56 protein-coding genes (1 of these 56 cut by a window edge) are annotated in these 57671 nt (G+C 41.7%); 13 read left to right on the top strand and 43 right to left on the bottom strand.

Annotation, left to right across the window (positions count from 1 at the left end; all coding sequences use genetic code 11):
- From GOP56_RS10305 to GOP56_RS10355, 12 genes are all read right to left on the bottom strand, one after another.
- Positions 1-298, bottom strand: the beginning of a protein-coding gene (locus GOP56_RS10305) for an XkdQ/YqbQ family protein (protein ID WP_163245511.1). 650 nt of this gene lie to the left of the window's left edge; the window shows 298 of its 948 coding nt (coding positions 1-298); it begins with the start codon at positions 296-298; its stop codon lies beyond the left edge, outside the window.
- Positions 299-310: 12 nt separating this feature from the next.
- Positions 311-925, bottom strand: a complete 615-nt coding sequence (locus tag GOP56_RS10310; RefSeq protein ID WP_003336528.1) for a hypothetical protein — start codon at positions 923-925, stop codon at positions 311-313.
- Positions 922-3438 (bottom strand): phage tail tape measure protein, encoded by a 2517-nt coding sequence (locus GOP56_RS10315; protein ID WP_163245512.1) that lies wholly within the window; start codon positions 3436-3438, stop codon positions 922-924. Before GOP56_RS10315 ends, GOP56_RS10310 begins: the two co-directional genes overlap by 4 nt.
- Before the next feature lie 212 nt (positions 3439-3650).
- Positions 3651-4031 carry a hypothetical protein gene (locus GOP56_RS10320; protein ID WP_003336525.1) on the bottom strand — a complete coding sequence of 127 codons (381 nt, stop codon included), beginning with the start codon at positions 4029-4031 and terminating at the stop codon, positions 3651-3653.
- Positions 4032-4042: 11 nt separating this feature from the next.
- A complete protein-coding gene (locus GOP56_RS10325; protein WP_003336524.1) occupies positions 4043-4495 on the bottom strand; it encodes a hypothetical protein in 453 nt (150 codons plus the stop codon).
- A gap of 2 nt (positions 4496-4497) precedes the next feature.
- Positions 4498-5835, bottom strand: a complete 1338-nt coding sequence (locus GOP56_RS10330; protein ID WP_163245513.1) for a phage tail sheath subtilisin-like domain-containing protein — start codon at positions 5833-5835, stop codon at positions 4498-4500.
- A 1-nt stretch (position 5836) separates the two neighbouring features.
- The gene (locus GOP56_RS10335) at positions 5837-6100 is read right to left on the bottom strand and encodes a hypothetical protein (RefSeq protein WP_163245514.1); all 264 of its coding nucleotides are present in this window, start codon (positions 6098-6100) and stop codon (positions 5837-5839) included.
- Positions 6093-6542 (bottom strand): hypothetical protein, encoded by a 450-nt coding sequence (locus GOP56_RS10340; protein WP_163245515.1) that lies wholly within the window; start codon positions 6540-6542, stop codon positions 6093-6095. The genes GOP56_RS10335 and GOP56_RS10340 overlap by 8 nt, the downstream gene beginning before the upstream one ends.
- 31 nt (positions 6543-6573) lie before the next feature.
- Positions 6574-6753, bottom strand: a complete 180-nt coding sequence (locus GOP56_RS10345; protein WP_003336520.1) for a hypothetical protein — start codon at positions 6751-6753, stop codon at positions 6574-6576.
- 55 nt (positions 6754-6808) lie between these two features.
- Positions 6809-7423 (bottom strand): sigma factor-like helix-turn-helix DNA-binding protein, encoded by a 615-nt coding sequence (locus tag GOP56_RS10350; RefSeq protein WP_163245516.1) that lies wholly within the window; start codon positions 7421-7423, stop codon positions 6809-6811.
- 115 nt (positions 7424-7538) lie between these two features.
- The gene (locus tag GOP56_RS23390; RefSeq protein ID WP_174250668.1) at positions 7539-7700 is read right to left on the bottom strand and encodes a hypothetical protein; all 162 of its coding nucleotides are present in this window, start codon (positions 7698-7700) and stop codon (positions 7539-7541) included.
- A gap of 142 nt (positions 7701-7842) precedes the next feature.
- Entirely contained in the window at positions 7843-8043 is a 201-nt protein-coding gene (locus GOP56_RS10355) for an XtrA/YqaO family protein (RefSeq protein WP_003339742.1), read from the bottom strand.
- A 197-nt stretch (positions 8044-8240) separates the two neighbouring features.
- On the opposite strand from GOP56_RS10355, the gene GOP56_RS10360 reads away from it, so the two are divergent.
- Positions 8241-8597 carry a helix-turn-helix domain-containing protein gene (locus tag GOP56_RS10360; RefSeq protein ID WP_163245517.1) on the top strand — a complete coding sequence of 119 codons (357 nt, stop codon included), beginning with the start codon at positions 8241-8243 and terminating at the stop codon, positions 8595-8597.
- A 169-nt stretch (positions 8598-8766) separates the two neighbouring features.
- On the opposite strand, the gene GOP56_RS10365 is transcribed toward GOP56_RS10360, so the two are convergent.
- From GOP56_RS10365 to GOP56_RS10380, 4 genes are all read right to left on the bottom strand, one after another.
- Positions 8767-10791 (bottom strand): ABC transporter permease, encoded by a 2025-nt coding sequence (locus GOP56_RS10365; RefSeq protein WP_163245518.1) that lies wholly within the window; start codon positions 10789-10791, stop codon positions 8767-8769.
- Complete coding sequence (locus GOP56_RS10370; protein WP_003336513.1) at positions 10766-11536, bottom strand: ABC transporter ATP-binding protein; 771 nt, start codon at positions 11534-11536, stop codon at positions 10766-10768. Before GOP56_RS10370 ends, GOP56_RS10365 begins: the two co-directional genes overlap by 26 nt.
- Positions 11537-11666: 130 nt before the next feature.
- On the bottom strand, positions 11667-12605 hold the full coding sequence (locus GOP56_RS10375) for a sensor histidine kinase (protein WP_158642209.1): 939 nt from the start codon (positions 12603-12605) through the stop codon (positions 11667-11669).
- A 156-nt stretch (positions 12606-12761) separates the two neighbouring features.
- Entirely contained in the window at positions 12762-13472 is a 711-nt protein-coding gene (locus tag GOP56_RS10380; protein WP_163245519.1) for a response regulator transcription factor, read from the bottom strand.
- Between the two features lie 201 nt (positions 13473-13673).
- On the opposite strand from GOP56_RS10380, the gene GOP56_RS10385 reads away from it, so the two are divergent.
- Positions 13674-14219 carry a cysteine hydrolase family protein gene (locus GOP56_RS10385; protein WP_003339754.1) on the top strand — a complete coding sequence of 182 codons (546 nt, stop codon included), beginning with the start codon at positions 13674-13676 and terminating at the stop codon, positions 14217-14219.
- A 144-nt stretch (positions 14220-14363) separates the two neighbouring features.
- Here the strand turns inward: GOP56_RS10385 and GOP56_RS10390 are convergent, their stop codons facing one another.
- The 7 genes from GOP56_RS10390 to GOP56_RS10420 form a co-directional block, all read right to left on the bottom strand.
- The gene (locus GOP56_RS10390) at positions 14364-14720 is read right to left on the bottom strand and encodes a (2Fe-2S) ferredoxin domain-containing protein (RefSeq protein ID WP_163245520.1); all 357 of its coding nucleotides are present in this window, start codon (positions 14718-14720) and stop codon (positions 14364-14366) included.
- A 309-nt stretch (positions 14721-15029) separates the two neighbouring features.
- On the bottom strand, positions 15030-16022 hold the full coding sequence (locus GOP56_RS10395; protein ID WP_254068684.1) for a hypothetical protein: 993 nt from the start codon (positions 16020-16022) through the stop codon (positions 15030-15032).
- Between the two features lie 122 nt (positions 16023-16144).
- A complete protein-coding gene (locus tag GOP56_RS23585) occupies positions 16145-16966 on the bottom strand; it encodes a hypothetical protein (RefSeq protein WP_068793296.1) in 822 nt (273 codons plus the stop codon).
- Between the two features lie 1389 nt (positions 16967-18355).
- Positions 18356-18757 (bottom strand): hypothetical protein, encoded by a 402-nt coding sequence (locus tag GOP56_RS10405; protein WP_163245521.1) that lies wholly within the window; start codon positions 18755-18757, stop codon positions 18356-18358.
- A gap of 137 nt (positions 18758-18894) precedes the next feature.
- A complete protein-coding gene (locus tag GOP56_RS10410; RefSeq protein WP_003338828.1) occupies positions 18895-20145 on the bottom strand; it encodes an efflux RND transporter periplasmic adaptor subunit in 1251 nt (416 codons plus the stop codon).
- A gap of 25 nt (positions 20146-20170) precedes the next feature.
- Positions 20171-23299, bottom strand: a complete 3129-nt coding sequence (locus tag GOP56_RS10415) for an efflux RND transporter permease subunit (protein WP_096887442.1) — start codon at positions 23297-23299, stop codon at positions 20171-20173.
- Between the two features lie 22 nt (positions 23300-23321).
- The gene (locus GOP56_RS10420; protein ID WP_163245522.1) at positions 23322-23738 is read right to left on the bottom strand and encodes a MarR family transcriptional regulator; all 417 of its coding nucleotides are present in this window, start codon (positions 23736-23738) and stop codon (positions 23322-23324) included.
- A 202-nt stretch (positions 23739-23940) separates the two neighbouring features.
- Between GOP56_RS10420 and GOP56_RS10425 the strand changes: the two genes are divergently transcribed.
- Positions 23941-25137, top strand: a complete 1197-nt coding sequence (locus GOP56_RS10425; protein ID WP_096887443.1) for a sensor histidine kinase — start codon at positions 23941-23943, stop codon at positions 25135-25137.
- 5 nt (positions 25138-25142) lie between these two features.
- Positions 25143-25859: a response regulator transcription factor gene (locus GOP56_RS10430; RefSeq protein ID WP_035318158.1), complete on the top strand. Its 717-nt coding sequence runs from the start codon at positions 25143-25145 to the stop codon at positions 25857-25859.
- Between the two features lie 125 nt (positions 25860-25984).
- Here the strand turns inward: GOP56_RS10430 and GOP56_RS10435 are convergent, their stop codons facing one another.
- The 3 genes from GOP56_RS10435 to GOP56_RS10445 form a co-directional block, all read right to left on the bottom strand.
- Positions 25985-27190 carry an MFS transporter gene (locus GOP56_RS10435; RefSeq protein WP_003338823.1) on the bottom strand — a complete coding sequence of 402 codons (1206 nt, stop codon included), beginning with the start codon at positions 27188-27190 and terminating at the stop codon, positions 25985-25987.
- Positions 27191-27261: 71 nt separating this feature from the next.
- Positions 27262-28137, bottom strand: a complete 876-nt coding sequence (locus GOP56_RS10440; protein WP_003338822.1) for a LysR family transcriptional regulator — start codon at positions 28135-28137, stop codon at positions 27262-27264.
- Positions 28138-28522: 385 nt separating this feature from the next.
- Positions 28523-29215, bottom strand: coding sequence for an SDR family oxidoreductase (locus GOP56_RS10445; protein WP_163245523.1), 693 nt, complete (start codon positions 29213-29215; stop codon positions 28523-28525).
- Positions 29216-29429: 214 nt separating this feature from the next.
- Between GOP56_RS10445 and GOP56_RS10450 the strand changes: the two genes are divergently transcribed.
- From GOP56_RS10450 to GOP56_RS10460, 3 genes are all read left to right on the top strand, one after another.
- Positions 29430-30149 (top strand): 3-ketoacyl-ACP reductase, encoded by a 720-nt coding sequence (locus GOP56_RS10450; RefSeq protein ID WP_003339777.1) that lies wholly within the window; start codon positions 29430-29432, stop codon positions 30147-30149.
- Positions 30150-30294: 145 nt separating this feature from the next.
- Positions 30295-31653, top strand: coding sequence for a TrkH family potassium uptake protein (locus GOP56_RS10455; protein ID WP_068793287.1), 1359 nt, complete (start codon positions 30295-30297; stop codon positions 31651-31653).
- A 232-nt stretch (positions 31654-31885) separates the two neighbouring features.
- A complete protein-coding gene (locus GOP56_RS10460) occupies positions 31886-32557 on the top strand; it encodes an O-methyltransferase (RefSeq protein ID WP_163245524.1) in 672 nt (223 codons plus the stop codon).
- A gap of 145 nt (positions 32558-32702) precedes the next feature.
- Here the strand turns inward: GOP56_RS10460 and GOP56_RS10465 are convergent, their stop codons facing one another.
- The 4 genes from GOP56_RS10465 to GOP56_RS10475 form a co-directional block, all read right to left on the bottom strand.
- Positions 32703-34115 carry a DNA-binding protein gene (locus GOP56_RS10465; RefSeq protein WP_163245525.1) on the bottom strand — a complete coding sequence of 471 codons (1413 nt, stop codon included), beginning with the start codon at positions 34113-34115 and terminating at the stop codon, positions 32703-32705.
- Between the two features lie 249 nt (positions 34116-34364).
- Complete coding sequence (locus GOP56_RS24195; RefSeq protein WP_256380012.1) at positions 34365-34499, bottom strand: hypothetical protein; 135 nt, start codon at positions 34497-34499, stop codon at positions 34365-34367.
- 3 nt (positions 34500-34502) lie between these two features.
- Complete coding sequence (locus GOP56_RS10470) at positions 34503-35801, bottom strand: helix-turn-helix domain-containing protein (RefSeq protein ID WP_163245526.1); 1299 nt, start codon at positions 35799-35801, stop codon at positions 34503-34505.
- Positions 35802-35853: 52 nt separating this feature from the next.
- The gene (locus GOP56_RS10475) at positions 35854-36093 is read right to left on the bottom strand and encodes a helix-turn-helix domain-containing protein (RefSeq protein ID WP_003338810.1); all 240 of its coding nucleotides are present in this window, start codon (positions 36091-36093) and stop codon (positions 35854-35856) included.
- Positions 36094-36254: 161 nt separating this feature from the next.
- On the opposite strand from GOP56_RS10475, the gene GOP56_RS10480 reads away from it, so the two are divergent.
- The 4 genes from GOP56_RS10480 (at position 36255) to GOP56_RS10495 (ending at position 40896) form a co-directional block, all read left to right on the top strand.
- Entirely contained in the window at positions 36255-36620 is a 366-nt protein-coding gene (locus GOP56_RS10480) for a helix-turn-helix domain-containing protein (RefSeq protein ID WP_163245527.1), read from the top strand.
- Between the two features lie 431 nt (positions 36621-37051).
- Positions 37052-38689: a pyridoxal phosphate-dependent decarboxylase family protein gene (locus GOP56_RS10485; protein WP_163245528.1), complete on the top strand. Its 1638-nt coding sequence runs from the start codon at positions 37052-37054 to the stop codon at positions 38687-38689.
- A 47-nt stretch (positions 38690-38736) separates the two neighbouring features.
- Positions 38737-39909: a pyridoxal phosphate-dependent aminotransferase gene (locus tag GOP56_RS10490; protein WP_163245529.1), complete on the top strand. Its 1173-nt coding sequence runs from the start codon at positions 38737-38739 to the stop codon at positions 39907-39909.
- A 102-nt stretch (positions 39910-40011) separates the two neighbouring features.
- Positions 40012-40896 (top strand): EamA family transporter, encoded by an 885-nt coding sequence (locus GOP56_RS10495; protein WP_096887451.1) that lies wholly within the window; start codon positions 40012-40014, stop codon positions 40894-40896.
- A gap of 1159 nt (positions 40897-42055) precedes the next feature.
- Here GOP56_RS10495 and GOP56_RS10500 read toward each other — a convergent pair.
- From GOP56_RS10500 to ytaF, 3 genes are all read right to left on the bottom strand, one after another.
- Entirely contained in the window at positions 42056-42769 is a 714-nt protein-coding gene (locus GOP56_RS10500) for an SDR family oxidoreductase (protein WP_163245530.1), read from the bottom strand.
- Between the two features lie 215 nt (positions 42770-42984).
- On the bottom strand, positions 42985-43317 hold the full coding sequence (locus tag GOP56_RS10505) for a winged helix-turn-helix transcriptional regulator (RefSeq protein WP_003338802.1): 333 nt from the start codon (positions 43315-43317) through the stop codon (positions 42985-42987).
- A gap of 241 nt (positions 43318-43558) precedes the next feature.
- Entirely contained in the window at positions 43559-44191 is a 633-nt protein-coding gene (ytaF, locus tag GOP56_RS10510; protein WP_163245531.1) for a sporulation membrane protein YtaF, read from the bottom strand.
- A gap of 333 nt (positions 44192-44524) precedes the next feature.
- Here ytaF and GOP56_RS10515 point away from each other — a divergent pair, with 333 nt between their 5' ends.
- Positions 44525-44890, top strand: a complete 366-nt coding sequence (locus GOP56_RS10515) for a helix-turn-helix domain-containing protein (RefSeq protein ID WP_003338800.1) — start codon at positions 44525-44527, stop codon at positions 44888-44890.
- Positions 44891-45615: 725 nt separating this feature from the next.
- Here the strand turns inward: GOP56_RS10515 and GOP56_RS10520 are convergent.
- The 6 genes from GOP56_RS10520 to GOP56_RS10545 form a co-directional block, all read right to left on the bottom strand.
- Positions 45616-45846 (bottom strand): aspartyl-phosphate phosphatase Spo0E family protein, encoded by a 231-nt coding sequence (locus GOP56_RS10520; RefSeq protein ID WP_003338796.1) that lies wholly within the window; start codon positions 45844-45846, stop codon positions 45616-45618.
- A gap of 361 nt (positions 45847-46207) precedes the next feature.
- Positions 46208-47620 carry a DNA-binding protein gene (locus GOP56_RS10525; RefSeq protein ID WP_163245532.1) on the bottom strand — a complete coding sequence of 471 codons (1413 nt, stop codon included), beginning with the start codon at positions 47618-47620 and terminating at the stop codon, positions 46208-46210.
- Between the two features lie 196 nt (positions 47621-47816).
- Positions 47817-48749 (bottom strand): manganese-dependent inorganic pyrophosphatase, encoded by a 933-nt coding sequence (locus tag GOP56_RS10530; RefSeq protein WP_163245533.1) that lies wholly within the window; start codon positions 48747-48749, stop codon positions 47817-47819.
- Positions 48750-48871: 122 nt separating this feature from the next.
- Positions 48872-50206 (bottom strand): CapA family protein, encoded by a 1335-nt coding sequence (locus GOP56_RS10535; RefSeq protein WP_163245534.1) that lies wholly within the window; start codon positions 50204-50206, stop codon positions 48872-48874.
- The gene (locus GOP56_RS10540; RefSeq protein WP_101668841.1) at positions 50203-51510 is read right to left on the bottom strand and encodes an MFS transporter; all 1308 of its coding nucleotides are present in this window, start codon (positions 51508-51510) and stop codon (positions 50203-50205) included. Before GOP56_RS10540 ends, GOP56_RS10535 begins: the two co-directional genes overlap by 4 nt.
- Before the next feature lie 64 nt (positions 51511-51574).
- Positions 51575-52780, bottom strand: a complete 1206-nt coding sequence (locus GOP56_RS10545; protein WP_163245535.1) for a M20 metallopeptidase family protein — start codon at positions 52778-52780, stop codon at positions 51575-51577.
- A 187-nt stretch (positions 52781-52967) separates the two neighbouring features.
- Between GOP56_RS10545 and GOP56_RS10550 the strand changes: the two genes are divergently transcribed.
- Complete coding sequence (locus GOP56_RS10550) at positions 52968-53543, top strand: hypothetical protein (protein WP_163245536.1); 576 nt, start codon at positions 52968-52970, stop codon at positions 53541-53543.
- A gap of 95 nt (positions 53544-53638) precedes the next feature.
- Here the strand turns inward: GOP56_RS10550 and qoxD are convergent, their stop codons facing one another.
- The 4 genes from qoxD to qoxA are packed head-to-tail and all read right to left on the bottom strand — an operon-like array spanning position 53639 to position 57387.
- The gene (gene qoxD / locus GOP56_RS10555; protein ID WP_096887459.1) at positions 53639-53923 is read right to left on the bottom strand and encodes a cytochrome aa3 quinol oxidase subunit IV; all 285 of its coding nucleotides are present in this window, start codon (positions 53921-53923) and stop codon (positions 53639-53641) included.
- A complete protein-coding gene (gene qoxC, locus GOP56_RS10560; RefSeq protein ID WP_163245537.1) occupies positions 53920-54522 on the bottom strand; it encodes a cytochrome aa3 quinol oxidase subunit III in 603 nt (200 codons plus the stop codon). The genes qoxD and qoxC overlap by 4 nt, the downstream gene beginning before the upstream one ends.
- Complete coding sequence (gene qoxB / locus GOP56_RS10565) at positions 54519-56468, bottom strand: cytochrome aa3 quinol oxidase subunit I (RefSeq protein WP_163245538.1); 1950 nt, start codon at positions 56466-56468, stop codon at positions 54519-54521. The genes qoxC and qoxB overlap by 4 nt, the downstream gene beginning before the upstream one ends.
- A gap of 52 nt (positions 56469-56520) precedes the next feature.
- A complete protein-coding gene (gene qoxA / locus GOP56_RS10570; RefSeq protein ID WP_163245539.1) occupies positions 56521-57387 on the bottom strand; it encodes a cytochrome aa3 quinol oxidase subunit II in 867 nt (288 codons plus the stop codon).
- Positions 57388-57671 lie beyond the last annotated feature (284 nt).

Below are 57671 nucleotides of genomic sequence, written 5' to 3' on the forward strand. Positions count from 1 at the left end.
AGGGCCTTGAGCAATCATTTTTTTGTAAATACCATGACAGCTCGTAAGCAGTTCCGCTCAGATCCTTCGTTTTTTCGTCCCGATTCCATTCGACTAAGGGGCCGTGAAAGAGCTGTTCGCTTTCCTTGGCTTCATTAGGAAACATCATGAGATAGCCAGCAGCAGCTAATACAGGGGGATTCCGTAGCTGAATCTGACACACCTGGGCAATCTGTCCTCTGGATGAGGACCAAGAAACATCCGTCACGGCTGGTGTTACATCAAGTCGGGTAGCATCTTTTCCATAAATCACACGCATAGCCGCTCCCTCCTAGGCTTTGCTTTTATATTCAGCATTTTTCTTTTGGATACGAGTAAGCTGTTTGCTACGCATCTCTCTATCCTGATGAATCATGTTTTTGGCTGGTGTTAAAAGATATGGGGATGATTGCTGTTTCTTTGCGGTTTTTCCTGTCGTATTGGCACGAGCCTTTTGTTGCTTAGCCATGATCACAGGCGGCTGTAGAAGCTCCTTATTGCTAGACCACTCTACGAACTCATCTTTAATAAAAATCGGTAATTCAATGGACCCGTAATAATCTACATTCATTCCTTTAAACGTCCCATCCACAGGGCCGATTAAGACATTCCATGCTAAATTTAACTCGTCAATTGTGAGCAGAACCTCTTTCCCTGAGATACGATCTAGACCGGCTAACCATTCACGTGGTCCCTGATAACCTTGCACTTCGATTAAAGGAGATTCTATATCGCCTGGAAGCCAAAACTCAAAGGAAATTGACTTCGCTCGATTAGCAGATAGTCTGTTTTTGGTAACAAGCGAAATACTGGTAGATGTTTCTGCATCATTTCCGTAGCCTTTTATTTGCACCTCTGCTGGGGTTACGGGAAACGTCAGCCGATACTTTCCCTGCATACGAATCATGCTTTTCCACCTCTAGTCTCTAATGCATTGACGAAAGCAGTCTCGATGATACGTTTAATTTCATTGGTAACAGTAGGGTCCTTCAATAATCGAATCATACCTACAACATCCTGAAGCACACCATCTGCATGTAGCGTGATAGGCATGGAAGAGACCGTTACCGATAGATTTTGAGCTGTATCCTTCTTATTTGCGGCATTAGTAGCTGCCGGCGTTACTTGTGGTGCTGGTGTCGTCGTTAACGTATCTTGTGGCTTACTGCTCGCAGGCTTGATTTGACTAGGGCTAGCATCACTACTAGCTGGAGTCGGTGCGGGTGCTGGAGGTACTGGTGCGGGTGGTGTCTCTGGCTTTTCTTTGCCCCATCCGAACCAATCAGGCAATTTTTCCATGAGAAAGTCTCCACCAACCGAACCTAAAAATCCACCCACTACTCCGCCAACCGCTGTGCCTAATCCTGGCACAATCGAGCCAACTGTAGCACCAATCATAGTACCTGCCGCTTTCATCCCGGCACTTCCACCAAGCTTTAATAGCTCCATCGGTTTGTTGTCAGAGGTAACCAATGAGGCGAGGCCCATTGCTTCTCCTACAAAAGGGATTTTTTTCAACAGACCTTTTCCAAAGGATTTCACCCCACCAAAGCCTTTGCCACCCAGATTCTTTAATCCGTCCCACGCGGCTCCACCAAAGCTTTTTATCCCTTCAAAAGCTTTACCACCAATGTCCTTTAGTTTGCCGAATCCGGTAGTGGGCTTGCCAGCTTTTTTGGGGACTGTAGTAGGAGGTTTAGACTTAGGAGTAACTGGCTTGGCTGGTTTGGGTTTAGCTTTTGGTTTCGTAGTTTTTTTCTTATTACTTGGGCTACTTGGATTATTTTTGGTTGATTTGCTGGGTCCTCCCGTGTTTTTTCCACCGAAAGAAAAGGGCCCTAGCTTTCTTTTCCCCTTTTTGCCTCCTCTTTTTTTCTTCGAGCCCTTACGCTTCTTACGTTCTTCCCCACCTGCATCTGGACTGTCATCTGAATCTTCATCCTCTTCTTTCTTTGGCTTTCCCTTCTTCTTTTTAGCAAGAGCATAGATACCTATACCTATCGCCTCTATGGTATATCTAGCCAACTCTGGTAATTCATTAAAAGTTTTGATACAGAGAGTCAATGCACCAGCTAACGTTTTTATGACCGGTGTTAAATCCTTGGCTACTGTAGCTGTTAAGTCCACCATGGCTGCCTTGGCTTCACTTTGGGCTTGCATATATTCAAACCAAGGATTTTGGTCAATTGCAGCCTTATAGGATTTATTTGCTTCGTTATTAGCCACTTTATTTTCCACTTCGCCAGCAGAAATTTTACCTGTTTTCTCCATCAGCGGCACTAGATGCTGTAATAGCTCCTTACCAGAGCCTGAGCCTACTGCATTTAGCATCTCTTGACGTACATTATCATCTTTAATAGAAGCAAGATTCATAAAAATACGTCCCATCGCCTGCTGATTATCGCTTTTATTATCTGAATGCAAGAGCTGGGTTACTTGAATGGCCTCTATGTCAGCTAGCCGTTTGGCTTCCTCAGGACTTTTCCCGTCCGCCTCATAGCCTTTTTGTAATACTTTACTCAGCTCACCCTGAGAAGACATTTTTAAGGCAATATCTTTTAACGCGCCTAGCGGCATGTCATTTGATGGAATACCCATGTTGCCAATTTCGCCGACCATCATCGCCATTTTCTCTGGTGTATCCATTACCATCCCTAGCTGGGAGGTATATTTGATCATAGAGGGTACAAAATCACCGCTAAAATCCTTCATATTGTTACTCATATATTGAAGAGAATTTGCCAGTCGCTCAGGATCAGTAACTCCTGTGCTGTCGCGTAATAGAGCCATCATTTTTAAGCTCTGGTCAGCAGAAAACCCTGTAGTCATACTTAATTTGGTAGCATATTCGGCAAATGCAGCCTTATCCTTTGCATTTACATCGTCACTTTTGTTATAGATGTTTATAGCTTCTGTCTTACTTAGTTTCGGGTTGATTTGGATGATTTTCTCAACACTACGATCTAAATCTTGGACCTCGGCATCCGTTTTTCCTTTGGCAATAAATAATCCGCGTTCTTTTGCCGCAGCTTGAGATTCAGGGATTGAGTTTTTGTACCAGCTCACCCCCTGCCCTGCGAGGTCAACAAAGGGGCTAGCAGAGCCGCCGTCATCTCCTCTACCACTCACCCCCACGGGTTGACTAAATTGCCTGCGCATTTGCGAAATTTTTTGTGTCGCCTGATCGTCTATTTTTACACGAAGCTTGGCTTGTACGGAGGTTCCCAGTTGCTGTAATTGAGAACGTACCTCTTTAATGCGCCGTTCCATCCTATCAGCTTCTTGTAAAAATCCGCGTCCCAGTTGTCCCAGAGCTACTTGCAACGAAGCCGAGTCTCTTTTCCATTCCAGCATGCCCTGCCTTACCTTAAACATCTCTTTCTGGACAGAAAGTAGCTCAACAACCATATCGTTGCCCATTGCATTCACCTCCGTTCATGCTATATCTTTTCTTCATCAAAAAAACGGCGGAGGATATCATTTCTCCTCCGCCTCTAATTCAATGATCTGACATGCGATAATAAATAATTTTTGCTTATAACGATCTACTTCGTACTCTACGATTTCCGCCGGGAGACCTCTGCCATGCAGATAAGCCTTCGCTACATGCCAAGCCTCCGCGTCGGATTGAATTAGTTTTTTGCTTCTTCAATCGCTTCTTCTTCTGTCTGACCCTGATTTGCTTTACGCACGGTTTCTATAAGGAGCGCATATGCGTCTGGATTGCGATCAAATAATTTGCCAGGAAGCTCGAATTTGTCCCCTGCTTTGTAGGCTTTCTTTAGCTCTGGATCGTTCCAATTAAAATCGTGTTCAGTCGCCTTCACAATGCGAGCGTCATTGTAGCGATACCAGTCGAATTTATCACCTTTATCAGCTTCACGCTCACAAATCCGACTTTCCATTAAGGTTAGCTGACGTACCTTCCATACTTCGCCATCAATGCTGACTTCTACCTCATGACGTGGTGTTGTTTCATTTGCTTGCGCTAAGAATTTTTCTAATTTACCCATGAAAAGACCTCCTATTCTTCTGTATATTCTGGTAATTTATCAAGATAATCTGGCTTCTTGTTACTGCGGCCTTTAATTTCATAAGTTGCGTTATCGGTTCCATCTGCCTTTGCTTCCCATAATGTGATTTCTTCTGGGTTTAAATAAATATCCGTTAAACGAACGCGTTCTGTATTGCCGTTTTCCTTATCGACCATTTCGCCCAAAAGCTGTGGAATGACAGGAGTTTTACCCTCCGTAATTTGGTCCACGCAAAAATATTTGAGCAGAGCGTTAACAGATGATACCTTTAAAGTAACCTCTACATGCCAAGAGTCAATCGTTTGCACCGAGCCCTTTTGCAGACGCTTTACATCGCCATACTCTGTTTTTAAGACGGCCTTTCCTTCCAGTGTACCGTAGATTGGATCACCATTTTCATCATATACCTGACAATTTTTTAATTTAATATCACTTTGACGCATGCTTACAGCACCTCCCATTCAATATCGAAAAGCTCAATAGCATCTAGTGGCTTAGCGGCTAAGCGGAATCCGCGTTTGTCACCAATTCCATTTTTCTTATCTTCAAAAATCCAGCCTTTATCAATAGCTCCTTGCGCTTCACGCACTTCGAGATAGGTCTTAACCGCTCCAACGAACGTCGCACCGCCAATATCGTTATTGTCCAATTTGCCTTTATACTTTTTGCCAACAGAGGTAATGTCATTAACAATTTGGTCAAGGGTCATAGAGACACGAATTTTACCAAAATCCTCACGCTCTGCTGCTTTTAATGTCGTTAAGGTGTTGACCGCACTTTCAATCAGGTACACATCACCATCGCGAACGGCAATCAATGTACCAGAGTTAAGCGCGTTTTGAATTTCAGTGTGTCCCCAATCCTTTGCCGCCTTTTTCATCGGTACTAGCTGTGCACTCAGAGAAATGTGAGCTGGCGTAGCAGCGATCATACCTGCTAGCCATGCCGCCCATTCCAGGCTTCCATAGGTCTTGCCGTTTACATGCTGACCTGCAATGGCGCAGTTTACGACACGTCGAGAGTTGTTGGCGACAGAACGATCCACATGCTCGTTCATGTTGCTATCTTTTTCTGGCAAACCTCCGATTACTAGCGTGCTACGTTTTTTGCTAAAAAGCTCGCGATCGACCATGAATTGTTTAGCTGCTGCTTGGATTCCCGCATCAGCCGACGGTAAATACATCGCGTCGAAATCAACACCAGAGATGGAGTTAAATAGAGTAGTAAAGTCAGTAGCCGATAAAGTAGCAATGCCGCTTGTTCCCCCCGAGAGTGCCGTCATTGCTGTTTCTTCTACTGCTTTGTCACCCAGCTTTTTCACCTTGATATAGATGGATTGTTCTGCTTTGGTTACTAGCTCGTCCATATTTGCAAACGAGAACTTCTCTGTTTTTATTGGACCTTTGACCTGTAATTCCTTTTTACCTAATTCTGCTGTGGAATCCTTGATTGAAATTTGCAGCTCATTACCAACTAAGCCTGGATAACGTGCTTGAATAGCAATCGAACCTTCTTGTGAATAGCTGGCCGCAATACTCTTACCGTTCGTCATACGATAGCCAACTACCGTAGCGCCACCTTCTGCGGCCAACTCCAAAATATCGATTTGCCCAAAGGTTTCTGCTACGCGCTCTTCATAACCCTTCATTGTAATGACCTGATCAGGGGCTCCCCATTCAGCTAGATATGGTACTAGTACCACACCACTTTTCGGTAGGACTCGCTCCTGTGCTTTCGCCTTTAATTCTACGTTTACACCTGGTCGTTCACGTTGGATTGTCATACTATTTACCTCCTCGAAATGTAGATACGTATTGTCGTACTTGTTCTTCATTAATTACCTGCTGATCTGTAAATGCATGTAACGCTCCTGCTACTTCAAACCGCTCAGATTGTAACAGAGGTGCACTCTCAATCCATTCCAGACGAGTGCGCTTGTTCTCCTGAGCAGTAATGTTGAGAGGCTGTGACTCTGCTCGCTCGTTGTTCTTTTTTAGCCGTGTTTTTTTCACTGCACCTTCATTGGTTTGGCCTATTGATTTAGCCATGTCCATCCTCCTTCACATCAAAGATAGCAATTTTCTCAACCTGCTCTCTTCGTACAGGCATGAGGTACTCATAGCGAAATATTATTTCGGCCCGTTCTTTTTTTTCGGTATTCACAGAAAAAGTATTCGGGTCGATATCAAGCAAGAGCTTATTTTTGCCTCGGTAACTATAACGTTGCTTTCGTAACAAATCTCGCAAGACACCTGTCGAAAGCGGAACTTGCTTTTCTTGCTCCAAGGGATAGTGCAGCATAATAGTTGCTTCACAAATCACTTTGTAGCTGGTCAGGCTATTTCCCTTTTCACTGATCGTTTGGGTCATGACAAAAGCGGATGGTAATGAAAACGTCCCCTCCATCCACTCTCCTAATTGGGAAATGATCGATATTTGAGGATATGCCTCCTCTACCAAATCAATTAGCGTGGACAAATCCCTGTCCATCTCTATTTGCACCTCCTTTCAAGGCTTTTGCTCATTGCTTTGTGGCTAGGGGAGGTGATCTTCCCTCATAGGTTGTTGCCTGCTTCCTAGTCTGGTTGACCTTTTGTTCTGCTGATCGTTTTACAGATGCTAGCTGCTTGTGTATAAATGGCTTTCTTTCATGAGCCAGTTGTTCTCTGACAGCTCCTAGTAATCTTGGATGCAGGATCATTCTGGTGCGTACCTCCTTGCTCAACCGTTACTGCCTCGCCAAATGGTCCTTACACTTATAGGTGGCTTCTGCCCCACACAAACAAACGTTCGCAAAAATAGGTTTTGACGCATCCGATGAGTAAAAAGAAAACAGCCATCACAAGGATAGCTGTTACATTCTTGGCAAACTCAATTTTTTGTTGGGCACGAGACAGCAAGGTGGATACGTTTCCTCGGGATATAAAGAGCATTTCAGCAGCCTTCTCATGAGTAAAGCCGCTTCCATGCACCATCAGATAGCACTCTCTTTCTTTTTCTGTAACGAACTGAAGATAAAAATCTATTAGCTGCCGTTCTGCATCACTCAAACCGACACGGCATCCTCCTGTTCCCGGACTCACATAGCTTTGCATTTTAAAAGGGTCTAATAAAATCTCTCGCTGTTCCTTTGATCGTCTCTGAATACCTCGTTGATTATCAGGTTGTCTGCCTGTTTCCAGCCATTTAATCGCATACTCCACATCGCGAATGCTTTCGGCCAGACTACTGCGCAATGCTTTTTGATCTGTACCATGTATACCTTCAGCACTAGCCTCTTGGTCGGATTTCTCTATTTCAGCTAACATGTTCTTCAGTTGTTTTTTGGTTGCTTTGTAGGAAGTAATTAGTTTTTTTATACTTTTTGCCATGCCTTTTTCCCCCTTGATTTTACGTACTTTTTTACATGTGCATCTTTCCATTCCGGTACAAAATCGTCGCTTTCTTCTATATGCTCATTGCCTTATCTGCCTGATTGATGTAAGCTCACCGTCTGTTTGCCGCTCTATCCTTCAGAAATTGAATGCTTGTGGTATCACCCATCAAGCGTTTCCATTCATACTCTGAGATTGCTCTAGGTTTTTTCTGTCTTACTGAAGCTTTCCTCGTTTGATGTGGGCTTCTTTGTTTTTGATTGGGCTTGCTCATGTTCTCCCTCCTTTATCATTGATTTGCTGTCGATACAGGTTTGATTATTTTCCCAAATGAAAAAAGGACGCTAGAAACTCCCACTCATCGTGGAAATATCCAGCGCCCTCCCGCATCTCGGTATCAGGCTACTATGTAGTTGTTAAAATAATTCATTTTCTAGAAATGCTATTTTTGCTATCTTTCCTTGGCTAGATTTGACTACAGTCTCACCGTGGTGAACCAGAGGCACTATTTTAATCTTCCCTTGAACAGGGTCGATGAGAACCATGCTAGCTTCCCTACCGACCGGAATTGTTACCTGATTCATGTCCAGTGTTAGTTTCATCTCTGTAGACCGCATTCTCATCTTCCTCCTCTGAAACCTTCTGAAGCAATTTGATTGAATACGCAAAACTTGAGCATTAATCAACTTATAACTTTATATTAGTTGATTAAACCTCAAAAGTCAACCGAAACTTGCTAATACCTCAACTAAATAGATATAATAGAGATAAACAAGCTAGGTATGGATCATAAGGTAGACAAGGCGGTGATAGAATGACACTTGGAGAACGATTAAAGGAAAAACGCAAAGAATATAAATGGACCCAAAAAGAGATTGCAGACAAACTAGGCGTCGACAACACCACTGTCTCAAAATGGGAATCAAATACCTATGAGCCGGATGCTACTTCGCTTAAGGAATTAGCTGAAATATATCAAACCTCTACCGACTATTTGCTCAACAAACAGACAAAAGAAGAACCTCACTTCTCCTCAGAGGAAACAGAAGATGCTACCGGACTTGCCTTTATCACAGGTGGAGACTCTTTAACAGCAGAAGAGGCTGAATACCTAAAGGAAAGCTTGGAGCTTTTTCGAAGAATGAAGGAAAAGCGGGCAAAGTCCAAATGATTTGATATACCAACCTAGCAGGCCATAAAGCTTATTTTGACGATCTAGTTTTTTCATCATATAGGAAAAGGCATAAGGAAACCTACTTCCCTATGCCTTATATTTTATTTCTTCTATTATTTGATGTATGAAACTATGCTTTCTCATGTGGACCTCGGAATTTCCTGTTTTAGACTATACCTCTGTGCAATAATTTAAGATACCGCCAACGAATCAGCCAGAAATACAGAAACTGGGCCGCCACAAAGCAACCTAGAACAATCACAGAGCTTGCTACAACAGAATATGGAAGCAATTGTTGCAGAGCAGTAAATGCAACCCCGCTGTGGACAATCGCTATTACGATAGGTAAAAAGAACATAATCAGCAACTGCCTTGTGACCGTTTTTCTTAATTCTTTCCCAGTTAAGCCTAGCTTTCCGATGAGCTGATACTGGGCATGCTCCCTGTCCAAATCTGTATATAATCGGAAGTAAAGAAAGCTAGAAGCAAATGTGAAGAACACAATACCAATCATTACGCTTGATATCAGTAATAATCCATTCTCTTGCTTTGCTTCTTTCCACTCCAAGCTTAAAGCAGAAAACATATACGATGATTCAAAGTTTAGCAACCTATCACTCAAATGATTTGCTACGTCTACCGTGTTTTCCCAGTTATCTACCGTAAAAACATTGATTCTCATAGGATGAGATTCGGTTTCTGCTCCAGAGGATTCTTGCGTATTCTGGGCTAGGGCTTGCTCAGACGTACTAGATTGGTCGCCGTCTCTTTGCCCCCCCTCTGTGGTCGAGTCTGCATTGGCTGTCAAACGGCTAGCTAGGATTTTTTCGTACGCCTGATCTGTTACTGCCACATAGTAATCATCGGAAAAGCTTTGTGGGATAACCATATGATCAACCACTTTTTTCATTGATAAATCCAGCTTTACATTTCCATGTATAATCTGAAGCTGACTTTCTCTATCCTGCTTACTGCTTCCTCGCTCATGGGCATATTTCCCTGGTATCCACAGAAATTCTCCCTCATGTAAAGTCTCTATGGGATAGCCAAGAGCTTGCGCTAAATGGTTATAGTGAGTAAGGGACATGATCATATTATTGTCAGTCCAGAATAATTCCGCATAGGCTTGCTGATAAGAGAAGCCCGCATTTGTTAGCTCTTTTCCAATTAGCGAAACATGCTCCTTCTCCTGCGGATTTTTTGCATAGGAAACATAGGTAAATGCATATGGATTTTTTATTTGAGCCAGCCCCTGATTTCCCATAGCGGCGCAGGTGCCGATTGCCACAAAGGCTACTGCTGAAACAACCGCTACCATAAAAAACATGTTTGCATTATCTCGCATGCGGTAAACCAATTCAGACATCGTGAGGATATTGGTTCTTTTAAAAAATAACCTGTCTTTCTTCTGTAAAAAACGAATGATATATACACTGCACTGGGTAAAGAAAAAGTAGGTTCCAACGACAACTAGTGCGACCCCGCTAAATAATAGCGAAAACAAATAGATGCCCGTCGCAAAACAGAAAACACAAAAATAGCCTGCTCCAATCAAAATCACAGCAAGGATGGATAACCCAATAGAAGCCTTAGGCTCCGGCTTCGGTTTCTCACCCGCTTGCAATAATTCAACCAGCTTGTTTACTCTCATAGTTTTGGAAGTAAAGAAAGAAATCGCTAAAAACAAGACGAAAAAGGCCAGTAAGGTAATTCCAATGGCTTTATAAGGTAAATAAAAGGGTAGCCCTTTTGCAATAGCTAGCATATCTGCACTAACCAGCAGTACAAGCTTAGCGAATACCAGACCAACCAATATTCCTGACACCATTGAAAGGACACCAATAATCATATTCTCCATAAAAACAAGCTTGTTTAGCTGCTTGTTTGTCATCCCATGGATAAGCAAAATACCAAATTCTTTTTTCCGAGTTTGCAAAAAAGCACTAACAGAATACAGCACAAAGAAAAAAGAAAAGATGAAGATAAAATAGGGAGGCAATTTCATCGCCATTTTTCCAAGCGAATTCATTGTTAAGCTCCAGCCTGTCAAATCTCCTTGTAATTGAGGATGAAAGGCGATCAGGGCATAAGTGAAAAACATCATCACAGAGAAGGCACAGCTTAAAAAATGGGCAGCATAGGCTCGTTTGTTGCGCATTACATTATTACGAGCGTATTGTTGAAAAGTCATGTGCTTCTCCCCCTAATAAAGACAATACATTCATGATTTTCTGATAGAATGCTTGACGATTATCCCCACAGTACACTTCATTAAAGAGCTTTCCATCTTTAATGAATACAACTCGATTGCAATAGCTAGCTGCGAAAGCATCATGCGTAACTAACATCATGGTAGTCTGATCTACCGTGTTGTAGGATGATAACAATTGCATGACATCTCGGGCTGCCTTCGAGTCCAAATTACCTGTTGGTTCATCGGCAAGCAGTAATTTCGGTTTATGAATCATTGCCCTTGCAATCGCTGTTCGCTGGGCTTGTCCTCCTGAGATCTCATACGTACGCTTATGTAAAATAGGAGTAATGCCTAATCTGTCAGCAATAGCGGCTACTTTTTCATTCATGATCTCTAAGCTAGTGCCATCAAGAGTTAACGGCAATAGAATATTTTCTTTAACTGTCAGTGTGTGTAAAAGGTTAAATGATTGAAACACAAATCCCAGTTCTTGTCTTCGAAATAACGCCAATTGATCCGGTGAAAGGAGGTGCGGGTTTTGATTGTTAATCAGCACTTCTCCTGATGTAGGCGAATCAATGGTAGAAATCATGTTCAGCAGGGTAGTTTTACCACTTCCCGACGGACCCATGATCCCGACAAACTCCCCCTCTTTAATTGTCAAATCAATATTGGACAGCGCTTCATAAGAAATTTTTCCCTGATAGATTTTGCTAAGTGCACGAGCTTTTACGATATCCATTATGCATACTCCCCTTTCCTTTCATTTCATTTCTGTTATCTTAGTGTAATCAACTGGGGGGAATGTTCATATAAAACACTCTTTCATTTTGCTTACAAATTTGTAAGATTTCGTGTAGTCCATCCCCATGCTAGAAACGACGAGAAGCATATGGAAAAATAATCTGTACGATCGTTCCTTTACCCTCCTCAGACTGAATTCCGACCGAATGATTCAGCTTTTCTGCCACTTCCTTGACCAAATACAGACCCATTCCCGTGGATTCCTTGAACTCCCTTCCATTTTCTCCGGTAAAAAAGGCACGAAACACACGGGGAAGATCGGCTGTCGGTATGCCTACTCCTCTATCCTGTATTTCTAAAACAACAGACTCACCCTGCCTAAAAGCTGCAATCGTCACTTTTTCATGTGTGCCGGCGGAATATTTAATGGCATTCGATAACAACTGATCCAGCATAAAGACCAGCCATTTCGCATCCGTTTCTACTGTTAATGTCGACTCCATTTTTACCTCAGGATAAACGTAATTTCGGATAAAAAACCTCTTATTGTCATGAACAACCTTATTTACAATCGGTAATAAACGGACATGATCCACGCTAAAGTCCTGTTCAAATGTCTCCAGCCTTGATATATATAACGCCATTTCTAAGCCCTTGCGCAGCTTATCTGTCTCCTCCGCAATGCTTTCAAATCGCTCGTCATCTTCCTTCTGGGTAATTAACTCGATGACGGATAACGGTGTTTTCATCTGATGTACCCACTGATTCATAAAGGTAATATGATCTTGATGCTGACGTTCCCAGCTCTTTATCTGCTCCTGATATCTTTTATATTGCGCCTCCAATAAGGTTGCTAAAGCTTCTGGAAGCGGCGAGTGGTTGAATTCTGACATGAACTCATGCATAGCCTCAAGCGGCTGGGATAGGCGCAAATAAAAAGCACGATGGCTCACATATCGGTACGTAAGATATATCAGTAAAAGAAAAGTTCCTAAAAAAATAGCATACAAGGCTGTCAGTACATGATCATAGCCATCGAACCAAAAAACAAGCAAGAGAAACAGCATTAAGATGTAGGAATATAAGATAAGCGGGACATGCTCACGCAAAAAGAGCCATACATGCTGCTTGTTGCCGGATGAATCCATTTTAAAAGACTTATTTCTAGCTGATCGTACCTTCGATTTCCCTTCAAAGGTACTCGTGTTGTACTCTCTGTCCATTCAGCTTGTACCTCCTGTATGATTCCACGTGATCTGTAATCGATAGCCGGCTCCCCTGACCGTCTCAATTGCATCTTCTATTCCTAACTCAGCAAGCTTCTTTCGCAAGCGAGTGATATTCACACTCAATGTATTATCATCTACAAATGCCTGATCATCCCACAGTTTGTCTAAGAGCTTAGCCCGACTCGACACGCGCGGATAAGAAGTGAGCAAGGCCTCCAGTAAGATCGCTTCCTTTTTAGTCAGTAAGCTGCTCTCTTCTTGCAATTTCACTTCTAATCTCTCTGGATAAAGGCATAAGCCTTTTTGCTCGACCATGCGCTCCTCCATCTTGGGGGCATAATCTCCATAGGCTCTGCGTAGCTGACTGCGAATTTTGGCTATTACTAGCTCATAATGAAAGGGTTTCGTAATAAAATCATCTGCACCATACTCAAGTGCCATTACCTGATCCATCTCTGTACTACGAGCTGATATAAACACGATGGGGCATGTGGAGATCGTTCGAAGCTGACGACACCAGTAGTAGCCATCAAAGCTGGGCAAATTAATGTCTAGCAAGACCAAATCTGGCTTCCATTCTAAAAAGCTCTCCATAATGAGATCAAAATTTCGGATGACAACCCCTCGGTATTTATATCTCTCTATATGTTCTCGCAGCAATTCTGCAATTTTTGGGTCATCTTCAATAATCATGATTGTAGTCATAAGCTTTTCCCATCCTTTATTCTTGTAAAAGGAAAGCTTCCAGCTACTTTTCCTTTACACTCTTCTCATCGTTTGACGTAAAAGCATCCTTTTCCGTCACGCTCTCTCTGTTTTCCTTTTTTTGTCGCAATAAATGTATTTCGCTACTTTTAATTGTTGTATACTTTATATAAGCCAAAATAAGGAAGGATGATCACCTATATGATTGATAAAACAGCACTGGTTATTGTAGACACCCAGAGCATCATTACCTATCATTCTTATCATGGGGAAGAAATCGTTGACAAAATTAGTTCATTACAAGCAAAAGCTCGTCAGCTCAACGTCCCTGTTCTGTTTATTCAGCATATTGGTCCAGCCGGCTCTCCTTTTGAAGAAGGAGCGCATATGACTGAGATTCATCCTAACGTTGCACCTCTTGAGGGTGAGATAGTGATTAAAAAGACAGCATGCGACGCATTCTATGAAACAGCTCTGCATCAGGAGCTTTTAAATCGAGGTATCGAGCATCTCATTATTGTTGGCTTTCAAACTCAGTTTTGTATTGATACAGCTTGCCGAAGCGCGGTCTCACACGGCTATGAGGTAACCTTGGTTGGCGATTGCCATTCGACAGCCAATACCCCGACCCTGAACGCCATCTCTATTATTGACCACCACAACGAAACATTGAACGGGCTAGGCACCCAACATCATAACATCACAGTCAAGGATTCAAGTGAAATTTTTGCCTCCGAACCACGCTAATGGAAGATAAAAGATTGGGACTAAAAAAATATAGCTTTGCCAAGAGCAATTAGACTTAGACTCTTACTTCAGTAGCTTTACCTAGTAACAGTAATCATGAATCAAATAAAAGAACAGACTCCCTCGATCTGGGAGTCTGTTCTTTTATTTCTTTACCCCAAACGCTACGGTTTCATTTCTAACAAATCCGTCGCCGGAGTATCTATGGCTAATTTTAGCCTGATAATGCTGTCCTTGGACAAGATGTTCGACAATCTCTTTTGCATCCTCAGGCTGAACATTTTGATACCAAACTCCATCTGGATAGACAATCAAGACACAGGCATCCTCACAGCGTCCATTACATCTGGTCCGGGTTGTATGAATCTGTTCATCTGCTTGCTGCCGGGCTATTTCCTGACGAATCGCCACAGTGACTTCTTCGCCACCTTTTCGCATGCAGCTACCACCATTACATAGCAGGATATGGTGCTTTGTTTTCGATAAATCCCATGTTGCCATAACCTTCCCCCTTCTAGTTTCCCCTTATTGTATCAGCATTTCATTGAAAATGATTTCTTATTGAAATGTTTTGGAGAGTTTGAGCACATCCTTACCGTTTCTTTTTTGGTACATATATGTACAGAACAGATTAATATGCCATATCTTTGTAAGCAAAAATGGAGAACTGGGTTGATAATGGATTATTGATTCTGTTTTCCTACAATACCTGAATGTAATCAGATGAATTGAATTGGTTTTATCAAAACTGTAAGGAGCTGTTAACATACTAAAAAAACCGTCAGAAGAATCTGACGGCCTTACGCTTTATCATTCACGAGACACTAGCATAAAATTATTAATAAACCCATTCTCCTGTAAAAAGACAGGTTCTATTTTTTTCGTAGCAAAATCGTAATAATAAATCCCGCGCCCCTTGTTAACATCTTGTTTTGAAGTACTGCCCAGATAATAAATACCCTTAGCGTCATGGGAAAGATAGACATCACTTCTAGACGAAATGGGGAGATCTAACTTCCTTCTTTCACCAGTCTTACTTTCCACCAGACTATATTCGATAGGTGGGCGATTGATACTTGGAGAGGTAATAAGAAATAGCTGATTCCCGGTACTTGATAAGGAAATGATTTGCTCCTTTTTCAGCGAAATGATCGGGCGTTCTTGTTTCGTCTCGTTATTTAGTTCAACAACCGTATAGTCGGGGGGAACCATGGCTTTTTGTTGCTTATTAGAGATGTTTCTCTGCTTCTCTCTTTCATTCTCTGAAAAACGGGCAAGATAGGTTTTATTTACTTCTGTATTGTAGGAAACTGCCCACGTGTTGCTATCGAGATCTTTATCATCCATGAACTCTAGCTTATGGTTCTGTTTATCATACAAGACAGTTTTTAGGACACGCTCGCCTTTCTTCACAGCGGATAGAATAATAGGTCCTGTTTTTGTCGTAGGTACAATGTAGTTAATAGCAAATAATTCATTTGATAGCTGTTGCGTCTTTTTTGACTGTAGATCATAGGAGAACAATTGATCTCCTTTGTCTTGTACATCTGCTGAGTAGTAAATCTTATTATCCATCAGCGAGACAACAGATAATGGATATTGTGAAGTGTAGGGAATATCCGCCAACTTTGTCATGCGCTTAGACTGTAAATCATAGCTCATAACCCGCATTACCATTCCATTAGTTGTATCTTTACCATTCACATATTCGGTATAAGTAATTGATAAATAGTCCCCAGGGTTATACTTTTTTTCATTTTGGCTTGTCATTATTTGAGATTTTTGATTTACGGTTTGTTCCATACATCCCGAAAGAAGAAGAGTAAATATCGTAACTATCATAAAACAAATTCTCTTTCTACTCATGCCCACATTCCTTTCTTTACATGTAAAGAGGATAGGGTAAAAACCCTATCCTGTACTTATTAAAACTCATAATAGTATCTACCTTTAAATGATAGATTTTTATCCCATTTCAGTCCAAAGTCTTCAACACCCGTTTTCCATATATCCAGCACAGCATCTGGTAATGCACCATTGTCCCTCTTAGTTACTGCGGCTGCTTTGTCATTTTCTGTATTACGTGCGTTGATAGTGGTATTATATTTTGGATTATCAATGTCACCTCTTGTAGCACAATCCCCTTTTACTAATTTATTATCATTTTCACCTGTTGTATCAGTAAAATTTGTAAATCTCCCTGTACCTAATACACTACCAGATGATGAGCCAGTAATTACGATGGTGTTATTATTAGCACCATACTTATATGTACCAGCTGCTTTACGTGTTCCCCTAGGCAAAGCCTTGTAAGCTAGTGCTTCTACTCCGTCATCCTCCTTAATTGAGGATGGATATACAATTTTTTTAATGAATCCCTCTCCATCATAAATGACTCTCATTCCTGGCTGAGGTGCTGGATTTTGTATATGATAGACTGGAAGTTCTTTAGCTTCATCTAAAATTTTCTGAACTAAAGTTTCTTCTTCTGTCAATTTTATAAGTTCCGTGTTAGAGAGTTCCTGGGTTTGAACCGCTTGTACTTTCTCATTTGAGGTAAGTTTTTCTCCCTTTTCAATCACAACCATGTTGTAAGAATCGTCATATTCAATTATTGTACCTGCCAACATCTGATCAGGAATCTTTTCAACACCCTTTTCTGCATGGGTACTTGGAGCTGAAACCATGACAAGTGAACCTAGAATTGCTGTAGTAAGCACAAGATGGGGAAGAATCTTTCTTTTCATAAAATAGCCTCCCTCTTATTGAATAAATATAACAAAAATATACAACTATTTCCAGTATATGATATTGTTCTCATATTCACAAGTGTTTTTTTGTAGAAATGGGAATATTTACTTTCCTTCCTTTCCATGTAAAGAGGTTAGGGTAAAAATCCTATTTGACATGATTTCTATTAAGTAATAAGAGATTTTCCCAGTCCGTAAAAAGTTGTATTAAAATCCTATATTCTCATGTGCGCAATATCTGGATCGCGTTTGACTAAGTAACCCGTCATGTCGATGCCAAACATCTTTTTCACTGCTGGTTTTGCTGCTTCTAGGGTATCTTTCTCAGAAATATTTTTCAAAAATGATTGTCTAACTTTCCGTATCCACCTTCCTATTCATTTCAATTTCTGCTTCTGTTATTTCTCTTATCCTGTCTAAAGCAGAGTAGACTTCATGTTTTTTGTTCACGCCACCCCAAATGCTTTCGCAAGTACGTTTCGGACATTAACCCATTTTTGTGTTCAGGATAATCAATTCTACAGCTGCCCCCATATCATAACTATCATGGTTAGAAAGGAGATGGGTTTATGGACCCAATTGAACACCATCGGAGGAGAATGCACCATCATTTAAGGCATGCCGATCACTTTCGCTCTTTAAGTATGATGCATCGGCATCACCCGGCCAGGCGTCACGAGTTTGCTCACAGAGAGCATTTCCATCGCATGAGAGCGCATCACCATAGAATGATGATGCATCACCATAGGAGAATGATGCATTCTCATCACTAATAATTGCACCAAAAGCTCTCTGATTGGGAATCGTTGTTGATTTAATACTATCTGTTATCGTGTGATTATTTATGATTCCTTTTGAATTTTTACCTCTAGTTGTTGACGGATTTGCTCAACAATGCGTCAACAACTAACCTTTGTATTCATTTATGTGTCTTGAAAGTTGGTTTTTAAAAGAAAAAGTCGTTTCCTAAATGTAAAGGAGACAACTTTCTTAAATGAGATATCAACCTTTACTCCATCCAAAATTATTGTAAATAACTACTCCTTCTTTTTTTTGTTTTGCTCCTCAAGCAAATCTACTACCTTTTGCAATATTTTTATGGTTTCATCGTGTTTTTTATCAAATTTACGAGAGAAAAACCTATATATCCACACAATTACGAATACGATCAGAAACAAAAAAAATAATTGATATAATGAAGAGATAATGCTAAATTCCAACGAAAACAACCTCCTTTTTAATATGTCCCATAAATGTTTGTTTATATAAAACTTTATGATGAAACAATCTTACGTAGGGATTATACCAAATAGAAGGATGGTTTTAAATGTTCAAAAAACACTAGCGAAGAGTATACCTCCGAGGTCCATCAATGTCCTCGATAACCTATACATTTTCCTCTTCTGATGTAACGGGTGTCGCTTTTGTCGTCTTTAATCTCTTGCCTGTGAAAGCTTTGATCTCTTGTGCCGCTTTCTGGGTTATTTTCGGATCAACCTGCTTTATGTCATACTCCAGTTGGGCTACGCCTAGTTTAGCATTTTCAAAATGTACAGTAGCTTCTCGGGGATAAAATGACGCCGTAATCGTATCTATTGAACGAGGATACAGGGCCCGTACCACCTTTTCAAATGTATAGTCTCGTTTCGGGTCAATTTCCTTACGTGCTTGTATGGCTTTGTTGAGAATTGCCTGATCGATTTCACTTACTTGTAATTTCACATCAGCAGAGACAAGCTGCTTTGTCTTCTTATCAATAACAACTCTAGCTCGCTTTGAGCCTTCCATAGTGATGGCTTCTCGCTCTTCTTCAACAGGAGCTAGTAGCTTGAATTATACCTATATTATTTCCATGAAAAAAGCTGGCACAATAGAATGTGACAGCTTTTTTCGAGAGATGATTTTGTCTATATCTTCGGTTATTCTTACTTTTGGATCGTTACCTTACTTCCATCCTTCAACAGTGTCTGTCCTTTTACGACGACTTGTTGATCTGCCTTAATTCCTGTCAGGATTTCGATGGATTCGCTAGAGCCTTCTCCTGTGGTTACCGCGACTTGCTTTGCGATCTCGCCTTCTACGATGTAAACATACTGCTTCCCATCGCGATCGAACACGGCCTTGCGAGGAACAACTACCTTTTCCTGTCCTTTTCCTTGTTGCCCTACTAGATTCATGTTCACAACCATATCTGCTTTCAGCTCGTTGTTTGGATTAGGGATTGATATTTCGATGGGATAGGCTTTGAGCTGTTGATCCATCACCGGGCTGACAGCCGTTACTTTAGCTGTCATTTCTTTTCCTAATGCCGTGATATTCACTTTTACCTCATCGCCAACCTTCACCTGTGAAATATCCTGCTCAGACAAATTAGCCTTCACAACAAGTGGATTGGTATTAACTAATGTGACAATAGGGCTTTGTGGAGAAGCTACCTGTCCAACCGCTCCATTCACACTTGAAATGTACCCGCTGAAAGGAGCTTTTACTACTGCATTCCCCAGTTGTGTCCGAGCATTTTCCAAGCTCACAGCCGCTTGCTTAACAGAAGCCTCCGATACACCTACTGCTGACATTTGAGTGGCAGCTTTCAGGCCTTCCTGCGCATTGGCAACCGCTGTTCTTGCATTAGCAAGCTGTGTATTTGCTTGTTCATATTGTTGTAGAGCAATTGCGCCTTGATTAAATAGCGTTTGCATCCGCTGTTGATTTCGTTCTGCATCCTGTAGGGCTGTTTGGGCTTGGCTCAAGCTATTCTTCGCTTGTTCAAGACCTTGACTGGAGCTATTGCCTGCTTGATTTAAATTCGCCTTAGCTACCTGATAAGCCGCTTCTGCCTGTTTGATCGAATTGATCACATCTTGTTCATCTACACTAAACAAAGTTTCTCCTTGTTTTACATATTGTCCTAAACGAACAGGTAAGGAGGTGATTTTCCCAGACAATTTTGGACTTAACTGCACATCCTGACTAGGCGCTAATTTAGCCGTAAAGCCTGCACTAGAGGAAACTGTCCCGAGCTTAGACATTTCAATCTGAACCGGTGTTACGCTCTCTGTCTGTTCTGTCGGAGTATTCTCTGCCGCTTGATTCGAACACCCCGCTACCAAGAACAGGGCGGATGCTGCTACTAGAATCATTTTTTTATTCATCGTTGTTTTTGCTTTCAATTTCATTTCCCCCTCCTCTATCTCTTCGCCTTTACGACTTCGCTACCGCAATAGCTGCTTGTTGTTTCTTTAGTCGCTTTTGTTCTTTCTTGTGTTTACGTTTAGAAGACCAATCATCGAACCAAGTATACACGACTGGAACCAACACTAGGGTAATGAGCGTAGCAAAGCTTAATCCGAAAATAACTGTGATCGCCATCGGAGCTTGAGATTCACTACCAGAGCCTGTGGCAAAAGCTAATGGACCAATTGCTAGAATGGTAGTCAATGTCGTCATGAGAATGGGACGCAAGCGTACAGGCCCTGCTTCCAAAATCGCATCCCTGACACTCATACCTTTGTCTCGCAATTGATTTGCATAATCTATTAATACGATGGCGTTATTAACGACCAAACCAATCAGTAGAATATATCCAATGAACACGGACACACTGATCGAGGTATTGGTAAACAACAGGCCAAGCATAACCCCTGCAAAGGTAGGCGGGATAGAGAACATGATAATAAACGGCGTATATAAGGATTCAAATTGGGCCGCCATTACCATATAAAGTAGGACGACTGACAAAATAACAGCCAATCCAAGACTACTAAAGGACTCCATCATATCTTTACTCTCTCCGCCGTACTCAATTTTATAGCCATCTGGCAGGGAGAGCTTGTCTAGCTTCGTTTGTACATCCGTAGTGACTGAGTTCAGATCACGTCCTGCTAAATCACCTGTGATTTTTACTTCACGAGTCTGATTCGAGCGATTAATCGTTAGCGGTGCCTCTACTTTTGTCACCTCTGCAACAGAAGACAACGCTACCTGTGCGCCACCTGGTGCAGTTATGCGCAAGCTATTCAAGTAATTCGTATCTTCCTGATACTGCTCGGGCCATTTTAATTGCACATTGATTTCATCATCACCCGTGCGATACTTTGTCACCGTCTGTCCGTTAAATGCTGTACCCACAGCCGTTAAAATCTGTCCAGAGCTCAGCCCATACATACTTGCTTTCTCTGCATCGATTTTCACTTCAAATTCATGCTGCGTATCATCTAAGGTGGTCACCACATTACTGGTTCCCGGGACACTGATTACCTCTTGCTTAATAATCCCGCTCACATCTTTTAGAACCTCGATATCATCACCGCGTAAGGTAATCTGTAAAGGCGAGCCTGTGGACATACCAGCAGACTGTTCTTTCACCTTAATTTCAGCACCCGCAATCGATGCTACCTGCTTACGCAAATCTGCCATTATCTCCGGAGTGGAGCGTTTACGATCCTTTACGTCGACCAGTTTTAAATCAACGGTTGCTTTATTAGAGGTAGAGGTAGCCACGGCCGCTGAACCACCGCTACCAATCGAGGTGCTCAGAATATCCAGCTCCGGTACTTGCGCTGCTATCTTTTCCACTTGTTGGGCTACCTTCTTTGTTTCTTCCAAAACACTACCGTTAGGCATCTTAATATCAATTGTAACTTGTCCCTGATCCATCGATGGCATAAATTCTGCCCCAACTAATGGAGTCAGCGCTACAGAACCGATCATCATGGCAACCGTAACAATCGCTACTGTTTTACGGTGATTCAGCGAAAAATCTAACAGCCTTTTATAGCCTTTTTCTACCTTGTGAAATCCAATATTGAACCAGATTACCGGGTTCATTCCACGATATCCTTCCCGATTGTTATGCTCTGGTACTTTTTTGAGTATCCGTGAGCTTAACATTGGTACTAGGATAATGGAAAAGACCAAAGCGGCAATGTGAGAATACACAACGGTTAGAGCTAGGGGTCTAAAAATTTCTGCTGCAATACCGTCAACCAGCGCAATTGGCAGGAATACACATATCTGCGCCAAAGCAGAAGCCATTACTGCAGTACCCACTTCCTTGGAACCATCTAACGCAGCTTCTACCATGCCTTTCCCTTTTTCCCTTTGTCGGAAAATGTTCTCCAGCATTACGACCGCGAAGTCAACCAGTGAACCCAGTCCGAGCGTCAGCCCTGATAGGGAAATCAGATTGATCGTTTGACCGGTCGCATACATCAGCAAGAAGGTGGAGATGATCGAGATGGGTAGCACGATGATCGCAACAATCATTGATTGGAAGCTACCTAAGAAGAAGAACAAAATAATAATCCCAAACAATCCACCGAACAAGGCATGCTCTGCTGTGGTGTAGATTGAATCTTTAATAAACGTGGACGAATCCAGCGTAGTTGTTAGTTGTAACTGGGAAGGTAAGGTCTTCTTAATCTCTTTCAATTCCTGACTTACAGCATCCGCTACCTGAATGGTATTTCCACCAGATGCCTTTGTAATGGTAATGCCTAAGCTTGGTTTCCCATTAACGTAACTGAACTGATTAATTTTCGCCGTAGTATCGTTGATGGTAGCAATATCTTGCAGGCGAAGGGAGCCATTTCCCATGCGAATAGGTGTTAGTCCGATTTTAGCTACACTATCGTACTCACCCTGAACTCGAATGTTATATTTGCCATCTCCTTCACGTACGGCACCACCTGAACCGGACAGGTTGTTGCTGGCAATCGCCTGCTGAATTTGGTCGATGGTTAATCCATACGACGAAATTTTAGCAGGGTCGAGCACCACATCAACCACGCGATCCTGACCACCGACCAGATTTACTCCAGCTACACCATCAATTCTTTCTAAGCGGTTTTGAATGGAGTCCTCTGCTATCTTCTTCAATTGATTAACATCATCCTCGCCTGTTAGGGCAAATGTCATAATCGGCGTGCTATTCGGATCAATCCGCAGAACCTGTGGAGATTTCGCTGAGGATGGGAGCAGTTGTCGCACTCGATCAACCTTCTCCCGCAATTCCAATGTAGCTTGATCTAAATCGGTCCCCCAATTAAAGCTGAGAATAACCTGTGATGCTCCTTGAATCGAAATAGATGATACTTCCTTTAAATTAGCAACAGTTCCTACTGCACTTTCTATCGGTTTCGTTACCAGCTTCTCTACCTCGCTCGGTGCCGCGCCATCCACAGATGTCACGACAACGGCAACTGGAAAATTCAGCTCTGGATACAAATCAATAGCCAATTTTGGCAGAGAAACGATTCCAAAAATCATGACTGCCAGGGTCAACATGATAATGAGAACAGGTCGTTTGACCGACACTTCAGATATATTCACTCTTTTTCACCTCACCAATGTCTTAACTCGTTATTCTTTTTTTGGTTGTATACATTTCTTGCAAGACATGGAGGGATGAAATCATCTGAGTCGTCTGTTGCTCAAACGTCTCCATTTCCGCTTGGCGTCCCGCGAATTCATTCGCATGATCGAATCGTGGGGACATCGCAACCCAAACCAATCGTTTATCCTTTTTATCCTTGAGCCTTATGACGATGTTATCTCGTTCTAGGCGATCAATTAATCCAGATACCGTACTGTACGAAAGACTAACAGCCTTGCTGATTTCCCCAATGGTTTTCGGGTCGTGCACAACTTGCTCCAGAATCAGCACTTGCTGCCAGGTGATATCTTTGCTTTCGAGTTCTTCACGTGTGATCCATGTAAAAAGGGCACTCGCTTCTTTGAGAAGCTTCGCCATGGTAATCAACTCTTCCATCCAAGCCACCTCCTGCCGTTAATCAATTGTTCGCGATACGAAATGTCACAGGTTTCATTGTAGCGGCAAGTTGAAATGGGCAAATCTACCGAGGGATGGAAAACCGTAGCACTGGCTCGTCTATCTAGAGATAGATGACACCCCATGCTACAATAGAATGTGAACAAACGATCGAAAAATTTGAAGAAGGGTGGGCTATTCTTTGATTGATAACATAACTAAGGCCCTCCGCAAACGACTCTTACTGGTCTGGTTCTTAGCCTTATCTCTTTTGACATGGCTACCAAACTCCTATAATCATGAATCACCTATACAATTTGTGTTTTCCGTATTACTGTTCTGTGGGTATTTGATCTTATTTTGGACCTCTTCTATTCAACTGCCCTCCATAAAAATGACTGTCATTCTTTTACTAGTTGGGGGCGTTACCCTATTTAAAGGCATTTATCTGGGTCCTGAGGGGTTTGGCATGATCATCCTGCTTGGGATTATCATCGGCCTGCGCATCGATAAAAAATATTCGTTACCGTTAGCCACCTTTTTTGGAGTGGTTACCTGTGTATTACTCATCTGGATCACTCATAGCTACACCACGCATGTTGCTCCTTTTTTACTTTCCTTTATTGGGTGTTATCTGGGTGCACGCGGGTATCGTTCCCACCATGAAGCGTATCAATTAAATCAGCAGCATTTAAAAGAATTGCAAATCGCACATACAAAACTACAGGATGCACATAATGAATTGCAGGAAATGACTGTAAATACATTGCAAGTAGCCGTGTTGGAGGAACGAAATCGAATCGCGCGTGATATTCATGACTCGTTAGGTCACAGTCTTACCTCTCTCATCGTGCAGCTACATGCGCTTACCTATATGCTGAAGTCTGGACCAAATGATGCACAGACGGCGGTCAACAATATGTTGGATGTAGCCAAGCAAAGCTTGGAGGATATCCGCGGCTCCGTTCATACCCTTGCAGTCGACAAGCGGACGTTTGGCTTAACGCCATTACAAGCTCTTTTGTCGCAAACAGAGAAAAATACGGACCTGTCCTGTACGTTTGTCACGAATGAGGAAGAGATCGATTTAACAAACGAGGTAACGATTGTTTTTTATCGAATTCTACAAGAAGCGATTACGAATACATTGCGTCATTCCAATGCCACCGCCATATGGGTTGAAATTAGTAAGATAGCTGATTCCATCGTTTTATCCATTCACGACAACGGCCAAAATCGTTCTCAGGAAGGGGTTGAACCTGGTTTTGGTTTATCTGGCATGAGAGAACGTATCACGAAAGTAAACGGAACGCTGAAATATCAGATGAGGGAACCATTTGGCTTTGAAATTACTGCAACAATTCCTTACCATCATTCATCTTTAGAAGGGAACACATAGCTGCTATGGTAGATCATAAACATCAAAAGATTCGAGTCATGCTGGCAGACGATCAAAAGATGATCAGACAGGGTCTTGGGTATGTCATTAATGTTCAAGAGGATATGGAGGTAATTGGAGAAGCGGCGGATGGAGAAGAGATTATCAATCTAGCTTGCGAGCTGAGGCCTGATGTCATTCTCATGGACGTACAAATGCCCAAGTGTACAGGTATTGAAGCGACACGCGAAATTGTAAAACATGTCCCGAAAGTGAAGGTTCTCATATTAACGACATTCGATAACCATGATTACGTTGTGGATGGCATTCTAGCAGGTGCGGTTGGTTATATGCTAAAGGATGCTGATTCTCAGGAGATGCTAGACTTAATTCGCCGTGCTTACAATGGGGAAGCTTCTTTTCACACAGCAACGGCTGCTAAGGCATTAGCTGAGGTATTAAAGAAACAAAAATCGGAAACGACCGCCACAACTCATACAGACAAAGCACAGGAGATATATCCCGAAGAGAATAACCTGGTACTCCTAGATGAACTGACAGAACGAGAGCAGGATGTCTTGCAACAATTAGCATTCGGCTACCGCAATGATCAAATTGCCCAAAATCTCTTTATCTCTGAAGGCACTGTAAAGTCACATGTCCATCGTATTTTACAAAAATTAAATGTCGATGACCGTACGCAAGCTGTAGTACTAGCCCTACGGCATAAATTGGTAAAGTAAATTCTATCTAGAGATAGATGACAGACCATATTTGTTAGAAATGTGAAAAGGACAGGATGCACATTGGCTCCTATCCTTTTCCTTTTTTATCTAATGAAACGCTTTTTATTTTGCAAAATGAAGAATTACTGAATACGTAATGCTGCTGGAGACTGCTCTACATGAGAGAGCTTCATAAGCAATACGAAGGCAATCACGATAAATCCCCCAATCATTCCAACAACTCCGGCCCATCCAAATAACGACCAGAACAAACCACCAAACGTCCCACCTAAACTCGATCCAGCATAATAGAAGAATAGGTACAAGGAGGAAGCCTGTGCTTTATCATGAGTAGCTAATCTACCTACCCAGCTGCTGGCGATCGAATGCCCGCCAAAAAAGCCAAATGTAAAGATTGCAATTCCCGCAATTTTACTAAATAAATGGGGCTCCAATGTAAGTCCAATGCCCCCAAACATAATAACTAAAGACATCCACAGCATTTTAGCGCGCCCAAGTCTGTCTGCCATCTTACCCATCCAAGTAGAGCTAAACGTACCGACTAAATACACAATAAAAATCCAGCCAACGATTGTTTGCGAAAGGGAATATGGCGGCTCAACCAACTGATAGCCGATGTAATTATATAACGTCACAAAGCTGCCCATTAGCAGAAAGCCAAGTCCATATAAATAAAGCAAGCGCTGGTCCGTACAATGGCTCCAAAGTGATTTTGCTAATGTCTTTACCTCTAGTTTGCGCGGTGAAAAATGTCTGGAGGGTGGAAGCATAATCCAGAACAAAATCGTACACAAGAGGCTCAACACACCAATTCCAATCAGAGCCACATGCCAGTTAAACAAATCGGTTAGCGTCCCTGTGATGATTCGTCCGCCCATTCCACCAATCGAATTTCCGCTTATATATAGCCCCATTGCTACGCCTAAGCTATTTTTGTCAATTTCTTCACCCAGATAAGCCATGGCAATAGCCGGTAACCCAGCGAGAACCATTCCGACCAGTATTCGAATGCCAAGTAATATTTGAAATTGATAGCTAAATGCCGTACACACTGCCAACAACGAAGCTCCAATCAAGGAAACAATCATAATCGGTTTGCGTCCCCACGCCTCTGACAATGAACCGAGAAATAACAAACTTATGGCTAAAGCCATCGTGGTTACAGATAAGGAAAGACTGGCCAGCGTTGGAGAAACCTGAAATTCCTTCGTGAATTCAGGTAACAAAGGCTGTGTGCAGTACAGAATAGCAAATGTATTTAACCCTCCTGCAAACAACGCTATGTTGGTTCTGCGAAATGCGCTTGACCCTTGCTTGATATAACTCATGATGTAAATCCTCTCTCTTTATTATTCAGTTAGAAAACGTAGCTATGGGTTCCGTTAATGTCTTAAACAGATTAGATATAATGTTCCTTTACAAATGAGATGAACCTTCTTGCAACAGGAGACAAATAACGCTTTTCTTTCCATGCGAGTCCAATGGTTCGTTCACAGCCTGGATCTAGCACACGTAAGAGTGATACCTTCGATTTATCCAGCACGTTTACATCTGGAACAAGACTTACTCCCAATTTAACGGCCACCAGACCAGCTATTGTAGCAATCTCCTCTCCTTCAAAGGTGATAGCGGGAGTAAAGCCAGCTTGCTTACAAAGCGTATCTGTCAAGGTTCGCAGACCATACCCCTGCTTGAAGGAAATAAAAGGTTCATTGGCAATCTCCTTTAGCTCGATCTGTGTCCGATTTGCCAAAGGATGCGTCTTGGAAACAATGAGAAACAGCTCCTCTGTAATTAAAGGCTCCCAATGCACCTCATCTATTGGCTCTAACATGGAAAACAGGGCAATATCAATTAAACCCGTTTTGAGTTGTTCCACAATCTGATCCATGGATGCTTGATGTAAATGAAAGCTGACCTGTGGATATTGCAGACGAAACGAACGAATAAATTCGGGGACTACTTCAATTCCTAAGGAATGTAAAAAAGCGATCTGTATTTTGCCGTGATCAGGGTTAATCAGGTCTTGAATTTCCTGCTTCCCCTCTTCTATCTCCTGAATGGCTCGCTCCACTCGCTTTAAGAATAGCTCCCCGTACTGATTTAGCACGATATTTCGCCCTTTTCGCTCAAACAAAGGCGTATTTAACTCTTCCTCCAAACGAGCAATTGCTCTACTTAAGGCGGGTTGGGACACATTTAACAGCTCTGCCGATCGTGTAATGTGCTGCGTCTGTGCTACCTTGCGAAAATATAAAATTTGTTGCCATTCCATCAGTTACGTCTCCGTTTTGTTTTCTTTTGTCTTTTGTGTATCATACTTCATGTTTGTCATGACTTCAATTTACGTATTTGCATGATATTCATGCGTTTGTGTTATGAATGAAGCAAAGTATCCAAAAGTCATCGGTATTGGCCCATGCGTTCGTGCACGTAAAATCGCTGTAAAATCAAGGTTAGCGCAATGGACGCACTGGTCTGTCATTGCTAGTAATGATTTGGGCCATTTTCGTCGTAAAAGAGAATAAAAATAGACACGCTTTCTCTCATTAGAGATGAAAGGTGTCTCAATTAGCCAATGCTCTCTTCCTGTAGACAAAGAGAACAGCAAGGATATTTACACAATAGGCTTGTCCGCCACTACAATCAGATGATTCATTTTATTTTTGGTTTTGAATGACCACTTCAGATACCACTAGGCGTTGTCTTGGCTTTACATTTGCCATAATAACATCAGCAACATCATCTGGTTCCATCAGGTGCTTCATGCGTTCTTCCGTGAAAATACCATCCCAGAATTCCGTTTTCATGCCTCCCATGTAGATTCCGACTACTTGTATAGGCGTCTCTTTTAGCTCAATGGCTAAGCTCTCTGTAAAGCCTCTCACACCAAATTTGCTGGCACAGTATACGGACTCATTTGCTTTTCCTACTTTACCGGCCGTAGATACGATATTAATGATCGTTCCGTAATTCTGCTCTTTCATTTGCTTTACTACTGCCTGAGTACTAAAAATCGTTCCTTTTAGATTAATATCAATCATGTGGTGAACAGCTTCCTCGGTGAGGTTTTCAGCCAAATCAAAGCTTCCTGTCCCCGCATTATTGATCAATACATCAATTCTATTATACGCATTGAGAATGGCGTCCATGATTTCCATGATGGCTTGTTTATTCACAACATCGCCTTCGTGGATGGAATAGCTGCCAGTCAATTGCTCAGCTATCCGTTCAAGCTTTGCCTTGGTTCGTCCTAGCAAGCAAACATGAAAGCCTTGCTCCGAGTAACGTTTCGCTAAAGAAGCACCTAACCCGCTTCCTGCCCCTGTAATCACAACAACCTGTTTGTCCATACCTTTTCACCATTCCCTCGTACAGTATCTATCCTTGTTTAGCCCGATTCATCTTCAAGACTTCATGTGAAATCGTGTATAATGGGCTTATGGATTATAGTGTATCATGCTTTTTATCCAGCTATAACAACTAGTTGCACTTACAAAATTGACATAACAAAAGGCATTTTCGTATCATCATTTATACTAAGTTAAAAATGGGAGGATTGCCGACATGGATTTTAAAGGAAAAAAAGCGTTAATTACCGGAGCAGGAAAAGGAATTGGACGTGCGATTGCCGTCGCTTTGGCAAAAGAAGGAACCCATCTAGGTTTGGTCGCCCGCACAGAATCTGATCTACAGGAGTTAGCTACTGAGCTTGCCAAAACCTATGGTGTTACAGTTCATATTGCAACTGCTGATATTTCAAAACGCAGTGATGTGGAAGCCGCGTATGCCAAAATGAAAGCAGAGCTTGGTTCTATAGATATCCTGATCAATAATGCCGGTACTGCTACTTTCGGTACAGTTACAGACATGGACCCAGCAGAGTGGGAACGCATCGTTGCTGTGAATTTGTTTGGAACCTACTACATGACATATGCGGCATTGCCTGATATGATCGCTCAAAACAGCGGAAATATCATCAATGTAGCTTCTACTGCTGGAGAACGCGGTTTTGCGACAGGCTCTGCGTATTGCGCTTCTAAATTCGCCGTAATGGGCTTTACAGAATCCCTATTGCAAGAGGTGCGCAAACACAACATTCGCGTCACAGCGCTAACTCCAAGTACTGTCAACACCGAGCTAGCTGTTAATGCCGGTCTAAAAATCGGTGCAGAAGACAACATGATGCAACCAGAGGATGTAGCAGAGCTAGCCTTAGCCACCCTGCGCTTGCCTGAGCGTGTCTTCATTAAAACATCTGGAATTTGGACCACGAATCCACAATAATTATAGAGATTTGTTCATCAAAAGAAGCCCTTTTTGTCTGTTAAAAAGAGGGCTTCTTTTTTTTGCACCTGTTAAAAACTCGTTTTGCTTGTTACAATGTTTTTCGGTAGAATTACCTGTATTACTTACTCAGGAGGTAAGCGAGTTGCTGCTCTCTTATAAAAAACGGCGCTTAAGCTCCGTACAAATTATTGTCATGTTTTATCTTAGCAGTGTTATCCTCGCTGCATTACTTCTCTGGTTACCCATCTTTCACCAGCCTGGCGTATCTATAACTTTTGTAGATTCTTTGTTTACGGCAGCCAGTGCGATTAGCGTAACGGGTCTAACCGTCATCCAAATTAGTGAAGTGTTTAATCAGAGCGGAATTATTTTACTCACCTTGTTCTTTCAAATAGGTGGAATCGGCATTATGACCTTAGGTACCTTTTTATGGATGATGCTTGGACAACGAATCGGCTTAGAACAAAGAAAATGGATTGCTACGGACCACAATCGTCCCACTCTATCGGGATTGGTCAAATTAACGCGAAGTATTTTATTGCTCACCATCTTAATTGAGCTAATCGGTACGCTACTGCTAGGCAGTTATTTCTTTTGGACTGGCTATCAGACTGATTGGTATACCGCCTACTATTATGGCTACTTTGTTTCCATTAGTGCATTTACCAATGCTGGATTCGATATCTTTGGTAATTCCCTGCTCAGCTTCTCGGGGGATTATTTTGTCCAAAGCATCAATATGATCCTCATCATCTGTGGAGCGATCGGGTTTCCTGTGCTGATAGAACTGGTCAGCTACGCAACTCATCGACAAGGTCAATATCGCTTTACGTTTTCCTTATTCACAAAGGTAACAACCTTGACTTTCTTCACACTAATCGTGGTTGGGACACTGCTCTTTTACTTTTTTGAAAAGAATGCCTTTTTACAGGATAAAACCTGGCATGAGGCACTTTTTTACTCCCTGTTCCAATCTGTTTCTACACGAAGCGGCGGTTTAGCCACGATGGATATCGGCTTACTGTCCACCCCTACCCTTGTCATGCTATCCGGCATGATGTTTATCGGGGCTTCTCCAAGCAGTGTGGGGGGCGGGATTCGGACAACTACGTTTTTCGTTCTAATTGCGACCATATATACTTATATGCGTGGACAAAAGGATGTAAAAGTATTTGGTCGTGAGCTAGTCCAAGAAGATGTCATCAAATCGTTTATGGTGTTCTTTGTCGCAATCATCATGGTGTTCACGGCAGTTATTTTCATGGTGTGGTTCGAGGACCTGTCGATGCAGGCCATTTTATTTGAAGTCTGTTCGGCCTTTGGTACAACTGGCTTGTCGATGGGGATTACTTCGGAACTAAGCACACCTGGTAAGCTCATTCTCATCATCATGATGGTGATTGGACGGATTGGGATTATCAACCTATTACTATTCTTAAAAAAGGATGCCCCGTCTGTTCGTTATCATTATCCAAAAGAGCGGATGATTATTGGTCAATAGGAAGAGGAAAAGGCGCTTGGAAGGAGCGCCTTTTTTTGTTGTCCTGCATTCCGTACCTCCAATCTTCAAAGATGTTCTGGACAATCCTGATCTTTTGCTTATTCATTTATATTCGACGAACCATTCGAAAAAAAATCTCTTTTTATGCGTTTTATTTTTCATCCTGTATTACACTAGAAGCAGATTCAAGATAAAGAAATTGCTGTTATCAGATTAAAGGAGGATGATTGACATGCAAGCACCTACCAAATGGGCTGAGGTTGATCAGTATTTTAACAGTATGCTACTTCCGTCTGATCCAATTCTAGAAGGAGTTCTCCAAGCAAATGCTAATGCCGGCATGCCTGCCATTGATGTCGCACCAAACCAAGGGAAGTTCTTATACCTGCTCGCCAAAATAAGAGGGGCAAAGAAAATTTTAGAAATAGGGACACTTGGTGGTTACAGCAGTATCTGGCTTGCTCGTGCCTTGCCAGAAGATGGTCAGCTTATCTCCTTAGAATATGAGCAACCATTCGCTCAAGTCGCGAAAGAGAATATAAAAAAAGCGGGGCTCACTGAAAAAGTAACCATTCTTGTAGGCCCTGCACTAGAAACACTCCCGACCCTTCAAGAAAAAGGGCTGACGGGCTTCGATATGATTTTTATTGATGCCGATAAACAAAACAACCCTCATTATTTACAATGGGCTTTACAGCTTTGCAATCCAGGGGCAATTATTCTGGGAGATAATGTGGTACGTAATGGAGAAGTGATCGATCCCGAGAATGGAGATGATCGTATTCAGGGCATTCGACAATTCTTTGATCTGCTAGCTGCTGAGCCCCGCATTGAAGCAACGGCTATCCAAACCGTGGGGAGCAAAGGTTATGACGGCTTCGCTCTTGGTGTCGTAAAAGGATAGCGAAAAATCTATTGATAAACCAAAGAAAAGCACTCCTGATAAAAGGAGTGCTTTCCAAATGAAAAACAAGAATTAACCACCTACGCCATGTTCATAGGGAACTACAGAATGTTCTGCTTTAGCTACTTCTACATCTGCTACTTGACTAAACATTCCAAAAGCCATTACTAGCGATAGCAAAAATCCCTTCATCCTTTCTCACCTCCTCCAACAATTTTTTATACTCTCTTTTTTGTAGTTCTGTGGCGTGATATCTATATGCTTCAAAAAGTGTTACACATTGGATAAACTTCTTCTGATTATTCATCACGATGGACAAATCCAGACAGCGGAGAGTATCTATTATTCCACTTTCAAACCGTTCATTTTGAAAATGGTAAATAGCCAGATCATATCGAAACCGGAGATGTCGATCTACACAAATGGAATCATGGGAATGTTCAAAGGTACGTATTTCTGCCGAAAATTTCTCTAATAGATGATCTATTAAAAAACCATGCTGGTTGGCTGATTTCATAATTGTTACTACGCCGGATAATATTTCCGTAGGGTGATCCTCAAGGAAGGCAATGTAGTCAGCGAGAACACTTGTATTTCCCATGAGCATGTCTAATGTATACATGTTTGCGGTAGCCCACAGATTGAATTTTTCGACCTCTTCTTGTCCAGAATCGTCTAGCAGTTCAAACCAGCTAAGATCAGCGTAGCCAGAGACATATTCCTTGGCTTGTTCGTAATGCCCTTGTTTTTCCAGAGACACTGCCTTTAACAGATATCCCTGTCCATAATAAACGACCAAATGACGCTCGGTTTTAAGTGGCTGATAGTATCGATTATTCTTTAGCTTGGAAAGTTCCTTTTGGTAAACCAGAGCAGCTAATTTCCTTAGTTCATCTCCGTACTTCTCCACTTCTTTCCACTTATGTAATGTAAAGCATACATTAGCTAGCTGTAGAAGTGCATCCAACTGATGACGCTCAGATAATCTTTTGCGATATGCTTCAAATCGGATAACAGCTTTCCAGTTTTCCTCCATATCGGTTTCCTGCAAGGAACGAAATAAACGATAGTGACTCATAATAAATCGGTCTGAATAGCTGTCCTTTTCATTATCAATCACTAACTGATAAAAGTAGATTGATTCTTCCTGCCTCCCATGTTGAAATAGCTGTTCGGCTACATAAAAAAGGATTTCGATGTTTTTGCGTTGCTCCAATAAGGCTGAGACAACGGGCTGAATGCAGTCATGTCTGTCTAGCTCGGCACATCTAATCAGATAGGGACATACTCTTCTCCTAGATACTCTTCCCTTTGGAAAGCATTCATCAATATACAAGTCATACAGCCAGCCAGGAGGCTCATCAAATACATTTGCAATTGAATCTAATTGTGCAACCGTTAATGTCCTGCCAGGATTTCCATTCAAAAAACCACTTAGATGCCCATTATTGATATGGGATAACTCACTTAATTTACTCAGAGTGTAGTCATGTAATTGGAGACGATGTTCAATTTCCTTACGTATGGATCGCGCCCTAACATGATTACGATCAATCATGTAACCACTCCTTTTAAGCAATCGTATCTATTTGTAGCTAAAGCTGTACCTCCTGTAGACCTCGTAAATTCGATCGGACTATCTTCGGCCTTAGATAGCTGGAAACGGCCGCTCTTTTCTACTTAGGTTTCCGTACAGCCTATCCTCATAACCGAAACGTCCATCTGCTACTACCCTTTTTACACAGGAGCGCTTTTCTGGCAAACGCTCCTGTGTTTCGCTGATTTACAGCTTTACAAAACGCAGATTTTAATAGCCTGGATCATAATCAGATGGTTGAACCTGAAGGCTTGTCCCGCTTGATGTAGGAACCACTGAATCAGTAAGTGTGACCGTTACAAGCATTGTTACAGACATCAAAAGCATACCTATTACTTTTTTCATAGATTACGCACCCCTACTCTGATAGTTTTCAGAAACAATCTGTTGATACACACGTTGCAATTGTTCGATTTGCTTTACCGTTATAGCCTTGGAGCAAGCTACAAAATGAGCCAAGATATCATTGATGCATTCATTCATTTCAAAAAAAGCATTTAGTTTTGCATAGACCAGCAGACTCTTGCTGTAACTCTCAAACCCCTCATCCACATAGCCTGCCTTCATTTGATGAAATCCTTTAAACCGATAATATTTCCCTACCGATAAATGCTTGTACGGTGTTTGCAGGTTCACATACAGCCACTCTTTTTCTTGATGAAATAACTCTTCGCAGGCTTTCACATTATTAATGGTAAGGAAAATATCCAGAAGCTCATTTACCACATGAATTTTAGAAGACGGACTGCTTGTGTCTAAACACTCTTTGAGTAATGGGATAGCAAATTGATACTCTTGTCGCCTTGCGTGTAAAATCGCTCTTGTTAGTAAGGTTGCCTCAGTTACAAAAGAATAAGGAAGCTGTTGAAATTGCTCTAGGTGCCGCTCTACAGCTTTGTATCGCCCTAATCGTGAAAGGGAATTAATCATAGCTAGATAGCCTCTCGCTTTTAATTCACTACTGCCCTGATCCTCTCGAATCCCTGCTTTACTAAGGGCGATACATTTTTCGTACTTCTTTAATGCATAGGCTTGCAGGGCAAATTTATAAAGGAAATCAATCCTTTCCTCCTGCGCCAAAAATACAATGTAATGCAACACCTCCTCTCCCATTTGAAAGGATTCTTCCAGCTTCTTTAAATCCTGCCGCTGCACCAAATAAATTTGCAACAGACCTTTAGCTAGATATTTCTGCATCCCTCTTTCCCTAGCGTAGCTTACGATGAGATTGAATAAAGTGAGACGGCTGGGAAGATCATGAACCAAACGGGAGCACTCATACAGCTTTTCCATGAGCTCGTAACTATCCTCAGTTGGCAGTTGAATAAAACGCAGCGCTACTTTTTTAATCAGTGGGGTTTGTCGTAATGAAATGGATTTGGAGAGCAAATCAAGTAAAATCTTAGGGCGCCGTTCCACTTCTGCATAATAGCCAATGACTTCTTCCCACGGAATCTGTAGGGAAATAGCTAGCGGTTTAATGGTTCGCCATTCGGGTTTGCGGGTTTCCCCACACTCTATTTTTGATATCACCCCCTTGCTGACTCCTGTCATTTTGGATAGCTGTGACAGGCTTAAATTCCTGTCCTGTCTGCGTTTTCTCATTCCTTCCCCAAACGTTTGGTATTGGAAAGCCAATCCTTTCATCCATTCCCCACCTTTGTAGCTTCTACCGTTATTTCTAACGATTCTTTCGCTCTCAAGCTGTTTTAGATTGGTTCATAGATTTTATAACTGAATCCGTTAGTTTATCATCAAAAAAAATGCCTGGTTCAACGTCTAATACATTTGCAATAATCTGCAAGCGTTCTACATCAAGCCTCACCTGCCCGCACGTAATATGTCTGTATCCTTGTAATGAAAGACCTAATATCTTTGCCAAATGCGTCTTAGTGATTCCTTTTGCCCGCCTGATTCTCTCGACATTCTGATGAACCATATGTAGCACCTCTCATTCCAATTTTTAGGAGCCTATAGCTATATCATAATAACGGAACACGTTACTGTCAATGCTCTTTTTTCTTCACTTTCTCAAATTCCGTTAATAAACTATCTTCATTCGTTAGTTGCTGATATTATTTTTTTAAAGAGGTGACGAGAATGCCATTGATCGGTCAACGAATCAAAGAGCTGCGGAAAAAGAAAAAATGGACGCAGCAGGAATTGGCTGCTCGTGTAAACGTCTCAGCACAAGTCATTTCTAACTGGGAGAGAGCTTACACGAATCCCAATCATGATGATATTTATCGACTCTCTACATCCTTAGACGTTTCTGCTGACTACATGCTATTTGGCAACAAGCATACGAAGCTTGTTAAGGAAGCTTCTAGTCCCTATTCCGATTTTGAAGCCTTATATTTATCCGAATTAGAACAGCTATCAGAAGAAGATAGAAAAAAGGTGCTGGAACACATCCGTTACCTGCGCTATCTGGCAAATCAACAACAACAGGATCACGACAAATAGCTCGCATGTTATGTGCGGGCTTTTTTATTTTCAAAGGATGCCCTAGGCTTACTCCGCCTCTTTTTATCGTTGCGATTCCATAAGACCTGCTTGATACTCCTCATAAATAAACATAAACAAAAATTCAGAAGAGTTTAACAAAAATAAATTCATTTCATTATGACTAAATACAAATATCGACAAATTAGCCTATTTCAGGTTATATTATAAGCAATATAATTTCAAAAAGTATGATCATTTGCTATTTATTGAAATTATATGCATAGCACAATGCAAGATTTCGTTCTTCATCTGAGCATAGGAGGGATACCACATAAGATAACAGCCTTCATACAGACAAAAAAATCGCTTACGATCTCCCTTGAGTCAAAATCTAAATGGTTGATGTATAAATCACAAGATAGTTAGCAGTTCTTACTGGAGGTTTCGAAATGATCAAAAACATAAAGCCAGAAACAGAATTTTTACTTCCATACGAAGATAATGTAGAGACATTTTTCAATAAGACAGCCCTCCTTCAAAAACAGCTTCAGGCTATGAATCATCTAAATCCAAAATTTTCTGCCCAAACCTTTCATTATAAGGAAGATCTAGAAAAAAGCTATATGCCGGAAACGGGAAAACATACAGAAGAGGTCTTTCATAGCCTTTCTGAAATGTTTGAAGGCAGTATTCGTCCGCACTCCCCCTATTCGCTCTTTAATATGGTGCCCTCACCCTTGTTAGATACTGTGGCAGCGACAACAATGACACAATTATATAATTCCAATAGTTTAATGGATGCCTTTGGTGGCAAAACAATATTATTTGAGCAACGCATAGCAAGAGCCATTGGCCGTTTAGTAGGCTGGGAGCAAGCACATGGGATTTCTTGCAATGGTGGGAAATTAACACTTTTCTACGCGATTAAATCAGCCATTTCCAAAATCGCTCCTGAATCAAGACGTGAAGGGATTCCCAATGATCTCGTGGTCCTAACAAATGAAGGCGCACATTATTGTGTTGAGCATGTTTGTTCCATACTTGGTTTAGGAGCGGATCAATGCATCCGTATTGGTACTACAGAGGATTGGCGCATGGATGTAACGAAGCTAAAACAGGTTCTGCACGAGCAGCTCGCTAAAGGAAAGCGAATTGCCGCCGTTGTATGTTGCGGTGGAACCACGATTAACTTCGCTTGTGATGATACGAATGAGGTATATCAGTGTGTTGAGCAGGTATTTGCAGAAACGAAGCAAACCTATTTTCCCTATTTTCATTTAGATAGCGTTATTGGCTGGCTGTGGTTTACTTTTATGGGAGTAAGGGATAACGAATGGGAACAAAAAATCGAAAATGCTGAAATTCGCCGCAAAATTAAGCGAGTAGTAGAAAAGGTAAAAGGTGTTTCTCGATTTGATTCGTTTGGTGTCGATATGCACAAAAATGGTTTGTGCCCCTATTCAACAAGTTTTTTTGTTTCCAAAACGGATGAATGCTTTAACCATTTAAATGAAGGCTCCTATACCTATGGAGAATCCGACTATGAATTCGGTAACTTCCGCGCCTATCGCTATACCATCGAAAATTCTCGTCCTGCTAATGGGATCGCCGCCGCTTGGGTGGCAATGAACCGGTTAGGAAGAGTGGGATTTCAGGAATATTTAGTCCAGCTACATACGTTACATATGAAATTTAAGGATGCGCTTGAAAAAGTAAGCGGTATCTCTGTCATTAATGATGCCTCTTTAGGATGGGAGCTTGTGTTTCAGATTGCCTTTAATCGGATTCGCTTACATTCCTCCCACTTCGATACAAACCAAATTGCGAAAACATTCATTCAATACTGCTGGAATGAAACCAATAAAGGGCATGAGGTTCCATTAATTAGTATTGTACCAGAATTTAAAGTGAATCCAGACGATAGCATGAAGACTGCATTTTTACTTTATCCAATGTCATTATTTTCAGAGGATCATATCTCAGAGATTGTCAGTAAATTAGCCTCCTGCATCTATGAATTTGAAATGAAAGTGATTTCAGGAGAAATTGTAGTGGAAAATCGTCTCCTAGAAAAACCAATCCGCTAATTCTTTTATCAGGAAGGTTAAAAAATGATCGGGAAAGGAGCCTTTACATGGCAAGAACCTATATCCAAACCCTGCCAGAGGATGCATTTAGCTTTATTGAGGAGCAATTACAAAGGCAAACACGCCCTGTTATTAACTTAGCCATCGGAAATCCAGATGGTTCCCCGAATCCAGAATTGATGGAAAAGCTGAAGGAATATATCTCAAATCCCAGTTATCATGGCTATGGTGATTTTACTCCAGACGTCGGGAAAAAGCTAAAAAAGGCGGCTGCCGCTTATTACGCACGCCGATTCAAAGTCAGCTTATGTGATGAAACAGAGGTTTTAGATGTATTGGGGACAAAAGAAGGAATTTATTATCTACTGTCTGCTCTATTAGATGAAGGAGACAGCGTCCTCGTCCCCTCCCCTTCTTACAGCGTTTATACGAATTGTTTACATTTAGTAGGCGGAGTTCCTATCTATTTTCCATGTGAAAAAGAAACCTTTGTACCAGATTTATCACAGATCTCTCAGGAAGATTTGCAAAAAGCCAAGGTGATGGTCCTTTGCTCACCTGGGAATCCAACAGCAACTGTGTTATCGAAAGAGTTTTTGGCAGAAGCCATTGCTCTGGCAAAGGAATTTAATTTTGTGATCATCCATGATTTAGCCTATGCTGAAATCTCTTATGATGGTGCTGAGGTTCCTAGTATTCTTTCTTTACCGGGAGGCAGGGATGTCGCTGTTGAGCTATATAGCTTAAGTAAATCTTGCAATGTAGCAGGATGGCGTATTGGCTTTGCTGTAGGAAATAAACACGTATTGCAGGGGTTGCGAACTATGAAATTCAATGTTGATTTTGGAATGTTCCTGCCCTTCCAATGTGTGGCCATAGATGCGCTGGAGCAGATGGAATACTACGCATCTGAGCAGACGAAACGCTATCAGGAGCGCATGGATTATTTTGTCCCAGAGCTGCAAAAGTTAGGCTGGGAGGTTAAAAAGTCACCTGCATCCTTCTTTCTTTGGACAAAGATTCCTCGCGAGTATGAAGAAATGGGCGATCGGAATTTCGTAAGCTATCTCTTAGACCAAGCAGGCATTCTCCTTTCACCCGGCAGTGGATTTGGTGCTGGCGGTGCAGGATATGTGCGCATTGCACTGGTTAAGGACATCGAGGTGCTACAAGAGGTAATTGCACGTCTGCAACAGCTAAAAGTAAGCGCAGCAACATAAGAAGGCTGACGAGGACGAGCACAGCACCACTTAGCTAGTGCTTGGCGCGGAAAATTTTTTCAGCTTATATCCTAAAATCGTTCATTTACACGGAGGCTCGATTTGTTTCGTTATTCCTTTTTAGTGTTAGCAGGAGCTTGTAGCATTGGGGTATTAGCCATATTTGTAAAGTTTGCCTACCAGATGGGCTTTACACTAGGCGAGGTAATTGGCAGCCAATATGTAACCGGCTGGCTCTTATTGCTTGTCCTAACCTTATTATTTTTTCGCCAGAGCGTTCCACTCAAAAAAGCGATTGCGTTATTTTTTGCGGGTACATCAGCTAGCTTCACCGGCATTTGTTATTATGCTGCATTGCAAACGATCCCCGCTTCTATCGGCATTGTTTTGCTTTTTCAATTTGTCTGGATCGGTATCATTATTGAAGCCATCTCTACCAGGACCTTACCATCAAAAGAAAAAATTATTTCTGTGCTATTCTTGCTAGCCGGTACTGCTCTTTCCGGCGGCTTACTGGAGCAATCCATTCAAAGTCTGGAAATAAGCGGTATCCTCCTTGGATTATTGTCTGCCGTCTCTTTTGCTTGTTATCTGTTTGTAAGCGGAAAAGTAGCCGTGGAGGTTCCGCCTTTTCCTCGAAGTGTATTCCTGATAGCTGGCGCATTAGTGCTTATACTCATCGTTTTCCCGCCAACCTTTCTCTACGACGGAGCGCTGGAAAAAGGTCTATGGAAATATGCACTAGCCTTAGGAACCTTTAGTATTGTGATTCCTTCAATTGCTTTTTCCATCGGGATTCCAAAAATCGGCTCGGGACTAGCTACGATTTTAGCGACAGCCGAATTACCCGTTACCGTTATTTTATCTGTGCTGATTTTAAAAGAAGCGGTCTCTGCATCGCAATGGATAGGCGTGGGCTTTATTTTTATCGGCATTGCCCTTCCACAGCTAGCTCACTTTACAGCTCGTGCCAGATCAAGCATGTAAGCCCACGCCTGGGACGAAAGAGAAAGCTGGTTATAAGACAGCCCCCCTTAGACCAAGGAGATTAGTTTGTTCCGGGAACAACACTCCGCACTTAGTGGCATATGGAGATCTGTTCATTATGTATACGATCAGATTGATAGAGAAGTCAAACGGATAGAACAAGAACGCTACAAGAGCGCATATCGTTCTCGAACGAAAGGTTAAAACAGAACACATACCAAAAGACTTTCACCTACCAATAATGAATGTATTGATTAAAAAAGGGATTCTAGCCCCCGTGAGTGGGCGTCGACCAAAGGCAAAGACCTTATGAAATCCTGACTCCCCCCTTAAAGGGGGCGCAGGGATGGCTCTGCCAACCTGACTGGATAGCGTTGGTGGATAGACCCGCTCGTCAAGGTCGGGTTGTATTTTTTCTTTGCAAAAATCTCCACCCTTTCCCTTGACGGCTTCTTCCTCCGGTTAAAGGTGCATCAATTTAAAGATTATCTTATAATCTGGGGTAGTCCCGAAAAAACACGTTAAGCGTTTGGAAATCATATTAAGGAATTGGTACATGATGGCGGAACCCCAATATGAATAAACATATACTTGGAATATGAGAGGTGGAGAAAGAAGGGAGTAACAAAATAGTTACTGTATATTTTATTTTAGAAAAATATTGAAATATACATAGGTTTTAATCCCTGACTAAGCCATGATAATAGAAATAGTGATTATTTTATTAGGCTTTTTATTTGCACTCTTCTTCTTCTTTAGAGGAGCTTTCATTCAGAACAAACGTTATATTGTATTCTCAGCAGTTTTATTTGTATGTTGGATTACATACTTATACTATTTTATCCAAGATCAACTGTCTTTGCTTGATTTAATAGGCGCGTAGTATTGGGGAATAATATAAAAATCGCACAGCAATCGTCATTCAGAACCTCACACTAGAATTGACGATTGCTGTGTTTCTTATTAAACGAATTAATAGCTAACTTGGCACAGAAGGAGTATCATCAATTTTTATACCAATTGTTTTTCCAAACTTTTTCGTATTCACTTTTACTAACACTATTTTCATCTGTAATCAACTAATCTTTAGCTTTTTTAAATGCTGTTTCTTTCTCATAGATAAGCATGCTTTATGCCTCTACGAGAAGGGGTTTTTCGGTTATAGAAGAATATGTCCGCCTTCAATATGCAAAGTGGTCCCCGTAACAAAATCATTGTGGAGCAAATACATCACTCCCTGTGCTACATCTACTGGTTGGCCGATCCGTTTGACTGGGAGCTTGCTTGCCACAGCTTCATAAAAGCTATTTCGTGCTTCTTGAGGCATTTTACTGCGTGACGGCGTATCAATGATACCTGGAGAGACGATATTCACACGCACAGGTGATAATTCTAAGGCTAACGTTTGCCCTAGATTGGAAACGGCTGCGTTAACAGCTCCAAGGGTAGCCGATCCAATCATAGATTTATAGGCAACCACTCCGGAAAATAAGGTGATGGAACCATTTGTGGCTATGTGAGGTGTTCCATATTTAGCGGCGTAGTATTGCCCCCAAAATTTATGATCAAACAACTGCCGTGCTTGATCCACGTCCATTTCAAGAAATGAACCTCCAGAGGTTTCAGCAGCAGTAATGACTAAATGGTCAAGCGTACCTATCTGCTGGAAAAAGAATTGAACCTGCTTCTCTTGGGTAATATCCAGCGTATAGGTTGTTACCTTACCGCTCAGCTTTGTTTTAGCCTTCTGCAGCTTCTCCTCAGAACGGCTGGCAATGACAACATCAGCTCCTTCTGCTTGCGCTAGCTTAGCCGTTTCTAATCCTATTCCAGAGCTTCCGCCAATAACCACAACTTTTTTACCTTTCAACATGCTGTCACTCCTCCTTTTCAAAACATTTTGTGTCCGAGATCATTGTAGTTCCAAACATTTCTGATTTGAAGAAGTGATATTTCATTCACAAAGTTACATTTTGGTAAGTTTTTGATGTAGCAAGGTATAGAAGCGTACTATTTTTTTTATGCAAAGTCTTTAGATAACAAAAAAGAACCCCAAAGGTCCTTTTTCTTAATAAAATGTATCGGATTTTACAGAGTTAATCCAAATCGCTTCAGCTCAATGAAAATGCCTTCTAATTGTTTCCCTTTATCCGTTAGCGTATATTCCACACGTGGAGGAACTTCTGGGTACACCTTTCTTACTACTATCCCTTGTATCTCCAGTTCCTTGAGACGAAGCGATAATGTTTTGGGACTAATGCCATCCGTTGATTTGATAAGATCGCTAAATCTCATCGTTCCCTGAATAAGCAGATCTCGAATGATTAAAAAAGTCCATTTCGTACCAATTATGTCGAGTGTTTTGGCAATGGGACAGATTTCTCCTGGCGTTCCCTTCGTTAGTACAATAGGCTCTACCATACTCACGCATCTCCTCCTGTAACATGATTCGATTGATTTACTGCATCTTATCACATTAATATCCTTTCGTACCTATAGGCTAGAAATATTTACTTTCCAAAAGAAAGTAGGTGTATATGATGCTCCCTCTCTTGTTCATTCCTGTTTTTTCAACATACGAAACTGCATCGACTATCCATAGCAAAAAGCAACTGCTGTGCCGTAAGCAGTTGCTTTTCTTGTCAAACATGTTGGGTAAAAGCTACATCAAAGTGTTAGCCGCGATCACCAAAAGCATCACTCCACTTATGATGGTGCCGAATTGACCTAAGGTAAAAGAAGCAATCCGAACTGATGCTACTTTTTTTCCTAAGGCAACTCCTGCCCAGACCGTGATGAAGCTACCTATCGCGGCAGTTATCGAAATCGCATGCGGAGATAAGCCCATTAGCCCTGCACTTAACCCATTGGTAACAGCATTTGCAGCAAGGGCTATTCCCAAAATAAACGCTTCCCCCACACCAATTTCTCCTGATTTGTCTAGGTCCACCTCTTCAGGATTTTCCAGAATGCCCTTGATGCTTTTGGTGTTCGCTCTACCTTCGCTTGATACTGCCAAAGCCAGTTTTTTACCGGGAAATGCCAATAAGATAATCCGTACGCCAATGACGAATAATAACAGAGCCCCTATTAGAACGGGAAGTATTCCAGGTAATATAGCTGACAGGAGCTGACCGAAATAAATCCCAATTTCACTCAAAAGAAAGCATATACAAGCAATTACACAGTTGGAAAGAAAGCCGATGCGAATATTGCGTATTCCATACGATATTCCGACACCAAGATTATCGAGACTCGATGAAACAGCAAATCCTAGTATGAGAAGCCAATTCATTTTTAATTCCACTCCTAAACATTGTTTTTTGTATTGTATTAGGAATGTTGATAAAAAGTGCCATTTTGTTACATACCTGTTGATAAAAAATCAACACTGTTTGTTTCTTTTCGCTTTATAATAATATTCCATGCTTATCACGTTCACGAATAATCATGCTTTGACCTTTTGACACGCTCCAAAAACAACTGGATTGCATCTAAAAGCTTGTATCTATTCAAATAACGTAACTCGTTTCTTTAATTGTTATTTTTTGTCACCCTCTCAATTATCGTTAGTAAACTACCTAAATGCGTTAGTTCTTGCTATTATTTGGGTAAAGAGGTGACAAGAATGCCAACGATCGGACTACGAATCAAAGCTCTCCGAAAACAGAAGAAGTGGACGCAGCAGGAGTTGGCTGCACGTGTAAATGTTTCATCACAAGTGATTTCTAACTGGGAGAGATCCTATACAAATCCCAATCATGATGATATTTCCCGTCTAGCAGAAGCGCTGGAGGTATCTGCGGATTGCATTCTTTTTGACAACAGACGCCCCGGTCTAGTCAAAGAAACGGCCAGCCCTTATTCTGCATTTGAAGCACTATTTCTATCTGAATTGGATAAGCTTTCGGAAGAGGATAAACAAAAAGCACTAGAGCATGTCCGTTTTCTAGCATATCTAGCAGAACAAAAACAGAAAAATCATGACGAGTAGGCTCGTAGACTAGATACGGGCCTTTTGCTTCACCAGTCGTTACTACAGGTCATACAAAATGCCCATAATGATGTGTTATCCGTCTTCTATTCCAGAATTTTCTGATATATAATAGGGATGTAAATTTTTATCGTACTGATAAGCTGTTACTTCTGGCTTATCATCTACCTCCGTGTGTTGCTAAAGCTAGGATTCGGAAAAAACGATACGAGTATGCGGCCACGGTAACTATTCGTACTGGTATTTCATTGGCTAAACTTACAGGAACTTGAGAAATGGTTGGGGGCTGTGTGGTCGTCAGCATAACGCTTACCAACGTAAAAGGATGGGCGCCGGCTAGGATTGGCATGGATCATTGCGGATTTTGTTTGACAAGTAACTGTTTGGAGCGTGAGAAAGGCGCCCATATGGTTTGGTTTCGATTTGCAGTGATGGTTCCGAAATTAATATAGATTGTCTCGCCTCCTATGGTAGACTTGCAGTTTTTTGCCAACGCAGGAGTGCCTTCTAGATATCTTCTGCACAAAAGATTGACATTCCTCTTGATTTGGCTTGCTGGTTGCTGCCTCGTACTGGGCTTCATTTTTTACCGCTTGAGTACGGCATCCACAGCTTCTTCCCGTTGGCCGAAGCCGCACAAGATTGCGTGCATTTCTACAAACTAGACAAAGCAATAGCAAGCTTGATACGTGCTATAGGAACCGTAGACATTTGAACAGACAACATTAGTGTTTATAGGATTTTATCCTTTTTTGCATATGGACAATATACTCATCTAGCTGTTGGCTCATCTCTAACACTGCGAGGCTTGAGAAAGTACCTTCTTTGCAAACAAGCTCGACTAATTTTTTCCTGAGATTCTCCGTATCCGTGTGGAGCTCATCCTCAGTCTGATAGCTTTGAATACGTTTCCCTGATAAGGGATTACTAGATTTGATAGGGGCAGAGAATTTCACATTCGTTCTAACCGTTCTTTTCCTATGGTAGAGTAGAACGTCCTCTACCTTTTTGATGTCTTTAATATCAACCTCCTCCTTTTTAGATCAAATGTCTTATTTACACTATAACCTATTATTCCAAAAAACCCATTTTGAAAAATACTGTAAAAATAACCTATTTTACCCATTTTTTAACATAAAAAATTTTTTACCGATATATTCCTAGAACTCTTCTTTGGTTACATACAAAAAAAAAGCACCCTTCCTGATAGAAGGTGTGCTTTGTAGAAATAGGTCAATGGATATTTTTTATCCACCAATCCCATGATCGTATTGAATCACTCTATCTTTTGCCATTGCTTCTGCTACTGTCACCTGACTACACAACCCAAAGATCATTACCAGCGAAAGCAAAAAGACTTTCATCATTCCTTACCTCCTCCATAATTTTTTTGTACTCTTGTTCCTGTTGCTCTGTTGCGTGGTATCTATGTGCTTCAAAAAGTGTTACGCAGCGTATAAAATTCTTGTGATCGTTCGTAGCTGTAGATAAAGTGAGACATCGTAGAGTTTCGACTATTCCACTATGGAAACGTTCATTTTTGAACTGGTAAATCGCTAACTGATACCTGAACCGCAGATGACGTTCGACATTAATCGTGTCTTTGTATCCATCGAAGCAGCTTATCTCTATTGAAAATTTCTCTATGATGCTATCTATTGTAAAATTATATTTATTTGCAGATTCAACAATGGTCACTAGACCGGCAAGAAGCTCCGTTGGGTTTACCTCCAGAAAAGCAATATAATCTGGAAGAATATCTAATTGTCCCATGAGCAGGTCAAAGGTATATCTGTTTGCGCGGGCCCATAAGCGGAACTTCTGTACCTCCTTTTGACCCATTTCATCAAGATTATCAAACCAGCCTAAATCAGCATAACCAGCAGCGTACTCATTTGCTTTTTTGTATAAGCCTTGCTTTTCTAAAGCTTCTGACTTTAATAAATAGGCTTGTCCATAATAAACAACCAAATGTCGCTCTGTTTTAAGAGGCTCACCTTTTCTATTATTTTTCTGCTTATTTCGTTCATTTTCGTATACTAAGGTAGCTAATTCTCTTAGTTCGTCTGCATATTTCTCTACTTCTTTCCATTTATGCAAAGTAAAGCTCACATTGGCTAGATGCAATAACGCATCTAATTGGTGACCTTCCGAGAGCCGCCTTCGAAACGGTTCGAAACGAATAACAGCTTTCCCATTCTCCTCGGCATTGTTTCCAAGTAAGGCTCGAAATAAACGATATTGACTGATAACTGCCCTTTCTGAATGGCTATTTTTTTCGTTATCAACCACCAACTGGTAAAAATAAGCGGATTCCTTCTGTTTTCCCTTATAGAAAAGCTGTTCTGCTACAGCAAAGAGAACCTCGATGTTTTTAGGGTCCTCCAACAATTGCGGGATTACCATCTGTATACAGTCATGTCTCCCTAGCTCTGCACATTGCACCAGATAGGGTCTTACTCGTCGCTTTGAGACCTTCCCTCTTTGAAAGCATTCCTCTACATATAAATCGTACAGCCATCCGGTAGGTTCTCCAAAAGCTCGTCCAATCGCATTTAATTGATCAATAGTTAATGCCCGAATAGGGTTTCCTTTCAAGAACCCACTCAAGTGCCCGGCATTGATATTAGTCAATTCACTGAGTTTACTAAGCGTGTAGTTATATGATTTGATGCGATATTCAATTTCCGACCGTATCGATCGCACCATCACATGATTACTCCCGACCATGTAAACACTCCTTTTTAACGAAATATCAATATTTTACTATATTTTACATTTATTTCAGAGAATTCGCTACTAAAATCTCAAAAAATGTAAAATTTTATATTTTTCGACAAATGAAAGAAGACTTCCTTTCTGTGAGATCAGCCGATCACACTGCGAAGGAAGCCTTGATTTTATTGATGAAATCAGTTTTTTGGAATTACATCTTGCTGAATGCTTCTGTTAATACTGGTACAATTTGCTTCTTACGGGACACAACACCTTTTAGAAGCACTTTGTTATCTTCCAATGTCGCATTGAATGCCTGCTCGACAGCTTTTGCTGCTCGACCTACCGCAAGACCTACGGAATCATTATTTAGGATATCCGTTACGACAAATAGGAACATATCTAACCCTTTTTTCTCAATGATAGAAGCTAGATGCGCTTCAATTTCAGCCTGATTAGCTAACACATCGTTTACATCAACTGCGTTTACCTGAGCGATTTCCACTTTGGAATTACCCATAGCAAACTCTTTTGAATCGAGAGAAATTAATTCGCTAATGGTTTTATCGCTAAGGTCTGCACCTGCTTTTAACATTTCCAAGCCATAGCTTTGCAAATCAACGCCAGCAATCTCAGCTAGTTCATGAGCAGCTTTCACATCTTGTTCTGTGCAAGTTGGGGATTTAAGCAATAGAGTGTCAGAAATGATTGCGGAAAGCATAAGACCAGCAATCGTTTTCGTTACCTCTACACCGTTTTCTTTATACATTTTATTTAAAATAGTAGTCGTGCATCCAACCGGCTCAGCACGGAAATACAATGGGTGGTTTGTCTCAAAGTTAGCGATACGGTGATGATCAATAACCTCAACCACGCGAACCTGATCGATGTCGTTGGCACTTTGTTGACGCTCATTGTGGTCTACTAGGATTACATCTTGAGCTTCTGTCGTTACTGTTTCTACTAAGCGAGGAGCCTCCACATTAAAGTATTTGAGCACAAATTCTGTTTCTCCGTTCATGTTTCCTAAACGAACAGGCTCCACGTTTGCTCCTACTTTTGTCTTTAAATCTGCATAAATCAAAGCTGAACAAATCGTATCTGTGTCTGGGTTTTTATGTCCAAAAATTAGTGTTTTTTCCATAATCGTTCTCCTTATTCGGTGTTTTAGATAAAATTATCATAGCATAGGAGTTATGATCCTCTCCATTTTCATTATAAATATAAAATACATGTTTTTGAATCCTTCTGTAAAACTTTACACTTTTATTCCAATTTTGTTGGTGTGATATGTACAACTCCAATCCCATCCGAAACCTGAATCTCTGTTCCATATGGCTTTGATAGCTCTGCTACTCGTTTTACAATAGCTTCATTCCTGCTTAGCTTGGGAAACCCATTCTGATGGCGTTTTTTACCACATCCGAGTTCAATGGGGTGCAAGATGATTTCTTTTATTTGTCCGTTCTCCATGCTCCATGAGGCGATGACCGACTCCATAACCTCAGGAATCGTCAGTAAGCCTTTTGTCCCTTGGTCGGTTTTCGAATCCATGGCCTGCATAATGGTCATATCATGCGGGAGTGAGTTAGCATCATAAAATTCCTGTGGTAAAACCTCCAGCGTTTCATCCTGAAAAATAAAATTGCTTAGGCTATAAAAAATCGGTCGATTTTGGTAAATCTCGATACCTCGCAGCGTATGCGGACCATGCCCGACTACCGCGTGGGCCCCTGCATCAATGAACCTGCGACAAGCGATCTCTACAAAATCAGCCGGAAGCTGTTTATTTGTCCCTTTCATTTCATGAGCGTGAAAGCTTACGATAACATAATCCGATTGACGTGAGGCATCATCAATGCTAGCCTCCAGGCGTTTCATATCCTGCTCATGCGGCATTGTGAGCAATTTCTCTTTTTCTCCTGCATAAAAAATAGCCGGATATCCATAAATATCATAGCCAAATGGTAAAACTCCCTTTGGCAAGGGGGACAGAAATGCCTCTTCTACTAGCATTTCGTATAAAGCATTTACCTCAGTCTGACTAGCGATTCGTTTCAGCACCTCAAAATCAGCCTGCGAAACTAAATGTTTTTTCACATGCCTAAGTCCATTTACACCAGGACGACCTTTCCCGTCACGGCGCTGTTCGGAAGCCAGATGTGTTTGATGAAAGGAGGAGGTCACTGAGATGAGCGCTGCTCGACCAGCAGGGGTATCCAAATAAGCAGGTCGACCTGCTTCAAACAGATTTGCCCCCATTCCTGCGTGCAATATTTCTGCTTCTCGCAAATATTTGTTGGTAAGTAGCAGGCCATCGTGACTAAAATCCATGGAGTGGTTATTGGCCGTTCCCACTAAATTAAAGCCGTATGCGACTAGGTCCTTTAATCGATCAGGAGTTGTTTGCACATGAGTACCGCCAGAAATCGCATTAGGGGTGCCTTCATTGTAAGAAACGTGCATCTCTAAGTTAGTCAAGCGCACATCTGCCTGGCCAATCAGCTTTGCAATCTCCTTAAAGCTATGCTCCTGATAACTCGGCACCCGTCTTGTTTGAAGATAATCCCCTGTAGCTACGAAGGTCATGATAGAATTCACGAATACTTTCCCTCCCCATTAGCGCTATGAGATAATTTGACCTGCTCCTTACGTTTTACAAATAAAAGGAACAGACAACCACTAGTAGCATAAATAAAAGCATTTAGAAGTAGGACCTGATGAAATCCATTCGTTAGATTAGCTCCAGCAGCTTCAACGATGGCTCCTGTCACAAGCGGAGAAATCATTCCTGCCAACGTGACTAGTCCAGACATGACTCCCATGATTAAACCTGTTCGCTCAGGTAACAGCGTACTTCCAATCACAGAAGCAAGACTGCCTGCTGTTGTCGTTAATCCTATTCCAAGACAAAAAAGGGCAATCAAAATGGTCGGAGATTGAAACAACGGAACCAAGCTAAATAGAATACCTCCTGTCAGAACAGAAATACCTCCGACTGTCACATAAGAACGGCGTATTAGCTTCGTTCTTTGAAACAAACGGTCTGCCAGCATACAAGCTAACAACGTGATTAGTCCAGAGAGTAAGCCGATCACGGCAATAGATGTGCTCATCTGAGTAGAGGTCAGCTTCATTACATTCACTAGATACGTTGGTAACCAAACCAAGACAAAGGTCACACCCCACATCTGTGCAAAGTAAAGTAGGAAGGAAAATAAGAAATCTTTTGATAATAGGGTGTGACGAACATCCGACCAATGCAATGAGGGGGCTTTCCTGACAGACTGGATTGTTGGAATTTGTACAGAATGGTTCTTTGAGGATACCGGATTTTTAGACACATCTATCTGATCTGGATGCTCCTTTCCACCTACCAGCCAGAAAATGACCCAGACGAAGCTTACAGCTCCCAGTGCAGCCCAAGCCCATCTCCATCCCCAGTGTTCTATAGACGATACCAAAGCAGGAGTAAACAAACTAGAACCAATGGACGCCCCCAGCGTTAACAAGGCAAAAATAAAACCTCGCCGCTCGGCTGGAAACCACTTGCTAAGATGACTAACAATAACTGGCCATGTAGGTCCTTCTCCGATTCCTAGCAAAACCCTCGCCATTATTAAGATAGGTAAGCTTGTAATGACAAGTGAGCCAGCCTGTACAACCGTCCAGCAAATCGCTAGGATCATCAGCATTTTTTTCGTGCCTATCCTGTCAGATATCCCCGCCCCAATGACACCAGCAATAGCAAAAAACCAGAAAAAACTGCTACCTACCAATCCCCATTCTGTTGGGCTAAGCGTCATCTCCTGAATAATTTGGGTAGCGGAATATCCAGCAATCGATTTATCCAGATAGTTAATCATGTATAAAACAAATAGAAACACTACCGTTACCCATGCCATCAGAGACTCCTCCTACACTTTTTCTCTGGTCCCTTCGTGCTGTTCAGGTTGTTGTGACTATTCCTTAGGCTTCATCAGAAAGAACGAAATGCTCAGCAAATAAGCCCAAAAATAGCTTGCCGATCTGTAGCATCGAGCGTTCATCCACATCAAACATCGGATGATGGTGCGGATATGTAGCATTTATTTCACTATTCCCGCCTCCTACACCAATAAAATTACCTGACGTTTTTTGTAAATAATAAGCGAAGTCCTCCCCACCCATCTGTGGTGGAACACGGATCACTCGCTCATTCCCGACTAGCTGCTTCGCGATCGCCTCCACTCTCTTGGTCTCTACAGGATCATTCCAGACAGATGGATAGCCTTTGCGGTACGTAAATTGCGCGGTCGCGCCAGCGCCCTCAACCGTATGCTGGACGATCTTCTGCATAGCTTGCTCGATACCAGTACGGGTTTCCTCACTAAATGTTCGCACTGTTCCCAGAATCTGTGCAGTGTCTGGAATTACATTGTAAGTAGCGCCACTTTGAAAGGAGCCTATCGTTAATACGGCCGGTTGCAGAGGATCTACACGTCTGCTTACCACTTGCTGCAAATTCAAAATAAGCTGGCTACCAATCACTATGGGGTCAATAGACTCATGAGGACTTGCACCGTGTCCTCCTTTGCCCCGAATTTCAATTTGAAATTCATCGCCCGCGGCCAGCATATATCCTTCCTGTACGCCAATCACTCCCAGTGGTAGTCCTGAGAATACATGGGCCCCATAAATAACATCCACTCCATTCAGGCAGCCATCCTCTATCATCGAGATCGCTCCACCTGGGACTAATTCCTCAGCATGCTGAAAGATCAGAACCACTGTTCCACTAAATTCTTGCTCATACTCTTTTATGATCGTAGCTGTTCCCAACAAAGCCGCTGTATGGATATCATGACCACATGCATGCATGACTCCAGGGACCCTTGATTTATATTCCACCTGCTTCTCATCCTGAATCGGGAGCCCATCAAAATCGGCTCGAAACGCCACCGTTTTCCCTTGCTCTTCTGGGCTCTTCTGTTTTTTTCCATAAATCTTAGCAACAATTCCTCGCCCGCCAACCCCTTCTTGTACTTCAATACCAAGCTTTCTCAAATAAGCTGCAATTTTTCTCGGTGTCTCCACCTCTTGAAAAGACAGCTCCGGATACATATGAAAATCCCGGCGTAAGTCAACCATTTCTGAATACAGTTCTTCTAATTTGGTGCATGCCTGATGTAGCATCGGCTCTCCTCCTTTTTCTAAAAAATTTACTATATTTTATCAGAATTATCAGTTATTACCTATTGTACTTTCTGTATGAACACATCGCAAGGAAAGAAGTAGCAATATAGTACGCGATACTTATTGTTTATTCCTTATAGGTACGATAGTCTTGAAATGACAAATCATAACCCTAGGAGGTACATCTATGAAAAAAATGATAGTTGCCTTATTTGCCCTTATGCTTCTGTTAACTGCTTGTGACCCCCTCCGTTCTACCGAAAATGACCCTATTTCGCAACAGGACATGATTTCACTTTTACAGCCTAAACTAGAAAAAGCACCTACCTATGAAAAATTTACTCGCGTTTTTGCCAAAGAAGCAGTAGGAGGCGAAAAAATTGCAACCATCACAAAAGATGGTGTCGAAACAGAAAATACCGCCGCGGCTAAGGATATGATTGTGAAAAATCAAACCGAAGCTAAAGAGATGTACATCTTAAAACCGGACAAGTTCGCGAAAAGATATAAACAAATCGGAAAAGCAAAAGATGGTTTTAAAGAGTATCAAGCTATCGGAGAAATTAAAGCGATTGAAGTAACCTCGGACCTGCTAAAAGAAGCCAACATCCCGACCAAGGAATTTTATTTTCTTGCAGCTTGGGAAGAGAAAATGATCGTTAAGGAAGGCGACTATCTCGTATCGCCATTGGACTATTCAGAAGTATATCGCATCGCTAAACAAGAGTTTTTCGAGACCTATCGATTGAAGGAAAAGCAGTAAGGCAATACAGATCAACCAACCTCGTGTTCAAGGAGAAAAAAGGAGCCCGATCCAGCAAGATTAGGCTCCTTTTTTATGTTTTGATTACGAACAGATCACTGGTACCCCCAGATCATGCATAGCAGAGTTCCAAAGACTGTAACAAGCGCTATAAATAATGCGTAATAGAGATTGGTATAGATGGATATTTTGTCTCCTGTCTCACCTGTGTGCATAAAGACAACGAGCTGAACGGCAGCTTGAATGAACGCCGTTACAAGCAGAATCGTCATCCCAACTGCAAATGACATAGCAAAGAAATAAACGGTCAGGGCCAATGCAGTAAGAATCAGCGAGAAACCAAAGCCGATTACCTGTTTGCGAGGGAATAATTCTCTCATGTTACCATCATTCCTTTCAGATAGACGAAGCTAAAAATAAAGATCCACACAACGTCTAAGAAATGCCAGTACAGTGAGAAAATGAATGATTTATTCGCTGTTTGAGGAGTCAATCCTCGCTTCCTAACCTGCATGATGATATAGAATCCCCAAATTAATCCAAAGGAAACGTGGGCTCCATGGGTTCCCAATGTTGTTAATAGAATCGCTGTAAATGCGCTAGTTTGCAACCCCGCTCCAATGTGATCGTAATGAAGAAACTCATAGATTTCGACACCTAAAAATCCAAGCCCAAGCAGCAATGTGATCGCAAAGAATGTAAGCATTGCTTTTTTGTTGCCGATACGCATGGCATGAATGCCAAGGCCAATGATAAAGCTACTTGTTAAAAGCAAAATCGTTTCAACCAGCACAGGCGTAATTTCGAAAATTTCGGCTCCAGTAGGGCCGTTTCCAGTACGATCGACCAGGGTGAAATAAGAAGCAAACAGCGTTCCAAACAGTACAATCTCAGCCCCCAGGAAAATCCAAAATCCTAGAATGTTTAAGGAGTTTTGTTCTGTACTGTACTCAAGCGGTAGCGAGTGATCTATTTTCATTTCATTGCACCTCGCAATCTATTTTCGGTCTCTTCTATTTCATCAACCGAGATGTAATAACCGTCGTCCTGCTCAAATGATCGGTGAGTCAGGCAAATAAAAATTCCAATGGTTGCAAGCATTACTACATTCCACATAGAAAATACAAAGGCAAAGCCCCATACAAAAAAGATACAGCTCAAAAGAAACGGAGCACCGCTGTTATTTGGCATATGAATCTTTTTATAGGTACCCTGAAACAGGGGATGGCCTTTTTTCTTAGCATCCCAGAATGCTTCTATTGACTGAGCTTGCGGTGTAATAGCAAAATTATACGCTGGTACGGGATTATGAGTTGCCCATTCAAGAGAACGTGCATCCCATGGGTCGGCCTCTATATTTCTTGGAGCAAAGCGAATACTCCAGTACATGTTATAAACAAGTAGCACAAAGCCCACTAGCAGGCCAAGTGCTCCAATGAACGAAATAAAGTTCAAGGGTCCAAAGCCTGTTGATTCAGAATAGGTGTACATACGTCGAGCTTGTCCGTCTAAACCAGAGAGAAACATCGGGAAAAATGCCACGTTAAAGCTAATGGCAATAACCCAGAACGCCCACTTGCCAATTCTTTCATTCAGCATAAAACCAAACATTTTTGGCCACCAGTAAGTAAGGCCAGCAATCATGGCAAATACAACACCAGGTATGATGACATAATGGAAGTGAGCTACTAAAAACATCGTATTATGATATTGGTAGTCAGCTGCTGACATTCCAAGCATAACCCCAGTTACCCCGCCAATTAAGAAAATCGGAATAAAGCCTAAAGAATAAAGCATCGGAACAGTGAAAACAATTTTGCCCCTCCAAAGAGTGAACAGCCAGTTAAATATTTTAATCCCCGTAGGAACAGCTATGGCCATTGTTGTAATGGAGAAGATACTGTTTGTTAACGCTCCCTGTCCCATTGTGAAGAAATGGTGTGTCCAAACTAAAAAGGAGAGCAGTGAAATGATCACCATAGAAGCAACCATTGATTTATAACCATACAGATTGCGGCGTGCAAAGGTTGAAATAATCTCACTATATACACCGAAAGCAGGAAGCACTAAGATATAAACTTCAGGATGTCCCCACACCCAAAATAAATTCGCCCAAAGCATATCCATACCGCCATTCGTCGATGCGAAGAAGTGTGTTCCGAATAGCCGATCCATTGTCATCATGATCAGTGCCACTGTTAATACAGGAAATGCAAAAACTACGATTACGTTCGTGACGAGAGCGGACCATGTAAACATAGGCATTTTCATCAGTGTTATACCAGGTGCTCTCATTTTAAGAATCGTAGCGATAAAGTTAATACCGGATATCAAGGTACCAAGTCCAGAGATTTGGAGAGCTAGCGCATAATAGTTGGTACCGACCGATGGACTAAATTCATTGCCTGCCAGCGGGAAATAAGCAGACCAGCCTGCATCCGGGGAACCTCCAATGACAAACGAAATGTTAAATAGCATCGCACCCATAAAAAACAACCAAAAGCTTAGTGCATTCAACCTTGGGAACGCTACATCACGAGCCCCGATTTGCAAGGGGACGACAAAGTTCATTAATGCATAAATGAATGGCATTGCCATAAAGATGAGCATCACAGTCCCATGTGTTGTAAATATTTCATTATAGTGCTGAGCATCGAGCAAGGTATTCTCTGGTACGGCTGTCTGAGCGCGCATCATGATCGCATCAGCGCCACCTCTAAATAGCATCAACAGAGCTGATATGAGATACATAATCCCGATCCGTTTGTGGTCCACCGTCGTTAACCACTCCCGCCAGAGATAGCCCCATTTTTTATAATAGGTCAGTGCTCCGATGATCCCGAGCATAGTCAGAATAATGGCAACCATCGATGCATAAATCGCAGGGCTGGGATGAGGAACGGCGAATTTCGTAAAGTAGTCCATACTATTGTGGCTCCTTTTTAAAATAATTGTCTTATGGGGAAAACGTAGGAAACTACTCGTCCCGAGCTGTACCATGATGGTGGTGATGCCCGCCATTTGCACCTTCTGGAGCTGGTCTAAACTCTAAATGTGTTCCCGTATAGGTGGATTGTCCAACATGCCCCGGCTCTAGCAATGTATTGAATTTTTGTTCCGTAAGAGGTTCAGCCGTTTTTTTCACCTCTTCCACCCATTTCGCATATTTCGCTTCCGTTATTGCCTCAACATTGAATGTATTTTCAGCAAAGCCTTTTCCACTAAAATTTGCATTTCGTCCCATATAATCGCCTGGTACATCTGCGGCTAGATGTAAGGTTGTAACCATGTCTGCCATGGCATATTTTTGTCCTCCTAATTGCGGAACCCAAAAACTAGTAATCGGTCCATAGGAATAAAGCTTAAATTCAATAGGTCGATTTATAGGGATACGTAGGTAATTGACCGTTTCGATATTTTCTTGTGGATAACTAAAATGCCACTTCCAATTGGAGCTTGAAGCATAAATAACTAACGGTTTTTTATCCTCATATCCCTGTGGTCTTGACTCCACAATATAATTGCTTTTCACAGAGATCACAGAAAGAATAATGACGATGAGTACTGGAATCCCCACGCAAACCATTTCTACAACCAGATTCCCTTCTATATAGGGAGGCTCATATTCTTCTTTTTGTTTAGAGGCCCGATATTTTGTGACCATAAATACAAAAAGAGCAATAACTACAACAACAATAAACGACATCGTCCAAATGGAGATCATAATTACGTCGGCTTGAGTTTGGGCTTGAGGTCCTTTTGGGTCTAAAACCAGTAGTCTGTCACCACAGCCTGTAAGTAATGAAAACGCAGCGAAAATGAAAGTATAAAGAGCCCATTTCATTTTTTTATCGAATACCCCTTTCCTGTTGATTTTTAAAATTGATAACCACCAATCCACATTCCTATCCTAATGAACGAACCCTAAAAAGTCGCCATCCAATCTGAAACCATTTCCCTCATCCATGTTCAATACTTTGCAACAATACCGACAAGAAATAGTCACAAAATTAACCTTTAACGTTACTAACGCTTACTTCACAACACAATAACAAGACAAAGAAGCCTCAAAGATTGACAGAGGAGAGCTCTCGTCAATCTTTGAGACTTGTTTTTTAAAGCTATATG

Origin of the sequence: Brevibacillus sp. 7WMA2, assembly GCF_010748895.1 — a bacterium.
Taxonomy (GTDB): Bacteria; Bacillota; Bacilli; order Brevibacillales; family Brevibacillaceae; genus Brevibacillus_B; species Brevibacillus_B halotolerans.

Bases quoted from the DNA above. Each gene is read 5' to 3' on its own strand.
- GOP56_RS10310 (WP_003336528.1), bottom strand. From the start codon at position 925: ATGATTCGTATGCAGGGAAAGTATCGGCTGACGTTTCCCGTAACCCCA.
- GOP56_RS10315 (WP_163245512.1), bottom strand. From the start codon at position 3,438: ATGGGCAACGATATGGTTGTTGAGCTACTTTCTGTCCAGAAAGAGATG.
- GOP56_RS10320 (WP_003336525.1), bottom strand. From the start codon at position 4,031: ATGGGTAAATTAGAAAAATTCTTAGCGCAAGCAAATGAAACAACACCA.
- GOP56_RS10325 (WP_003336524.1), bottom strand. From the start codon at position 4,495: ATGCGTCAAAGTGATATTAAATTAAAAAATTGTCAGGTATATGATGAA.
- GOP56_RS10330 (WP_163245513.1), bottom strand. From the start codon at position 5,835: ATGACAATCCAACGTGAACGACCAGGTGTAAACGTAGAATTAAAGGCG.
- GOP56_RS10335 (WP_163245514.1), bottom strand. From the start codon at position 6,100: ATGGCTAAATCAATAGGCCAAACCAATGAAGGTGCAGTGAAAAAAACA.
- GOP56_RS10340 (WP_163245515.1), bottom strand. From the start codon at position 6,542: ATGGACAGGGATTTGTCCACGCTAATTGATTTGGTAGAGGAGGCATAT.
- GOP56_RS10345 (WP_003336520.1), bottom strand. From the start codon at position 6,753: ATGATCCTGCATCCAAGATTACTAGGAGCTGTCAGAGAACAACTGGCT.
- GOP56_RS10350 (WP_163245516.1), bottom strand. From the start codon at position 7,423: ATGGCAAAAAGTATAAAAAAACTAATTACTTCCTACAAAGCAACCAAA.
- GOP56_RS23390 (WP_174250668.1), bottom strand. From the start codon at position 7,700: ATGAGCAAGCCCAATCAAAAACAAAGAAGCCCACATCAAACGAGGAAA.
- GOP56_RS10355 (WP_003339742.1), bottom strand. From the start codon at position 8,043: ATGCGGTCTACAGAGATGAAACTAACACTGGACATGAATCAGGTAACA.
- GOP56_RS10360 (WP_163245517.1), top strand. From the start codon at position 8,241: ATGACACTTGGAGAACGATTAAAGGAAAAACGCAAAGAATATAAATGG.
- GOP56_RS10365 (WP_163245518.1), bottom strand. From the start codon at position 10,791: ATGACTTTTCAACAATACGCTCGTAATAATGTAATGCGCAACAAACGA.
- GOP56_RS10370 (WP_003336513.1), bottom strand. From the start codon at position 11,536: ATGGATATCGTAAAAGCTCGTGCACTTAGCAAAATCTATCAGGGAAAA.
- GOP56_RS10375 (WP_158642209.1), bottom strand. From the start codon at position 12,605: ATGCTGTTTCTCTTGCTTGTTTTTTGGTTCGATGGCTATGATCATGTA.
- GOP56_RS10380 (WP_163245519.1), bottom strand. From the start codon at position 13,472: ATGACTACAATCATGATTATTGAAGATGACCCAAAAATTGCAGAATTG.
- GOP56_RS10385 (WP_003339754.1), top strand. From the start codon at position 13,674: ATGATTGATAAAACAGCACTGGTTATTGTAGACACCCAGAGCATCATT.
- GOP56_RS10390 (WP_163245520.1), bottom strand. From the start codon at position 14,720: ATGGCAACATGGGATTTATCGAAAACAAAGCACCATATCCTGCTATGT.
- GOP56_RS10395 (WP_254068684.1), bottom strand. From the start codon at position 16,022: ATGGAACAAACCGTAAATCAAAAATCTCAAATAATGACAAGCCAAAAT.
- GOP56_RS23585 (WP_068793296.1), bottom strand. From the start codon at position 16,966: ATGAAAAGAAAGATTCTTCCCCATCTTGTGCTTACTACAGCAATTCTA.
- GOP56_RS10405 (WP_163245521.1), bottom strand. From the start codon at position 18,757: ATGGAAGGCTCAAAGCGAGCTAGAGTTGTTATTGATAAGAAGACAAAG.
- GOP56_RS10410 (WP_003338828.1), bottom strand. From the start codon at position 20,145: ATGAAATTGAAAGCAAAAACAACGATGAATAAAAAAATGATTCTAGTA.
- GOP56_RS10420 (WP_163245522.1), bottom strand. From the start codon at position 23,738: ATGGAAGAGTTGATTACCATGGCGAAGCTTCTCAAAGAAGCGAGTGCC.
- GOP56_RS10430 (WP_035318158.1), top strand. From the start codon at position 25,143: ATGGTAGATCATAAACATCAAAAGATTCGAGTCATGCTGGCAGACGAT.
- GOP56_RS10435 (WP_003338823.1), bottom strand. From the start codon at position 27,190: ATGAGTTATATCAAGCAAGGGTCAAGCGCATTTCGCAGAACCAACATA.
- GOP56_RS10440 (WP_003338822.1), bottom strand. From the start codon at position 28,137: ATGGAATGGCAACAAATTTTATATTTTCGCAAGGTAGCACAGACGCAG.
- GOP56_RS10445 (WP_163245523.1), bottom strand. From the start codon at position 29,215: ATGGACAAACAGGTTGTTGTGATTACAGGGGCAGGAAGCGGGTTAGGT.
- GOP56_RS10450 (WP_003339777.1), top strand. From the start codon at position 29,430: ATGGATTTTAAAGGAAAAAAAGCGTTAATTACCGGAGCAGGAAAAGGA.
- GOP56_RS10460 (WP_163245524.1), top strand. From the start codon at position 31,886: ATGCAAGCACCTACCAAATGGGCTGAGGTTGATCAGTATTTTAACAGT.
- GOP56_RS10465 (WP_163245525.1), bottom strand. From the start codon at position 34,115: ATGATTGATCGTAATCATGTTAGGGCGCGATCCATACGTAAGGAAATT.
- GOP56_RS24195 (WP_256380012.1), bottom strand. From the start codon at position 34,499: ATGAAAAAAGTAATAGGTATGCTTTTGATGTCTGTAACAATGCTTGTA.
- GOP56_RS10470 (WP_163245526.1), bottom strand. From the start codon at position 35,801: ATGAAAGGATTGGCTTTCCAATACCAAACGTTTGGGGAAGGAATGAGA.
- GOP56_RS10475 (WP_003338810.1), bottom strand. From the start codon at position 36,093: ATGGTTCATCAGAATGTCGAGAGAATCAGGCGGGCAAAAGGAATCACT.
- GOP56_RS10480 (WP_163245527.1), top strand. From the start codon at position 36,255: ATGCCATTGATCGGTCAACGAATCAAAGAGCTGCGGAAAAAGAAAAAA.
- GOP56_RS10485 (WP_163245528.1), top strand. From the start codon at position 37,052: ATGATCAAAAACATAAAGCCAGAAACAGAATTTTTACTTCCATACGAA.
- GOP56_RS10490 (WP_163245529.1), top strand. From the start codon at position 38,737: ATGGCAAGAACCTATATCCAAACCCTGCCAGAGGATGCATTTAGCTTT.
- GOP56_RS10500 (WP_163245530.1), bottom strand. From the start codon at position 42,769: ATGTTGAAAGGTAAAAAAGTTGTGGTTATTGGCGGAAGCTCTGGAATA.
- GOP56_RS10505 (WP_003338802.1), bottom strand. From the start codon at position 43,317: ATGGTAGAGCCTATTGTACTAACGAAGGGAACGCCAGGAGAAATCTGT.
- ytaF (WP_163245531.1), bottom strand. From the start codon at position 44,191: ATGAATTGGCTTCTCATACTAGGATTTGCTGTTTCATCGAGTCTCGAT.
- GOP56_RS10515 (WP_003338800.1), top strand. From the start codon at position 44,525: ATGCCAACGATCGGACTACGAATCAAAGCTCTCCGAAAACAGAAGAAG.
- GOP56_RS10525 (WP_163245532.1), bottom strand. From the start codon at position 47,620: ATGGTCGGGAGTAATCATGTGATGGTGCGATCGATACGGTCGGAAATT.
- GOP56_RS10530 (WP_163245533.1), bottom strand. From the start codon at position 48,749: ATGGAAAAAACACTAATTTTTGGACATAAAAACCCAGACACAGATACG.
- GOP56_RS10540 (WP_101668841.1), bottom strand. From the start codon at position 51,510: ATGGCATGGGTAACGGTAGTGTTTCTATTTGTTTTATACATGATTAAC.
- GOP56_RS10545 (WP_163245535.1), bottom strand. From the start codon at position 52,780: ATGCTACATCAGGCATGCACCAAATTAGAAGAACTGTATTCAGAAATG.
- GOP56_RS10550 (WP_163245536.1), top strand. From the start codon at position 52,968: ATGAAAAAAATGATAGTTGCCTTATTTGCCCTTATGCTTCTGTTAACT.
- qoxD (WP_096887459.1), bottom strand. From the start codon at position 53,923: ATGAGAGAATTATTCCCTCGCAAACAGGTAATCGGCTTTGGTTTCTCG.
- qoxC (WP_163245537.1), bottom strand. From the start codon at position 54,522: ATGAAAATAGATCACTCGCTACCGCTTGAGTACAGTACAGAACAAAAC.
- qoxB (WP_163245538.1), bottom strand. From the start codon at position 56,468: ATGGACTACTTTACGAAATTCGCCGTTCCTCATCCCAGCCCTGCGATT.
- qoxA (WP_163245539.1), bottom strand. From the start codon at position 57,387: ATGAAATGGGCTCTTTATACTTTCATTTTCGCTGCGTTTTCATTACTT.